Raw genomic sequence first — 50057 nt, forward strand, 5'->3', positions numbered from 1 at the left:
GCCATCTGCCGCAGACCGGCAGCGCGGAGCGCGGCGGCATGATGGACGCGCTGGATCGCACGCGCGCCCAGCGCAAGCTGCTGATCCACATCAACAACAGCAACCCCATCCTCGACGAGCACGGCCCCGAGCGCGCCGAGCTGAGCGCCCGCGGCATCGAGGTGGCGCACGACGGCATGGAGATCGAGATATGAACGCGCCGCTTCCGCAAGGCGTCGCCGACGCGGCACCCTGGTCGCCCGCCGAGTTCGAGGCGCGCCTGCGCGCCAAGGAGTCGGGCTACCACATCCACCATCCGTTCAACAAGCGGCTGAACAGCGGCGCGCTGGCGCCCTTCCAGGTGCGCGGCTGGGTCGCCAACCGCTTCTACTACCAGCTCGCGATCCCGATGAAGGACGCGGCGGTGATGAGCAACTGCGACGACCGCGAGACGCGCCGCCGCTGGCTGCTGCGCATGCTGGACCACGACGGCCACGGCGACTTCGAGGGCGCCGACGCGGGCGGCATCGAGATCTGGACCCAGCTCGGCCTGGCGGTCGGCCTGACGCGCGAGGACCTGTGGTCGCAGCGGCACGTGCAGCCGGGCGTGCGCTTCGCGGTCGATGCCTACGTCAACTTCGCGCGCCGTTCGCCGTGGCAGGAAGGCGTGATCTCCTCGCTCACCGAGATGTTCGCCCCCAAGATCCACGCCGACCGGCTGGCCGGCTGGCCCAGTCACTACCCGTGGATCGACGCCAGGGGCCTGGGCTACTTCCGCGCCCGCATCCCGCTGGCGCAACGCGATGTCGAGCATGGCCTCGAGGTCGCGATGGCCTACGGGTCGACGCGCGAGAAGCAGGAGCGCGCGGCCGAGATCCTGCAGTTCAAGATCGACGTGCTGTGGGCGATGCTCGACGCGGTCGAGCGCGCGTACCCCGACGACCTGGCCCCGGGGCTGCGGCCATGAGCGACGACCGCAAGCCCAGGCTGGCACCGATGTACCGCCTGCAGTTCGAGCCGGCCCAGGACTGCTGGGTGCTGCTCTACCCCGAAGGCCTGGTCAAGCTCAACGGCCCGGCCACCGAGATCCTGAAACGCTGCGACGGCAAGACCGACGTGGCCGGCATCACCGCCGACCTGGAGCGCGCCTTCTCGACCACCGGGCTGCGCGCGGACGTGGACGACTTCCTGAGACATGCCGATGAGCAGCACTGGATCGTCTGAACGCCAGGCGCCCGGTGCGCCGATGTGGCTGCTCGCGGAGCTGACCTACCGCTGCCCGCTGCACTGCGTGTTCTGCTCGAACCCGACCGACTACGCCGCCCACATGAGCGAGATCGGGACCGAGGACTGGAAGCGCGTCTTCCGCGAGGCGCGCCAGATGGGCGCCGTGCAGCTCGGCTTCTCGGGCGGCGAGCCGCTGCTGCGCGACGACCTGGAAGAACTGGTCGCCGAGGCGCGGCAGCTCGGCTACTACACCAACCTCATCACCTCCGGCATCGGCCTGACCGAGAAGCGCGCCGCGGCGCTCAAGCAAGCCGGGCTCGACCACATCCAGCTCAGCTTCCAGGACTCGACCAAGGAACTGAACGACTTCCTGTCGTCGACGCGCACCTTCGACCACAAGAACAAGGTCGCCGCGATCATCAAGTCGCTCGGCTACCCGATGGTGCTGAACTGCGTGATGCATCGCTACAACCTGCCGCACGTGGGCCGCATCATCGAGATGGCCGAGGGCATGGGCGCCGAGTTCCTGGAGCTGGCCAACACCCAGTACTACGGCTGGGCCTGGCACAACCGCGCCGCGCTGATGCCCACGCCCGACGAGTTCAAGGCCGCCGAGGCCGTGGCCGACAGCCACCGCGCACGGCTCGACGGCAGGATGAAGATCCTCTGGGTCTCGCCCGACTACTACGACGCCAAGGTCAAGCCCTGCATGGCCGGCTGGGGCGCGGTCTTCATGGTGATCGCGCCCGACGGCACCGCCCTGCCCTGCCACAGCGCGCGCATGCTGCCCGGCTTCGACTTCCCCAAGGTCACCGAGCACGCCATCTCGCACATCTGGCGCGACAGCGACGCCTTCAACCGCTATCGCGGCACCTCGTGGATGAGCGAGACCTGCCTCTCCTGCGACGAGCACCCCAAGGACTTCGGCGGCTGCCGCTGCCAGGCCTTCCTGGTCACCGGCGACGCGACGGCGACCGACCCGGTCTGCCCCAAGAGCCCCGACCGGCACCTGATCGACGAGGCGCTGGCCCAGGCGGCCGCCCAGGGCAGCGCGCTATCGGCGACGGCCCAGCCGCTGCGCTTCGTGGCCGGCGCGGCGCGCGGCGGCGAGATGCTCTACCGCACCGATGCGAACTCGCGGACGCTCTGCGGATCAGAGGACGCTGGGTTAGAGTCCGCGGCGCTCGAGGGCCGCTGACGCGCCGCCTGCGACCGGGGCCTTCGCGGCCCCGCCTCACGATGGAGACGACAAGACGATGCTGAGCGTGCGCGGCCTCACCAAGCGCTATGGCGAACGCGCGGCCCTCAAGGGCCTGGACCTGGAGTTGCGCCCCGGCCAGTTCACTGCCCTGCTCGGCCCCAACGGCGCCGGCAAGTCCACGCTGTTCCAGGTGCTGACCGGCCTGTTCGCGGCCGACGAGGGCGATGTCGAGGTCGCGGGTCATTCGCTGCGTCACGGCACCGCCGCGGCGCTGCGCCACATCGGCGTGGTGTTCCAGCAGATCTCGCTGGACCTGGACCTCAGCATCCGCCGCAACCTGATGTTCCAGGCCGACCTGCAGGGCCTGCCGCGCAAGCTGGCTGCCGAGCGCATTGCCGCCGGCTGTGCGCGGCTCGGCGTCGACGCCGACCTCGACCGCAAGGTGCGCGAGCTGTCCGGTGGCAACCGCCGCAAGGTGGAACTCGTGCGCGCCATCCTGCACCAACCGGCCGTGCTGCTGATGGACGAAGCGACCGTCGGGCTCGACCCCAAGTCGCGCCACGACCTGATCGCGGCGCTGCGCGAGGACATCCGCGAGCGCGGCGTCACGGTGCTGTGGGCGACCCACCTGGTCGAGGAGGCCGAGCAGGCCGACCGCGTGCTGGTGCTGCACAAGGGCCAGCTGCTGGCCGACGGCACGCCGGCCGAGGTCACCGCCGCGCTCGGCAAGCCGACGCTGGAGCAGGGTTTCATCGCACGCACGAGTGCCGAAGGCGCGCCTCGCGCGGCGACGGCCAGCTGACAACGACAACACAGGAGAAATTCCCGATGCGCCTTGCCACCCTCGTGACCGGACTGTCGATCGGCCTCTCGTTCGGCCTGATCGCCGGCACCGCGGCCGCCCAGGGCACCGCCTACGTCAGCAGCGAGAAGGACGACGCCCTGACGCTGATCGACACCGCGACGCTCGCCGTCAAGGGCACGATCAAGACCTGCAAGCGCGCCCGCCACGTCCAGCGCATGCCCGACGGCAAGCTGATGGTGGCCTGCACCGACTCCAACGCCGCCGACATCATCGACCCCGCCACCGGCAAGTCGGTGCGTCGCGTCGCGCTCGGCGACGAGCCCGAGGCCTTCGACCTGTCGCCCGACGGCAAGACCATCTACGTCTCGAACGAGGACGAAGGCGAAGCCAGCTTCATCGACGCCGCGACCGGCAAGGTGCTGAAGAAGGTCAAGGTCGGCGAGGAGCCCGAGGGCGTGAAGCTCAGCGCCGACGGCAAGACGCTGTACGTCACCTCCGAGGTCGCGAGCCTGGTGCACGTGATCGACACCGCGACCGCCAAGGTCGTGAAGAACGTCAAGGTCGGCAAGCGCCCGCGCCGCATGGCCATCACGGCCGACGGCAAGGAGCTGTGGGTCACCAGCGAGCTCGACACCAGCGTGTCCATCATCTCGACCGCCGACCACAGCGTCGTCGGCACGATCAAGTTCGAGGTCAAGGGCGCGCGCGCCGAGGACATCACCCCGGTCGGCATCACGATGACCAAGGACGGCAAGCGCGCCTTCGTCGGCCTGGGCAAGGCCAACCACGTGGCCTTCGTCGACGTGGCCGCGCGCAAGGTCACCGGCCTGGTGCTGGTCGGCAAGCGTGCCTGGAACGTGACGCTCAACAAGGCCGAGTCGCAGCTTTGGGTCGTCAACGGCCTGTCCGACGACGTGACCGTGGTCGACGTGGCCGGCGTCAAGGCGATCAAGTCCATCCCGGTGGGCCGCGTGCCCTACGGCGTGGTGATCGTCGAATGACACGAGCGATGAAGCAGACCTTGATCGCCGCGGCGCTGGCCGCGGGCGCGCTGGCCGCCCAGGCCGCGACCCTGAAGGCCACGCTGCTGGTGCCCGAGGACGACGCGCGCCTCGAACGCAGCCGCGCCGAGCGCGCCTACCTCGGCCACCCGACCGGCCCGGCCGAGGACGCGCTGAAGGTCGCGCTCGAGGAAGGCAGGTTCGAGCTCGATTCGGCTGGAGCCGGCGTCGCGCTCGACACGCAGCAGGCGCGCGACGCCGCCACCGCGCGCAGCGCTGCCGTCGCCGCCGAGAAAGCCGGCGCTGCCGTGCTGCTGGCCGACCTGCCGGCCGACTGGCTGCTGGCGGTCGCCGACGCGGTCAAGATCCCGGTGCTGAACCTCAGCGCGGCCGACGATCGCCTGCGTGGCGCCGACTGCCGCGCGCGTGTCTTCCACCTGGCCGCCAGCGAGCGCCAGCGCAGCGACGCGGTGGCGCAGACGCTGGTCTCGCGCAAGTGGAGCAAGCTGCTGCTGCTGACCGGCCCGAGCGCCGACGACCAGCAGCGCGCCGCGGTCGCGCAGGCCTCGATCAAGCGCTACGGCCTGCAGGTCGTCGCCACCAAACCCTACAAGCTGTCGGCCGACCCGCGCGAGCGCAATCTCGCCAACCCGCTGCTGCTGACCGCCGGCGCGCAGTACGACGCCGTCTGGGTCGTCGACAGCGACGGCGAGTTCGCGCGCAGCCTGCCGTACCACACCGTGCTGCCGCGCCCGGTGGTCGGCGACGCCGGCCTGGTCGCGGTGGCCTGGCATGCGCAGTTCGAGCGCTTCGGCGCGCCGCAGGTCAGCCGCCGCTTCGCCAGGGCCGCCAAGCGCCCGATGACCGCCCACGACTGGACCGCCTGGCTGGCCGGCAAGGCCCTGATCACCATCGCCGCGGCCCAGCCCAAGGGCCCGGCCGCGGCGTGGCAGGCCGCGCTGGCGAAGGCCCAGCTCGACGGCTCCAAGGGCGTGAACATGAGCTTTCGCGCCTGGGACGGCCAGTTGCGCCAGCCGCTGCTGCTGACCGACGGCCAGGGCGTGATCTCGCAGGCGCCGGTCGACGGCATCCTGCACCCGGTCAACGTCCTGGACACGCTGGGCGCCGACGCCGCCGAGAAGCTCTGCAAGAACCCGCGCTGACGATGAACACTGCCGCCCTGCCCCTGACGTCGACCTCCGGCGCGCGCCACGGCCCGCTGCACGCGCTGCAGGCGCTGCGCGCGATCGTCATGCGCGAGGTGCTCAAGTTCAGCCAGCAGACCGGCCGGCTGGTGTCGGCGCTGGTGCGGCCGCTGCTGTGGCTGGCGGTCTTCGCGGCGGGCTTCCGCAACGTGTTCGGTATCGCCATCGTCGAGCCCTACGACACCTACATCCCCTACGAGGTCTACATTGCGCCGGGACTGGTGGGCATGGTGCTGCTGTTCAACGGCATGCAGTCCAGCCTGGCGATGGTCTACGACCGCGAGATGGGCCTGATGCGCCTGCTGCTGACCGCGCCGCTGCCGCGGCCGTGGATCCTCTTCTGCAAGCTCTGCGCGACGGCACTGCTGTCGGTGCTGCAGGCGCTGGCCTTCGTCGCGGTGGCGCTGGCCATCGGCACCGAGCTGCCGGTTTTCACGCTGGCCGGCGTGCATGCTCTGGTCGCCGTGATGGCGGGGGCGCTGATGCTAGGCGCGCTGGGCCTGCTGCTCAGCGTGCACATCAAGCAGCTCGAGAACTTTGCCGGCACGATGAACTTCGTCATCTTCCCGATGTACTTCCTGTCGACCGCGCTCTATCCGCTGTGGAAGCTGCAGGAGTCGGGCGCCGAGTGGGTCTACCAGATCGCAAGGGTCAACCCCTTCACCTACGCCGTGGAGTGGGTGCGCTTCGCGCTCTACGGCAAGGACCCGGGACTCGCGCCCTACGTGGTGCTGGGCTGCCTGGCGGCGTTCTTCGTGCTGGCCTGCTGGGGCTACGACCCGCAGCGCGGCTTCGGACAGCTGGCCAAGCGCGGTGGCGGCGGAGGCTGAGTCGATGCGCGACGCCCTCGAACTGCTGCACAACCGCATCCGGCGCCGCACGCTGCTGCGCGGCACGGCGGCGTCGATCACCCTGCCGGCTGCCGGCGCACGCGCGCAGCCCGACGGCCACTTCACCCGCCCGATCACGCTGTGGATCCCCTGGCCCGCCGGCGGCGGCACCGACCTGGCGATGCGCGTGCTGGCCGAGGCCGCGAGCCACCACCTCGGCCAGAAGGTCCTGACCGAGAACCGCAGCGGTGCCGGCGGCACGCTGTGCATGCCCGTGCTGCAACAGGCCGCGCCCGACGGCTACACGATCGCGCAGCTGCCGCAGACCATCTTCCGCGCACCGTACACGCAGAAGGTGCTGTGGGACCCGATCCGCGACGTGACGCCGATCCTGCAGCTGACCGGCACGACCTTCGGCATGGTGGTCGCCGCCGACAGTCCCATCAAGACGGTCGAGGACGTGTTCGCCGCGGCGCGCGCGGCGCGCCGGTCCGGCAGCAAGCTCACCGTCGCCACCAACGGTGTCGGCACCACGCCGCACGTGGTGGTGGAAGACCTGTTCGGCCAGCGCAACCTGGAGTACGTGCACGTGCCCTACAAGGGCGTGGCCGAGCAGATGCTCGGCGTCGCGACCGGGCAGGTGCAGGTCGGCGTCGGCTCCACCGCCTTCGGGCCCTTCGTCGACAACGGCAAGCTGCGGCTGCTGGTCACCTTCGGCGAGAAGCGCAGCAAGCGCTGGCCGCAGGTGCCGACGCTCAAGGAGCTGGGCCTGGGCATCGTCGCCACCTCGCCCTACGGCCTGGGCGGCCCGCGCGGCCTGTCTGCCGGCCTGGTGCAGACGCTGCACGACGGCTTTCGCGCCGCGATGCAGGAGCCGGCCTACATCGCCGAGCTGGCCAAGTCCGACCAGGAACTGGCCTACCTGGGACCGACCGAGTACGCCGCCGCCTGCAAGGAAGCCTTTGCCAACGAGAAGCGGGTCGTCGAGCGGCTGGGGCTGATGCGGCAAGGGGGCTGAGGCCCTGCCTCGCCCCCCGGCCGACGACTACATCGCGTTGGCAGCCAGCGCCGGCATGGTGGTCACCAGGCGATCTGCATCGCCAGCCAGCACGACGCCCGCCGGCGGATCGAACTGCGCCATGGCGTCCAGCAGCAGGTCGGACTTGGATGCGATCAGCCACGCTGTCGCCGTGGCGGGTCCACGCCACGGCGACGGCATCGTCTCGCTGTCAGCCATGGCCCGCTCACCGAGAGCCGACACCGAACCGGTCGTGACCGACTGCGGCGCGGCAGCTGCGCCGATGATCGAACCATCGGACAGACGAATCTCCTCGATCCGGTTGGCGCTGCTCGTGTACCAGTTGAGCACCGTCAGCACATCCGACGCCCCGCTGATACCGATCTGCAGGTTGTTGCCACTGCGCGCTAGCGTCACCTGAGCGCTGCTGACACCAGGCAGGATCTCGATGCGGTCTGAGCCCCCTGCGTCGCTGACGCTGTCGTTACCCTGCCCGAGGCCCCAACGATAGACATCAGCCGACGAAGTCGAACTGTCGGTGAGCGAGTCGTTGCCCAGGCCGCCCACATAGATGTCGTTGCCTGCGGCGCCGGCAAGCGTGTTGGCTGCAGCATTGCCGGTCAGGACATTGTTCAGCGTGTTGCCCGTCCCGTTGATCGCCGAGGAGCCGGTCAAGGTCAGATTCTCGACATTGCTGCCGAGCGTCCACGTCACGACGCTGTTCACGAGATCCGTCCCGGCACTCGATGCTTCGGTCACAACATCCGTGCTGACATTGACGAAGTAGACGTCGTCGCCGTTGCCGCCCACCATCGAGTCCGTGCCCGCGCCTCCATCAATCGTGTCGTGGCCGTCACCGCCGGTCAGCGTGTTGCTGGCGCTGTTGCCTATCAGCACGTTGCTGAGCGTGTTGCCGGTTCCGTGGATGGTCGAGCTGCCGGTGAGCGTCAGATTCTCGACGTTGGATCCCAGAGTCCAGGTGACAGCTGACTGGACCAGATCCGTTCCTTGACTCGCGCTCTCGGTCACGACGTCGGTCGTGACGTCGACGACATAGGTGTCGTCGCCCGTCCCACCGATCATCGTGTCGCTGCCAGCCAGGCCGGACAGGACATTGTTGCCGCTGTTGCCTCGCAGCGTGTTCGCCAGCGAGTTGCCCGTTGCCGAAGCGACTGCAGTGCCCGTCAGCGTCAAGTTCTCGAGTTGCGCGCCAAGCGTCCAGGAGATCACGGACTCGACCGTGTCGGTACCACCACCCGACAATTCGGTGATCAGGTCTTCGAGGGTGTCGACCACATAGGTATCGTTCCCGGCACCTCCCGTCATGGAGTCCGCACCCGCCCCACCATCCAAGCGATTCACACCGGAGTTCCCCGTCAACGAGTTCGCCGCAGCGTTGCCGGTGGCATTCGTGCTGGCGGTCCCTGTGAGCGTCAGATGCTCGATGTCCGCACCGAGGACATGCGAGACGCTGGATTCCACGCGATCGATGCCCTCGCCAGCAAGCTCCACGACGAAGTCCGACGCGTTATCGACGACGTAGACATCATCCCCTGCGCCACCAAGCATCGTGTCGACGCCCGAGCCACCGTCGAGGCGATTGGCCGCGCCGTTCCCCGCAAGGCGATTGGACAGCGTGTTCCCGGTGCCGTTGATCGCCGCGGCGCCGGTCAGCGCCAAGTGCTCGATATTCGACCCCAGCGACCAGCCAACCGAGGCCTGAACCGTATCGATGCCTGCGTTCGAAGCCTCGACCACGACGTCGGCCGCGTGGTCGACAACATAGAGATCGTCACCGCCGTAGCCCGTCATCGTATCGACCCCACCTTCTCCGTCCAGCAGATTGCTGGCTCCGTTGCCGAGCAAGGCGTTGGCTGCGACATTGCCGTAACCATCGATCGGCGTGCCTCCGGTGAGCTGCAGGCGCTCCACGTGATCGGGCAACCGCCAGGTCACCGCCGACTCGATCGTGTCCGACCCTCCGTCCGCCTGCTCGACGATCACATCAGAAGCATCGGCGCGGTACAGGTCGTTGCCGCTTCCACCTTCCAGCGTGTCGATCCCAGCGCTGCCGACGAGCGTGTCGTTGCCAGATCCACCCTGCAGCAGGTCATCGCCGCCCAGTCCGTCGATCGAGTCGTTGCCCCCAAGGCCAAGGATCTGCTCCGCATCTGCGGTCCCGACCAGCGTGTCGGCACTCTCCGTGCCGCGCACCTGTGCAGCCATGAACCTGAGCATCGGCGCGGTCCAGACCGTGCCGTTTGCGAACTCGATCGCTTCGATGATCTGGCTGCCACCCGGGCTCAACACGTCGGCAAGCAAGAGGCTCCCACCGCTCGAGAACTCGATCAGGACGGACGACCCTTCTGCGAACACCGACGCTTCCTCGGCCAGCAGACCATCTCCGAGAAGAACGCGGTCATAACCACCCTCCTCGCGGATCGTGTCGTGTCCGCCGCCTGCTTCGAACCGATAGACGTCGTCGCCCACGCCGCCTCTGAGCGTGTCGTTGCCCGAGCCTCCCGCAATGTCGTCGTCGCCGCCTTGTCCCCAGAGGACGTCGTCCCCTCCTCCTGCCGTCAGCACGTCGTTGCCCGAGCCACCGAGCAGGACGTCGCGACCATCAGAGGCCTGGTTCTCGTTGCCGGCCAGCCATCGTGCGGCGAGATGGCCGGCCTCGAGGAACACACCGTCCGCAAATGCAGCGCCGCCCACGTATCCTGTAAGCGTCTGCGATTCGGCTGAATCGAAAGCTTGCATCAGTCGAACAGACTCGCTGGTGCTCGAAAGAACCAGGATCATGTCTGCGCCCTGTCGTTCGACGCGAAGATCAGACGACGAAACGGCCGGACCAAAACGCACCGTCACGGACGGGCGCGGGCTGTAGAAGGCCTCGATGGTGTCGTGGCCTTCTCCGTGACCAAAGTGGACGGCAACGCTGCTGTCCTGCGCCACTGCCGTATCGATGACGATCCGATCGGCACCTGCACCCCCGTGGACCACATCTCCACCGCCAGACACGAAGATGACATCGTTTCCATCCCCACCATACATCGAGTCGGCGCCTGACCTCATGCTGTTGCCCCAGACGGACTCGCGCTCCCGTCCGTCATGCATCGTGTCGTCGCCCTGCCCGCCTTCGAAGAGATTGGGGGAGACGTTGCCGGTGAGTTCGTCGTCCAGCGTCGTACCGATCAGGGCAGCCGCGCCCGCGGACGCTTCGAGCGTGAGGCCTTCGACGTTGAGATAGTCCGACAGTGAGTAGATCGCCTGCGGTGCAGATCCCGCTCCGACAATCACCGTGTCGCGTCCTTCGTCTGCGCGCTCGACGACCTGGTCCCCCGCGCCGATCCTGTATCGATCGTTGCCTGCCCCACCGACGAGGCGATTGATCGCTCCGTTACCGCTGCCGTCGAGCAGATTGTCGAGTGCGTTGCCCGTACCGTCGATAGCTGCAGACCCCGTCAGCACGAGGCTCTCGATCTCCGGGGCGAGCTCGTAGCTCACCGATGACTCCACGGCATCGATGGCCGGCGACTCCGCTGAACCCGACTCGATGACCAGGTCATCTGCGTGGTCGACGACGTAGACGTTCGGATCGAAGCTGTTGCCGATCATCACATCCGCTCCACCCCCGCCGTCGAGGCGTACGCTGCCAGGAACCCGACTTGCGTCGATGCGGTTGCCGAGGTCGTTGCCGGCGTACGCGTGATGGATCGGCGTCGGCCAGTCGCCCGGCACGTTCCGCGTGAAGCTCTGCCGGTTGATCGCAACGAGGTTCTCCACATGAGGATCGAGCGTCTCGAAGTACGCAGTGGTCACGACCGTGTCGGTACCGCCACCAAGACTTTCGATCACAGCGTCATCGGCGCTGCCGATGTCGCTCTCGTAGTAGATGCTGTAGAGGTTCTCGCCATTGGACGACGTCGTGAAGTAGAGATCGTCGCCCGCACCGCCGATAAGCGTGTCGCTACCACCGCGCACGACATAGCTGAATTCAGGATAGCCAAGGAGGGACCACCGCCACAGATCCGTGAAGCCGTCCCTGCGCATTGCATCGTCGAGCCCCGGTCCGTTCAGGGCGTCATCACCTGCGCCGCCCCTGATGACGTTGTCAAGCTCGTTGCCGACCAATCGAGCCCCAAGCTCGCCGCCGAGCGTCAGGTTCTCCTGTCCGACGGCGAGAGTGGCAGACGCACCCACGGTGACCGTGTCGATGCCTTGCGGCGTCGTTTCGACGATGACGCCGGGGGTGACCGAGCGCGCCAGGATCGCCGCGTGCCCCCATACGGTGCCATCGGCGAATTCGATCGACCGGACGCTGGTCGTGGGTTGACCAGCCGCGTTCATGAAGTAGAAGCCGTTGACGGTCATCTGAGTCGTCGAACCAGAGATGTGGACGATCAAGCTCGATTCATCCCGAGTCAGCGTCACCTGGTTCGGGTCGACGTCAGCGTCGAAGACGATCCGATCTGCCGCGGCGCCGACGATTGCCTCGTGACTCACGAAGTCCCGTCCCGAATCCCGACCGAACAGGATCGCGTCGCTGCCCGCTCCGGTCGTCACCCGGTCGTAGCCAGCGCCGCCTCGCAGGGTGTCGTTGCCGTCGCCGCCAGACAGATCGTCGTCACCCTCGCCGCCGAGCAAGACGTCGTCACCCAGACTTCCGTCGAGCGTGTCGTTTCCGGCGCCACCATCGATCGTTTCAGACAGGCGCAGCCCGAGTATTCCGTCGTCTCCGTCCGTTGTCTGCAAAGGGTGGACCTCGAGCCGCGAGATCACATCGGCTCTCCGCAGGACGGTGCCGTCGCTCAAGCGGATCTCCTCCAGTCCACTGCGTGCGACGTCATCCTGGAAGTAGGCGCGCAGCCAGACGCGTCCGAAGGAACCTTCTCGTTCGATAAAGAGGTCGTCCCACGAGTACGTAACCTGCCGGAAGAAGCGAAGTTCGTTGAGACCGACACCCGCCGGCATCTCGAGCCTGTCGACACCGCCGTCTGCCCCCACCCGCTCTTCGATGCTGATCGCCGTGCTCTCTGGCCAGGCTGTCAGGACGTACGTGTCGCTGCCGCTGCCGCCGTTGGCATAGCGGCCACCGACGAGCGTGTCATCGCCCGAGTCACCCCACAGATCGTCGTCGAAGCGATCGTCACTGAGCAGATCATTGCCTTCGCCACCAAAGAGATAGTCCACTCCACTCTGGCCGTCGAGTTGATCGCTCCCAGGTCCACCGGCAAGCTGATCGTTGCCGTCCCCGCCGAGGACGCGATCGTCGCCATCCTGGCCTGCGAGCTGATCGTTGCCCACCCCGCCATCGAGAAAGTCGCCGCCAGCGCCACCGTAGAGCGCGTCCGCACCTCCGAAGCCGGCCATCGTGTCCGCCTGCCCGGAGCCGAAGACAGTGTCATTGCCTTCGGTCAGCTCGTTCGTCAGTCGCGCCTCGATGTCCGACCGTGTCCAGCGCGTGCCGTCCGAGAACGCGATCTGCTCGATCCCGAGCGCCCCGAAGTGGTCATAGATCGTCAGACACTCCGCGCTCGTCCTTGCATGCAGGATCAGACTCGTTCCCAGTCGCAGCAGCAGCAAGTTCGCCGACGTCAAGCTGCCATCCAGCTGAACAATGTCGACATCGGAAGCCGACGAGCTTTCAGTCACTTCATCCGAGCCGCGACCCAGTCCCCAGACGTATGTGTCGGATCCGGCCCCACCGTTCAAGTAGTCGTCACCTCCTCCGCCGTCGAGGCGATCAGGCCCGTTGCTGCCCGCCAGCCGTTCGCCGGTCTCTGTGCCTGTGACGTCGAAGCCCTCGGCGTACCGCGCGAGAAGGTCGAGGCTGGTCCCGTCCGCGAACTCGATCCGATCGATGGGCAACGGGGCCGCCAAGCTCTCACCGTACGCCGACGTCAAGCGAATGCTGTCGGTCGTGCCTTCGCCGACATGGATGATCAGATCCCCCTGAGCCAAGGAGAATCTGAGGTCCGACTCCTCGATCCCCGATCCGAGCACGATGCGGCTGGCTCCGTTGCTACCGAAGAAGCCGCCGGCATTCGCGCTGTCGTGGATGACATCCGTGCCATCGCCGATATCGAACAAGTAGCGGTTGCCGCCGCCCAACGCTTCCAAGGTGTCGTTGCCCCTCCCGCCCGACAGCATCGCTCCGCCCGGCCGTCCCACCACGTAGACACTCTGTGCGGTGCGTCCGCCATAGAGGATCTGCTGGCCTCCGGCGGTCTGCCCCCGAAACACGTCGTCGGCCAGGCGCCCGAAGACTTGACTCGCCGTCAACGAACCGTCGGAGAACGAGAAGGACTGCATTGCCCCAAAAGTCGTCGCCGTCAGCACAAGCCGCTCGCCGCCGGCCAGCCCGAGTACCACATCACCGTCACCGGTCAGCTGCAAAGTTTGCAGGCTCGCTATCGAGATCTCGTCGAAGACCACCCGGTTGTCGCCGTCCTCATCGTCGATGAGTTCGGTCAGTCCGGAATCACCGGGTATCAGGTCCCCAGCGGCGAACCGGTAGACATCGTCGCCCGCTCCACCTTCGAGTCGATCGATGCCTGTCCCGCCGAGAAGTGTGTCGCCGCCACCATTGCCCCGAAGCAGATCGTTCCCGCCATCGCCGTACAGCACGTCGCCCAGTTGGCTGCTCTCGCCGATCTCGACGATCTGGCTGTCGCCAACCAGGACGTCGTCGCCCGAACCTCCGCTCAAGGTGTCGGCGCCGCCGCCCCCTTCGAGCTCGTCGTCGCCCTCGCCGCCATCCAGATAGTCCGCGCCGTACTCAGCCTGATCGAAGACGCGGCCGTCGCCGAGCAACGAGTCGTTGTCAGATCCCCCGTACAACGTGTCGGATCGAGCTCCGCCTTCGAGATAGTCATCCCCATCGCCGCCGCTCAACACGTCGTTGCCGTGCCAGATGGCATCGACGCGATGGTTGAGATCATCGTCGCCCCAGAGGCGGTCGTTGCCCGTCCCGCCTTCCAACGTGTCGTTGGCGCCGCCGCCGTGGATCTCGTCTGCGTCACCACCTCCGTCGAGGAGGTCGCTGCCGTGCGCTGCGCCCGACAAGGTGCGCGTCCCGGACCCATCGCCCCAGAGCAGATCGGCACCGTCGTCGCCGAGTAGCGTGTCGTCCTGCCCTCCACCCACCAGGGTGTCACGCCCCCCGCCACCGTCGAGCTGGTCCTGGCCGTGGGTCGCCAACGGCGTATCCACGTCGTTCTCCGCAAGATCGTCGCCCCACAACATGTCGTCATCAGCGCCCCCGTACAGCTGATCGCGCCCACCCTGGCCGACGAGCACGTCGTCGCCCAGGCCGCCTATCAGCGTGTCGTCGCCTTGCTGATCCGCTGGCGTGTACTCGGCGGTACCCGCAACACCTTGCCCGTCGCCCCAGATGTAGTCGTCGCCTGCATCGCCGAACAGCAGATCGTCGTCGCGCATGCCGATGATGTCGTCGTTGTCGTCTCCTCCGTGCACGACGTCCCTGCCGGCACCCGCCACGATGTAATCGTCACCGGACCCGCCATCGATCACATTGCTGTGAGTCTCCACATAGACCTGCCCGCCGTTGGTGAACTGCGGACTCACATAGGCGCCTGTCACGCCGACGTAGCGCATGGTCGCCGTGTCACCCTGACGGCGCGGTACGTTGGCCCGCGCCGCCACCCAGCTGAACCCGCGGGCAACCTCCACGCCGGTCGTGGTGGGCGGCGTGAAATCCGTGCGCGTGGGCCGATCGATGCCACCGACCCCGCTGCCATAGATCAGGTCGTTGCCCGCACCGCCGTTGAGGGTGTCGGCGCCCAGGCCGCCGATCAGCAGGTCGTGGCCCGCGCCCCCTTCGAGCAGATCATGTCCCTCGCCCCCCGACATGCCATCGTTGCCGCCCAGTCCGCTCAAGCTGTCGTTCGTCTGGGTCCCGATCAGGATATCGGCCGCATCGGGCTGGCTACCGGCGCCAACGTAGCCGCCATCGGGCACAGTCGCATAGGTCGTACCGGTGTACTGCTTGACGATGTCACCTGCCAACGCGTTGCCATTGGCTGGTGGGACCGTGATCTCGCCAGGCAGAACAACGCCGACATTGCGATCCGGGCTCCAGCTCTCGATCCTGATGACGTCGTTGCGGTCGGAGAAGCTGATGAACAGGTCGCTGCGCCCCGCATCCATGGGCACCAGGCTGTAGTTGATGCGTCGATCGGGGGTTTGCCATGCGCCTTCGGCGATCTTGATGGCGCCAGCGCCATCGATCTGCGCCAGCCCATCCACGAAGATGCCGCCTGAACCGTCGCTGTCGACCACCACATCGGCGCCCCAGCCGGCACCGAAGCCATAGACGTCCAGGCCTCCGCCGCCGAGGAGGCGATCGTTGTCGATGCCGCCGTTGAGCACGTCGTTGCCGGTACCGCCGAGCAGGGTGTCAGCACCGGCCCCGCCATCGAGGCTGTCGTCGCCGGCGTTGCCTTCGAGCCAATCGGCGCCACCCTGGCCTCTCAGGGTATCGGCGCCAGCGCCGCCGTAGAGGCGGTCGGCCTGGGCCGCTCCGCTGTAGCTCTCGTTAGCCGTTCCGCCGAACCAGATCTGCTGACGTTGGGCGTCGGTCGTGAGCGATCCGATGCGGATGGTGCCGCCACTGATGGCGTCCGTGTAAAGCACGCCCGCCGCTCGCAAGGGCTCGATCACGCCATCGACGTTGCGCAGGTTGTTGGCGATCTGCGCCTGCAGCATCGTCATGCGATCTCTGAGGTAGGTGTCGCTGAAGTTCTGCGCGCCGCGTCCTGCTTCCACCTCGTTGCGATCAGCGATCCACTCAGTGCGCAGCGTTCCCCAATTCTGCGCCAGCGCGGCCTGCACGACGATGGCGTCGGCTTCATTGGCAGAGCGCAGCGTGAAGGGCGAGAGGCTGTACAGCGACAGGAACGCAGCGAAGTCGGTGCGTGCGGTTGCGGCCGCTTGACCGGCTGTCGGCACGAGGGTGACCCGGCCTGCTGCGCTGGTAAAGGCGGAGCTGGCGACCAGATCGCGCAGTTGGTTGTGCAGTGCGTTACGGTCGGCGAGGTTGGCCCAGGTGCCGCCTTCGAGCCGGCCGGTGAGCCGCGTCGCGTCCGGCCCCATGAAGATGCGGCTGAGCGCGTTGACGACGTTCTCCAGCACGTCGCCTTCTGCCACGCCTTGCGTGAAGGGCGTGGCCGCTGCCGCTGCGCTGCTGGCAGCGCGGAAGATCGCCTCGATGTCATCCTGGCTCGCGCTTGGCATCAAGCGCGACAACGCCGCCTGCACGCTCAGCGAGTCGACCAGCAGCACGAGACTGTGGGTGTCACCGAAGTCGTTCTGGTTGAAGCTCGGCACGAGTAAACGCCATTCACCGAAGACCATTCGCGAACCGGAGTTCCAAGGAACCGAGGTCAACACATTGCCGCGGTACAACGGCTGGTCTTCAATGAAGACCGGCGTGGCCTCGCCGTAATGGTGCTGCGAGTTCGCGACGGCCGAGGGCAGCGGCGCGCCGTAGATGTCGTAGATCGGCGAGAGGCCGGCCAGACTCAGCGGAGCACGGTTGGTCGCGTAGGCTGCACCGAGACCGTCGGTCAGCAACGAGGCGAACGAGTTTGTCGTCGCCTGCGCCTGCCACACGGCGAGTTGGTAGTCGAGTCGGGTTGCGTCGATGGAGGTGGCGACCACCGGCTGAGCCGCGCCACCGTCTCCGCCGCTGGGAAGTCCTGCGTTGATGCGGTTCGCTTCGTAGAGCACGCGACGGCTGCGCGAGACCGCTTCGATCAAGACGTTCAGTTCGGCCGTGGTCTGCGCACCCACGGTGATACCGTTCCTGGCGCCGACCAGGTCGGTCAGCGCCTGATCCATCTGAGCCAAGGTCGCCGAGCCGTCGAGCCGCGCGCGCAGGTCGGTGTAGAACTGCGCTGCGATCGGTGCGGAGAACAAGGCCGCGCTGCCGTTGCCGCGCGCGGAGGAGAAGACGTTGAGCGCCTGCGTCAGAGTCGTGCCCGCGCTCAGCTCACCGACGCCTGCGCCGTTGAAGGTGTAGGTCGCGGTGATGCGTCCGGCCTGACCGGCATCGTTCATCAGCAGATTGAGCGCCGTCGCGAGGTGGCCGCCGAGGCTGTAGCCGGTGACGCTGAAGTTCTGCCCAGCCAACGCGCCACCGGGCTGATTGAGCTGCGCCAGCCACGCCTGCATGTCGGCGATCTGGCCGAAGGCGAAGCCATGTTCCCTGATCTCGAGCGTGTTCGTCGCCATGTTGTCGCGCGCGGCGTCGTCGGCGAATTCGGTGGAGCGGAGGCTGACGACGAGCTGGCCGTTCACGAGACCGCGCGTCGGATCGTTCGAACCGGTGTACCTGAAGACCGTGCCGCTGAAGCCGGTCGAGGTGTTGGCTTGGTGCGCGACGACGGTCCACTCGCGGGCGAACTGGGCGGCGTCTACATCGGTGAACTTGCTGCTGCGGTCGTTCCCAAACACAAGTGCCTCCGCACTTGCTTGGTTGCCAAAGCGCTCGAGGCGCGCCTCAGCGGCCAATTGAAGCTGAGCGAAGGTCAGGTACGTCGAAGCTGTTGGCATGTTCATTCTCTCTTGATTGGTTGAAGAACCTTGTTTGCAAATCTGGCAGTGAAGCCGACCTGAGTGCGTTTGCCGCCAGCGTCCAGCTTCGGAGGACAAGCTACTTCGGCAGCGAATCCCCACGGCGACCGAAAGCTGCCTTGCCTGCCCGCGCCTTGCCCTCGATCTACCATGTAGCCGCGACGCTCGGCAATGACTTCGTTGTTCGAAAGATCGATGGCCTTCAACGAGCCACCAGCGATCCAGTGCTCGCGGTCCTCACGGGTCGAGATGTCGTCCCAGGTGATCCCGTAGCGCGCAGTCGGCTTGTCGATCGGCTCACGCTCGAAAGAGACGCGGTAGCTGAACGACGGAGGATCTTTTCCCTCCTCTCGCTTGAGCTTGGCTACTCCTTCGGCCGTCCATGACGGCGGGAGCTTCATTGCACCGAAGTAGCGATACCAGCGGCCATCTTTCGGATCGATCGTCTCGACGAAAGCATAGGCGCCTTGGTGCTGCTTGGCACCCTCGGGACTGAACTGCACACCGCGGGTAACTCGCACGAGTTCGATCAAGCAGCCTTCACCCCAGCAGTCTTGGCCATATGGATCGTCCAGCTTGAACTGATCGTCGAGATTCGGGCCTGGCTCGCGCCACTTCATCCACACCACACCCTCGACGTTCTCGACAGTGCGCGTGATCCTCTCGCCCGCGGACTTGCACCTCTGCTCGAACAGCGCCATCGCTTCCTTCCATCGGCTATGCGCCTTGTGCTGCTGCCACATGCCGCTGACTGGCATGGCACCGAACACGACGAGCACGATGCCCGTCGCCCAAGCCTTGCCGCCGGTCGTCTTCGGCTGAGCGAGCGCGATCACCACCGCAATGGCAGCGAGCAGCCAGTAGACGACGCCGATGCTCGTAAGCACCGAGCCAAACGGCGTCAAGTCGATCGGTCCGCCGAAGTTCATGCGACCTCCTTCTGTATGAAGCTGCCGTCGTTGCCCGCGACGCCGCCGATCATGTCGGCGCCCGCACCCGCAACGATCCAGTCGTCGCCGGCTCCACCCTCGATCACATTGCCATCGTCCTCTGTAGTGCCGGGATTCAAGCCATCGATGGCTAGGCTGACGCCCGACGCCGCGACTGCTGCTGCCACCGTTGCAAACAATCTTGGTAGAGCTTTGCTGGTCATACCGTCTCTCCAATGAGTTCAGTCTTGCTCACCATCGGTCGCATGCAGATGTCCGCTGACGCGAGCAGCCAGTCGTAGCCGGCCACGCCGTGTTTCTGTGCATACGCTTGGACATCCGCGATTGCAGCGCACCGCTGTCTCTCCTGTCTACTGGGATCGGTCAACATCTGACTGATCCGCCTGCTCAGTGCGTCGCTGTTGAAGAATCCAACCAGGCTAGCGCTGTGGCCATCGGTGACTACCTCCCGTACCGGCGCCGTGTCCGACGCCACGATCGGCGCCCCACAAGCCATCGCCTCGAGCAGTGACCAGCTCAGCACGAAAGGGTAGGTCAGATAGACATGCGCGGCTGAGATCTGCAGCACTTTCAGGTACTGCGCATAGGGCACGCGGCCGAGGAAGTGCGTCCGCGCCGCGTCGAGCTTCACTTCTCTCAGCATCCGCTCTCGCCAGTTGGCGGCGTCGCGCGGTCGCCTGCCATAGCTCACATCGTTGCCGCCAACGATCAGCGCATGGCACCGTGGATTGATCTTCTGGAGCTGCTCCAACGCGCGCATGAAGATGTGGAATCCCCGGTAAGGCTCGAGGTTGCGTGCGACGTAAGTGACGACCGGATCCCCGACTCGCAGCGTCACCCCGCTGGGCGTGGTCAGCGGGGCCTGCGGATCTGGTCCGAGCGCGTGCGTGGCGATCCCTTCATGCTGAACCGCGATCTTCGGGCGGAACACCTCCGGATGCCGACTCCACTGCCACCGGGTGGGCGTGACCGCAGCATCGCAGTTCGTGAGGTTCAGCGTGTGCAAGGCGTTCCATGTCCGGATCCGCGCACGATCGTCGAAGCTCAGCGGGAACTCGGGGTCGAAGCCGAGGTCGGCACCATCGGCCTGGTAATACCACTCGCAGAAGTGGACGAGCCGCGCATCGGGAAACACGTCTTTCGCGTACAGAGTCTCGCCCCAGCCCGGGTGCGCCAGGATGACATCGGGCACGAAACCACTGCGTCGCATCTCGAGCATCGCGCGGGCAGTGGCCTGCCCATGCAGCGTAGCGGTCTCCATCTGCCGGAGATAGTGGTGCTGCTGCGGCCCGGGTCCGCGCAGAAGCCGATACCGGACCAGCCGCTCGAACCCTGCCAGTCCGGGAGCCGTATCGCGACCGAGCGCGCGAACGTCCCAGCCCGGCCTCTGGGACCAGGCACTGACCAGGTGCCCGAACTGACCGGGGAAGTTCTGGTGAACGACGAGCAGGCGCATGTCAACGTTCTCCCAGGCTCTCGTCGGCCGTCCGCTGTATCGGGCTCAGCAAGTAGTCGAGCACGCGCCGCCGGCCAGTCTTGATCTCGGCGGTCAGATTCATCCCGGGACCGAGCTTCACCGGTCGGCCATCGACGACGATGGAAGTGCGTTCCAGCTTCAGCGTTGCAGGAAAGATCGCTCCCCGCTTTTCGTCGCTGACCGCGTCGGCCGTGACGCTCTTCACCGTGGCTTCGACCGTGCCGTAGCGCGTGAAGAGAAAGGTCTCCAGCTTCACCGCCACCGCCTGCCCGGCATGCACGAAGCCGATGTCCTTGTTGTCGATGACCACCTCCGCCGTCACTTCCGCATCGCCCGGAACGATGACCATCAATGCTTGCGCCGGCGTCACCACGCCACCTTCGGTGTGGACAGCCACCTGCTGCACCGTGCCGGCTACCGGCGCGACGAGCTGAGTCAGGCGGCTGCGCTGCTCGGTCTTGCTGCGCTCCTGCGTGAGCTGCTGACGTCTGAGGTTGGCTTGGGCGCCACGATCATTGAGTACGCGTTGGGTCTCGGCCAGGTATGCGGCGCGCGCCTGTACGGTTTCCATCAGCGCCGCTCTGGCTTCGGCGAGCCGCGCACGCTGCGTCGCGAGGTCGCGCTCCTGCTCGATACGCTCGCGCATGCGGTCCTGGCCGGCGTGGCCGGTGACGAAACCCTGGTCGGTGAGGCTCTTGAAGTCGGCTTCGCGCTGCAGGGCGATAGGCAAGGTGGCCTCGAGCTTCGCGATGAGTTGCTGCACGGTGGCCAACTCGGCTTCACGGCGGTTCCGCTCGGCGGCAAGCTTGGCCAGGCGAGCCGTGATGTCTTGGTATTCCGCATGGAGTTGCGCCGCGTCGAGAACCGTACCCTGCGTCGGCGGACGACCGGTGCGCAAGGCCGCAAGAAGGGCGCGCACCCGGCGCTCATCGGAACTGGCCACGTCCAACTGCTCTTGCACGTTGGCGCCGTCGGCCAGTGCCTCGGTGGCATCCAACTCGACCAGCACCTGCCCGGCCTGCACACGGTCACCGTCCCTGACCAGCACCCGTCTGACCACACCGGCCTCAAGCGGTTGCAGAGTCTTGGTGCGCTCGCTGACGACGATGCGTCCGGGCGCCACGGCCACGATGTCGACCTCACCGACGAGGCTCCACGTCAACGCCGTGACGAACAGCGCGCAGATCACGATGGCGACGCGGCGCGGCGAGGGATGCGCCGGGGTTTCCTGCAGGCTCAGGGCGGCCGGCAAGAACGCTGTCTCGTCAGCCAGCCGCCTGGGCCCCGGCAGATGATGGCGCGCCGCCCATGCGGCGTGCAGGACCGCCCGGTAGCGCCCCAGTAGTTCCAGTGCGGGCGGCCTGGGCATCGTCTCGTTCGCGCTCATGCCGGCGCTCCCGACTGCAAGCCCCAAAGGTGCGCATACAGGCCCTTCGGCTTGGCCACCAGCACTTCGTGCGGACCCGCCTCCACGATACGTCCACGGTCCATCACCACAATGCGGTGAGCCTGCCGCACCGAGCTGAGCCGGTGCGCGATGATGACCACCGCGCGGCCCTTGCAGATGCTGGCCATGTTTCTCTGCAGGACAGCCTCGCTCTCGTAGTCGAGCGCACTGGTGGCTTCGTCCAGGATCAGGATGCGCGGATTGGTGAACAGGGCCCGGGCGATGGCGATGCGCTGGCGCTGCCCGCCGCTGAGCCCCGTACCCTGTTCGCCGACGACGGTGTCGTAGCCCTCGGGCAGCTCGCTGACAAAGTCGTGAGCGCCCGCCAGGGTGGCCGCCGCCATGACGTGTTCGATCGGCGCTGCCGGATCGGCAACCGCAATGTTCTCGCGCACGCTGCGGTTGAAGAGCCAGTTCTCCTGCAGCACCACGCCGACCTGGCGGCGCAACTGGGCGGCATCGAGCAGGCTGATGTCCATGCCGTCGACCAGCACCCGTCCCTGCTCGGACGTGTAGAGCCTCTGCACCAGCTTGGTCAGGGTGCTTTTGCCGGACCCGCTCCGGCCGACGATGCCAATCACCTCTCCCGGCTTGATGTCGAGGCTCAAGCCCTGCAGTACCGGCGGCGCCTCCGGGCGGTAGCGAAAGCTCACCTGGTCGAACTGGATGCGCCCCTTGAGTGGCGGCAACTGGGCGGCCGCCTGTGGCGGCACTTCGGTGCGGGCGTTGAGGATGTCGCCCAGCCTTGCCATCGAGATGCCAACCTGCTGGAAGTCCGTCCACAACTGGGCCATGCGCATGATGGGCTGGGCCACGCGCTGCGCGAACAGGTTGAAGGCGACGAACTGTCCGACCGTGAGTTGCTGATCCATCACCAGCCGGGCCCCGTACCAGAGACTGACAGCGGCGACCAGCTTGCCGATCAGGTTGATGGCTTCATGACCATAGCTCGCCAGTGTCTGCACCTTGAAGCCCGCTGACACATAGGCCGCGAGCTGGTCGTCCCAGCGCCTGGCGATGGCCGGCTCCAACGCGCTGGCCTTCACGGTCTGGATGCCCGTGATGCTTTCCACCAGCAGGGCCTGGTTCTCGGCGCCGCGGCTGAACTTCTCGTTCAGGCGCGCGCGCAGCACCGGCATCAGCAGCAGGCTGACGCCCACGTACAGCGGCAGACTGGCCAGTACGATGAGGGTGAGCGGGATGCTGTAGAAGAACATGACCGCAATGAAGATCACCGAGAACAGCACATCGAGCACCAGTGTCAGACTGTTGCCCGTGAGAAAGCTGCGGATGTTCTCCAGCTCCCGCACGCGGGCGACCGAGTCGCCGACACGCCGTGCCTGAAAGTAGGCAAGCGGCAGGTTCAGCAGATGGCGAAACAGCCGGGCGCCGAGCTCCACGTCGATGCGACTGGTGGTGTGGCTGAAGACATAGGTGCGCAGCGCGGTCAGCACGCTTTCGAACACCACCACCACGAGCAGGCCGATGACCAGAACGTCCAAGGTGCTCAGGCCACGATGCACCAGCACCTTGTCCATCACGACCTGAAAGAACAATGGGCTGATCAGTGCGAACAGCTGCAAGAAGAGCGACACCACCAGCACCTCACCGAGCAGGCGGCGGTACTTGACCAGACTGGGAATGAACCAGCTGAAGTCGAACCTGGCCAGTTCGCCAGCCACGCTGGCGCGGCTGGTGACGAGGATGAGCTCACCTGTCCATCGCGCGGCGAATGCGGCCAGCGGCTCGATGGTGGGGCGACCGCCAGCGTCGCCTGCAGGGTCTTGCAGCAACACGCGCTGACCGTCGCACTGGGCCAGCAGCACGGTACGGGTGCCGGCTTGATCGTCGCGCAGCAGCGCAAGAGCGGGCAGAGGCGTCAGAACCAGGCGCTCGGCGCCCGTGCGAGACAGCTTGGCCTTGAGGCCCAGATGCTTGGCAGCGAGCACCAGTTCAGTCGCACTCCAGGAGGCATTGACGCTCTTGCCAAGCTGATGCGTCAGCGCCATCGGGTCAGCCGCCACTCGGTGCAGGCGGGCCAGCAAACACAGCGCCAGCAGCGCGGCCGGACCATGAGGAACCGATGCTGACGGGCCGGCGTTGTCCGCAACCGACGACTCCGCGACGACCGGCTCGCGGTCCTTCAAGGCCTGTCGCATTCACCCCCCGAGACCTGAACAGGTTTCGAGGCAGGGTAAGGACTGAGCCGGCGCAGCCCTATCCCTCCCAAGAGTGCCCGGCAGGGGTCGACGTCCCGGCCGAGCCGCCATCGCGGCCAGCTGGCCCATCGAGGCGGCCTACTCCCGTAGCTGCCTAAGCTCCCATGTGGACGGCCGGAGCTCGCGCCTTGGCGCCGTCGGGGTCGAAGGGTCGCTCGACTGGCCGAACGCCTGGGTGCAAAGCCAAACAGCAACTGCGAAGAAGCTGGCAGCGAGCGTCCTACCGTTGACGCAGCCACCTGACGTCACGATTGCCTCCTGCATTCGTTGAGTGCTTGTCGTTGCGCCGTCTTTGCGACGCGCCGGATTGGTAGCGGTGCGCCATCGCACAAACTACTGGCAGGTCTTACAGGACGGGGGAAGGCTCGATGCCCATCACATGGGCTCGGCTACTCAGTCCACCTACTCGTACCGCAAGGCCTGGATCGGCAGCAGCGCCGCCGCACGCCGCGCCGGATAGAAGCCGAAGAACACGCCGACCGCGGCCGAGAAGCCGACCGCCAGCGCGATCGCGCTCGGGTCCATCGCCACCTGCCAGCCGGCGAAGGTGGCGACGGCCCAGGTGGCGAGCGCGCCGATGACGATGCCGATCGCGCCGCCGACGAGGCTGAGCGTCACCGCCTCGATCAGGAACTGCGCCAGGATGTCCTTGCTGCGCGCACCGACGGCCATGCGCAGGCCGATCTCGCGGGTGCGCTCGGTCACGCTGACCAGCATGATGTTCATGATGCCGATACCGCCGACCACCAGGCTCACGCCGGCGACCGCGGCCAGCAGCAGGGCCAGCACGCGGCTCGAGGCCTCCTGCGCCTGCAGCACCTCGGTCAGGTTGCGGATGCTGAAGTCGTCGTCCTGCCCCGGCTGCAGGCGGTGGCGCTGGCGCAGCAGTTCGCGGATGCCGTCCTCGGCCTGCTTCATCGAGACGCCTTCGCGCACCTTGACGCTGATCGAACCGACGCGCTTGAGCTTGCCGCCGCTCTGCCCCTGGATGCGGTTGCGGTAGGTCGAGATCGGCACCATCACGACATCGTCCTGGTCCTGGCCGAAACTGTTCTGGCCCTTGCGTTCGAGCACGCCCACGACGGTGAGCGGCACCTTCTTGACGCGGATCACCTGGTCGATCGGGTCGGCGTCGCCGAACAGCTGCTGCGCGACGGTCAGGCCGATGATCGCCACCTTGCCCGAGCCGTTGACCTCGCTCATCTCGAAGTTGCGGCCGCTGGCGAGCGGCCAGTCGCGCGCTTCCAGGTAGTCGGGCGTCATGCCGAAGGCCGAGGTGGCCCAGTTGGTGTTGCCGGCGACGATCTGCACGCCGGTGCGCATCGTCGGTGCCGCGACCTGCACTTCCGGCACCTCGCGCGCGACGGCGTAGGCGTCCTCCTCCACCAGCGCCTGGCCGGTCTGCGCGCCGAGGCGCACGCCGCCGGTGGTCTGCGCGCCGGGCATCACCAGCATGATGTTGGAGCCCAGGCCCTTGATCTGCTCTGCCACGCGCTGCTGCGCGCCGCTGCCGATCGCGATGGTCGTGATGACCGCGGCCACGCCGATGATGATGCCCAGCATCGTGAGGATGCTGCGCAGCAGGTTGGTGGCGAGGGCGCGCCACGCAGACCGGAGGGCTGCAAGTGCGTTCATTCGGACCGCAGGGCTGCCAGGGCGTTCACGCCGGCACCCGCTCGGGCTGGGCCACGTCCTCGACGACGTGGCCGTCGCGGAACAGGATGCGACGCCGCGCCCAGGCCGCGACATCGGACTCGTGCGTCACCAGGATGATGGTGATGCCGCCGGCGTTCAGCTCGGTCAGCAGCCGCATCACTTCCTCCGACGTCGCGCTGTCGAGCGCGCCGGTCGGCTCGTCGGCCAGGATCATCTGCGGGCGGTTGACCAGCGCGCGCGCGATGGCCACGCGCTGCTGCTGGCCGCCCGACAGCTCGGCCGGCGTGTGGTCGGCGCGCGCGGCGATGCCCACCTGTTCCAGGCAGGCCATGGCGCGCGGATGGCGCTCACGGGGCGGGACGCCGGCATAGACCAGCGGCAGCTCGACGTTCTCGCGCGCCGAGGTGCGTGCCAGCAGGTTGAACTGCTGGAACACGAAGCCGATGCGGCGGTTGCGGATGGCCGCCAGCGCATCGCCGGACAAGCCTTCGACGTTCTCGTCGGCCAGGCGGTAGCTGCCGCTGGTGGGCTGGTCCAGGCAGCCGAGGATGTTCATCAGCGTGCTCTTGCCCGAACCCGACGCGCCCATGATCGCGACGAACTCGCCGGCCTCGATGTCCAGCGACACGCCGCGCAGCGCATGGACCTCGTTGGCCGCGCCCTCATGGGTCGAGCCCATGCGATAGGTCTTGACGAGGTCCCGCGCCTCGATCAGCGCCATGCCGGCTCCTAGAACAGCGGCCGCGGGCCGCCCGGCCGGTTGCCCGCGCCGGTCGCACCGATGGTGCCGGTCACGACCTCCTGCCCGAGCTTCAGGCTGCTGCCCAGCAGCTCGGTCATGCTGCCGTCGCTGATGCCCAGGCGCACGGCCACGGCCTGCGGCTGGCCCTTGTCGTCCAGCACGTAGACGCGACCGCGCGTGCTGCCGCCGCCGCCGGCGGCGCCGGCACGGCGTTCGGTGGTCTCGGCGATGAACTGCTCGTACTTCGGCTTCTGCTCCGCCGTCAGCAGGCCCGCGACCTGGGCGCGCAGCTCGGCGCGCACGCGATCGGCGGCCTTGCCGCGCTCTTCTTCCGGCAGCTCGCGCAGCGCGGCGAAGCGCGGGCGCAGGCCGGCGGTGATGGCATCGACCTTCTCCAGCTGCTCGGCGCTCAGGCCCACCTGCGTCGCCAGGCCGTCGCGGAAGGCCTGCAGCGGATTGCCGGGGCGCGCGGCCGGCGCGTTGCCGTCGGGCGGTGCGGGCTGGGCCGCGGGCGCCGACGCCGCGCCGCCTCGCGATCCACCCGGCGCGGCCGGCTCGGCCACGCCGGGCAGGCGCACGCGCAGTGCGGCATTGGGCAGCTTGAGCGCCTGCTCGCGGGTGTCGGTCACGATGCGGGCGTTCGCCGTCATGCCGGGCAGCAGCTGCGTGCCGCCGCGGCCGCTGTTGGCGAACTCGACCACCACCGTGTAGGTGACGACGTTGTTGGTGTTGAGGGCGGCCTTGCGCACCGCCGTGACCTTGCCCTCGAAGGTGCGGGTCGGGAAGGCATCGACGGTGAAGCTGGCCGGCTGGCCGGCGCGCACGCGGCCGATGTCGGCCTCGTCGATCGCCACCTCGACCTGCATGTCGCTGAGGTTGCGCGCGATGATGAAGAGCTCGGGCGCCTGCAGGCTGGCGGCGACGGTCTGGCCGACGTCGACGCTGCGCTTGACGACCACGCCGCTGACCGGCGAGCGGATCTCGGTGCGCGCCAGGTCCACGTTGGCCTGTGCCAGCACCGCGCTGCGCTGCGAGACCGTGGCCTGCGCGCTGATCGCCTGGGCCTTGCTGACCTCGGCCTGGGCCTGCGTCACCTTCAGCTGTTCGGCCAGCGTGCCGGCCAGGTTGCGCGTGGTCTCGAAGTCGGCCTGCGAGATGAACTGCTTGTCCAGCAGCTCCTGCTTGCGCAGCAGGTCGCGCTGCGCGTTGTCGGCGTCGAGCCGCGCGCGCGACACCGCCGCCTGCGCGGCCGCCACGTTGGCCTGGGCCTGCAGCGCCTGGGCGCGCGCCGCATCGACGTCGGCCTGGGCCTGGCGCACGCGGTACTGGATGCTCTCGGGGTCGATGCGCGCGATCAGCTGGCCTTCCTTGACCTCGGTGTTGAAGTCGGCGAACAGCTCCTTGATCTGGCCCGACACCTGGCTGCCGACGCTGACCTGGCGCACCGGGTTGACCGTGCCGCCGGCGGCGACCACGGCCTGCAGCGGGCCCTGCTCGACCTTGGCGGTGCGGTACTTCGGCGCGCCGTCGTCGCCGCGCGCGAACCACCATGTCGCGCCGGCCGCCCCCAGGGCCAGCAGCAGCGCGACGAGCATCCAGACCTTGCGTTTCATGCGGCGCGATTCTAGGCAGCGGCCCACGGCAGGCCGTCTTCCAAGGGGATCTTCATCGATCTTTACCGCTGCGCCACGCCCGCCACGCGCGGGCAACGCGGCGGGCAGGCATGCTCGCGGCCTGACGCAGGTCAAGGCCCGCGGTTTGACCCCCCTGCTCCCGGAAGCTACATTACTGACTGATCAGTCAGTAAGCCCATGCCCCGTACCGCCCGCACCACGCCGCCCCCGCCCGCACCGACCGCCCGCCAGCGCCGCAAGGAAGCCCGCCCGCAGGAGCTGCTCGATGCCGCGCTCGACCTGTTCGTCGAGAAGGGCTTCGCCGCGACGCGCTCGGAAGAGGTGGCGGCGCGCGCCGGCGTCTCCAAGGGCACGCTCTATCTCTACTACCCCAGCAAGGAAGAGCTGCTGAAGGCGGTGATCCGCGAGAACATCTCGCAGGAGATCGCCGAGGGCGAGGACATCGTGCGCGGCTTCGAGGGCCCGACCGCCGAACTGCTGCCCTACCTGATGCACGAGTGGTGGCGCCGCATCGGCGAGACGCGCGCCTCGGGCATCTGCAAGCTGATCGTCTCGGAAGTGCGCAACTTCCCGGACATCGCGGCCTTCTACGTCGAGGAAGTGATCCAGCCGGCCGAGCGCATGCTCGCCTCGGTGATCCAGCGCGGCATCGACCGCGGCGAGTTCCGGCCGGTGCCGGTGCACGAGGTCATCCACGCGCTGATGGCGCCCATGCTCTTCATCATGCTGCACAAGCACTCGATCGGCGCCTGCCCGGCGATGCACGACCGCGCGCCGCCCGAGCGGCTGATCGCGGTCCACCTCGACCTGGTGCTCAACGGCCTGCTGCCGCGCGCTGCCGCCGGCCGCAAGAAGAAATGAAGCGCTCGCTCAAGTGGGGCATCGGCCTGCTGGTGGTCCTGCTGCTGGCCGCCGCGGTGGGGCGCGGGCTGTTGGCACGCAAGGCTGCCGGCGCCGCCGCGGCCGCTGCCGCGAGCGCGGCGCCGGTCGCGCTGGACCTGGCGCCGGAGGACCTGGCCACGGCGAGCCGGCGCGAGCTGGTCCGGTCGCTCGAGATCACCGGCGCGATCAAGGCCGTCAACTCGGCCGTCGTCAAGGCCAAGGTCGCCGCCGAGCTGCAGCAGCTGAACGTGCGCGAGGGCGATCGCGTCGTCGCCGGCCAGGTGCTGGGCCGGCTCGATGCCACCGAGTACGAGTGGAAGCTGCGCCAGGCGCGCGAGCAGTCCGCCCAGGCCCAGGCCCAGCTCGACATCGCCGAGCGCGCGCTCGAGAACAACCGCGCGCTGGTGAACCAGGGCTTCATCTCGAAGAACGCGCTCGACACGTCCGTCTCCAACGCGGCCGCGGCCCGCGCCGCGCTGCAGGCCGCCAACGCCGCCGCCGAACTGGCGCGCAAGTCGCAGAACGACACCGTGCTGCGCGCGCCGATCGCAGGCTGGGTGTCGCAGCGGCTGGTCCAGCCGGGCGAACGGGTCGCGATCGACGCGCGGATCGTCGAGATCGTCGACCTTTCCAGGCTGGAGATCGAGGCCGCGCTCGCGCCCGAGGACGTGGGCGCGGTGCGCATCGGTGCCGAGGCCCGGCTGCAGGTCGACGGCATCGCCGCGCCGGTCACGGCCCGCGTGGCGCGCATCAACCCGGCCACGCAGGCGGGCACGCGCGCCGTGATGGTCTACCTCGGCGTCGATCCCCAGCCGGGCCTGCGCCAGGGCCTGTTCGCCCAGGGACGCATCGCGCTGGAACGCAAGACCACGCTGGCCGTGCCGGCGGCGGTGCTGCGCGTCGACCAGGCGCGACCCTATGCGCTGGCGGTGATCGACGGCAAGGTGGTGCAGCGCCTCGTCAGCCTCGGCGCGCGGGGCAGCAGCCCCGACGGCGGCGAAGCGCTGGTCGAGGTGACCGAGGGCCTGGCCGACGGCGACCGGTTGCTGCGCGGCACGGTCGGCGGCGTGCGCGAAGGCACGCTGGTGCGGCTGACGGCGCCGGCCGGTGGCGCGACGGCAGCGGCCGCGACGGCGTCCGGCTCGGCCAACGCCGCGGCCGCGCGCTGAGGCGGAGTCCCGGCCATGTGGTTCACCCGCGTCTCCATCGCCAACCCGGTGATGGCCACGATGGTGATGCTGGCCTTCGTGGTGCTCGGCCTCTTCAGCTACCAGCGCCTGTCGGTCGACCAGTTCCCGAACATCGACTTTCCGACCGTCGTGGTCGCGATGGACTACCCCGGCGCCTCGCCCGAGATCGTCGAGAGCGAGGTCACCAAGAAGGTCGAGGAGGCGGTCAACACCGTCGCCGGCATCAACTCGCTGTACTCGCGCTCCTACGAAGGCACCTCGGTCGTGATCGTCGAGTTCAACCTCGACGTCGACGGCCGCAAGGCCGCCGAGGACGTGCGCGAGAAGGTCGCCGGCATCCGCCCGCTGCTGCGCGACGAGGTCGAGGAGCCGCGCGTCTCGCGCTTCGACCCGGCCAGCCAGCCGATCTTCAACGTCGCGGTGCTGTCCGACGATGGCAAGCGCTCCACCCAGGAGCTGACCACCTGGGCCACCCAGGTGCTGCAGAAGCGCCTGCAGAACGTGCGCGGCGTCGGCGCGGTGTCGGTGATCGGCGGCCTGGAGCGCGAGATCAACGTCTACCTGAAGCCGGCCGCGCTGGAGGCGCTGGGCGTCGGCGTCGACCAGGTCGTCGCGGCCGTGCGCAGCGAGAACCAGGAACTGCCGATGGGCGCGATCCGCTCGCGCGAGCAGGAGCGCGTGGTGCAGATCAACGCGCGCATGAAGACGCCCGAGGACTTCAAGGAGATCGTCGTCACGCGCAAGGGCGGCGTGCCGATCAAGCTCTGGCAGGTCGCCGACGTGGTCGACGGCCCGGCCGAGCTGGAGAGCCTGGCCCTCTACAACGGCCAGCGCACCGTGCTGCTGTCGGTCCAGAAGAGCCAGGGCGAGAACACCATCGAGGTAGTCGACGGCCTGCAGCGCGCGCTGGCCGCGGCCCAGGACGTGACGCCGCCGGGCGTGAAGCTCGAGGTCAACCGCGACAACTCGCGCTCGATCCGGGTGTCGGTCGCCAACGTCAAGCGCACGCTGATCGAGGGCGCGGCGCTGACGATCCTGATCGTCTTCCTGTTCCTGAACTCCTGGCGCTCGACCGTCATCACCGGCCTGACGCTGCCGATCGCGCTGATCGGCACCTTCCTGTTCATGTACGCCTGCGGCTTCACGATCAACACCATCACGATGATGGCGCTGAGCCTGTGCGTGGGCCTGCTGATCGACGACGCCATCGTCGTGCGCGAGAACATCGTGCGCCACGTGCAGATGGGCAAGAGCCCGCACCAGGCGGCGCTCGACGGCACCAACGAGATCGGCCTGGCGGTGCTGGCGACCACGCTGTCCATCGTCGCGGTCTTCCTGCCCATCGGCTTCATGGGCGGCATCGTCGGCAAGTTCTTCCACGAGTTCGGCATCACCATCGTCGCGGCGGTGCTGATCTCGATGTTCGTGAGCTTCACGCTGGACCCGATGCTGTCGTCGGTGTGGCACGACCCCCAGGCGCATGGCCGCCACGAAGGCCCGCCGGTCACGCTGTACGACAAGACCATCGGCCGCATCACGCACGCCTTCGACCGCTTCACCGAAGGCCTGTCCGACGTCTACCGGCGCATCCTGCGCTGGTCGCTGGCGCACAAGCTGGCGACGCTGGCGGTCGCGGCGGCCACCTTCGTCGGCAGCTTCTTCATCATCCCCGTGCTGGGCGCCGAGTTCGTGCCCAAGGCCGACTTCTCCGAGACGCAGATCAATTTCTACACGCCGGTCGGGTCCTCGCTCGAGGTCACCGAGCAGCGCGCGAAGCAGATCGACGCGGTGCTGCGCGAGATGCCCGAGGTCAGGTACACGGTGACCACGATCAACAGCGGCCAGGCGCTCGGCAAGATCTACGGCGCCGTCTACGTGCGCCTGGTCGACCGCAAGGACCGCAGCCGCAGCGTGACCGACCTGGCCGTGCCGCTGCGCGAGCGGCTGTCGCGCATCCCCGGCATCACCGTCACCAACATCGGGCAGACCGACCTGGGCGGCGGCAAGAGCCTGCAGTTCTCGATCCAGGGCAGCGACCTGGCCGAGCTGGAGCGGCTGTCGAAGATCATCACCGCGAAGCTGCGCGACATCCCCGGCCTGGTGGACCTGGACAGCACGCTCAAGCCCGACAAGCCGACCGTCGCGATCGCCATGAAGCGCGACGCCGCGGCCGACGCCGGCCTGAACGTCAACGCGCTGGCGACCAGCCTGCGCACGCTGGTGGCCGGCACGACGGTCGGCAACTGGCGCGCGCCCGACGGCGAGAACTACGACGTCAACGTGCGCCTCACGCCCGACAAGCGCGTCGCGCTGTCCGACCTGCAGCACCTGCCGCTGAACGTGAGCGCTGCCGCCGACGGCTCGCCGCGCGTGGTGCGGCTGTCGCAGGTGGCCGACGTGACGCCGTCGACCGGGCCCAACCAGATCAACCGCCGCGACCTCAACCGCGAGATCAACATCGACGCCAACGCCTTCGGGCGCAGCTCGGGCGAGGTCTCGGCCGAGATCCGCAAGGTGCTCGACGGCATCGCCTGGCCGCCCGGCTACCGCTACAGCTTCGGCGGCTCGACCAAGAACATGAACGAGTCCTTCGCCTACGCCGTCGGCGCGCTGGGCCTGGCGGTGGTCTTCATCTACATGATCCTGGCGAGCCAGTTCAAGAGCTTCCTGCAGCCGCTGGCGCTGATGAGCTCGCTGCCGCTGACGCTGATCGGCGTGGTGCTGGCGCTGCTGTTCTTCCGCTCGACGCTCAACATGTTCAGCATCATCGGCATCGTGATGCTGATGGGCCTGGTGACCAAGAACGCGATCCTGCTGGTGGACTTCGCGATCCGTTCGCGGGAAGGCACGCACGGAGCGGCGGGCGAGCACGCGCCGATGGGACGCGAGGACGCCCTGCTGCACGCCGCCCGCGTGCGCCTGCGCCCGATCCTGATGACGACGCTGGCGATGATCTTCGGCATGGTGCCGCTGGCCTTCGCGCTGAGCGAAGGCTCGGAGCAGCGCGCGCCGATGGGCCAGGCGGTCATCGGCGGCGTCATCACCTCGTCGCTGCTGACGCTGGTGGTCGTGCCGGTGATCTACTGCTACCTCGACGACCTGGCCGCGTGGGCGAAGCGCCGCTTCGGCGGTCGCAGCCCGGCCCGGCCCCTCAGCGGGTCGGCGGCCCAGCCCGGCCCCGCCAAGTAGCCCCGAAATAGAATGCCGCGCCCTGCGACACCCTGCCCTGCGAGACCTGCATGAACATCGAACAAGCCCGCTTCAACATGATCGAGCAGCAGATCCGGCCCTGGGACGTGCTGGACTCGTCGGTGCTGTCGCTGCTGGCCCTGGTCCGGCGCGAGGACTTCGTGCCGCCCGCGGTCCGCGGCATGGCCTTCATGGACCTCGAGCTGCCGATCGGCGAAGGCCAGCGCATGCTGGCGCCCAAGGTCGAGGCGCGGCTGCTGCAGGAGCTGGCGGTGCAGCGCCACGAGCGCGTGCTGGAGATCGGCACCGGCTCGGGCTACATGGCCGCGCTGCTGGCGCACAAGGCGCGGCAGGTCATCAGCCTGGAGATCCGCCCGGCGCTGGCGCAGCAGGCGCTGATCAACCTGCAGCGCGCCGCCGTCGTCAACGCCGAGGTGCGCAGCGCCGACGGCGCGGGCGGCCTGCCGGCCGAGGCGCCGTTCGACGTGATCCTGCTGTCGGGGTCGGTGGCCGAGCTGCCGCAGGTCCTGCTGGACCAGCTGGCCGTCGGCGGACGCCTCGCCGCCATCGTCGGCCAGGAGCCGGTGATGCAGGCCCTGCTCGTCACGCGCACCGCGGCCCGGGCCTTCCGGCGCGTCGAACTGTTCGACACCGTCGCGCCCCGGCTGGAGGGCGTGTCCGAGCCTTCGCGGTTCGTGTTCTGAAGATGCCGTTCATGCCCGCGTTCCGGCAGGACGGCGGCACCGGCATGCAGCCCGTCGCATGCCGTCTGGCGGCCTGCGCCGCGGCCGGCTACAACCCCGGCGCGGCGGCCCACGAGGGCGCCTCTTGCTGACCGTCATAGTCCCCACGAAGGAAAGACCCACCATGTCCCTGCGCCCTCCGCTTCGCGTGACGCCCGCCGTGCAACGCCGTCCCCGCGCACAGCGCCTGCTGCGCGCCGGCCTGCCGGCCCTGCTGCTGATTGCCGCCGCGGCCGGTGCCCGCGCCCAGAGCCTGCAGGAGCTCTACGACGCGGCGCGCGGCTACGACGCCACCTACCTGGCGGCGCGCGCGCTGGCCGACTCGGCGCAATACCGCAACGAGCAGGTCAAGGCGCTGAACCGGCCCAACGTCGGCCTGTCCGCCAGCAGCACCCGCAGCGAGACCGACACCTCGCTCGGCCGCAGCGGCAGCACCACGACCGGCGCGTCGATCTCGGCCTCGCAGTCGCTCTTCAACCGCCCCAACAGCGTCAGCATCGACCAGGCCGAGAAGAACCTGGTGATCGCCTCCGCCGACCTGGCGCTGGCCGAGCAGGACCTGATCATCCGCCTGAGCCAGGCCTACTTCGACGTGCTGGCCTCGCAGGACGCGCTGGGCACGACGCGCGCCAACAAGACCGGCATCGCCGAGCAGCTGGCATCGGCCAAGCGCGCCTTCGAGGTCGGCACCGCCACCATCACCGACACGCGCGAGGCCCAGGCCCGCTACGACCTGGCGCTGGCGCAGGAGATCGCCGCCGAGAACGACCTGCGCGTCAAGCGCATCGCGCTCGACCAGCTGGTGGGCCGCGCCGGCGTCGAACCCCGTCCGCTGCTGCTGCCGGCCCAGCTGCCGACGGTGACCCCGGCCAACGCCGAGGACTGGGTTTCGCGCAGCGTCGACTCGCCCAGCGTGCGCAAGGCCCAGCTCGGCTACGACATCGCCCAGCTCGAGACCACCAAGGCGCGCGCCGGCCACCTGCCGACCGTCGCGCTGGTCGGCTCGGTCGGCGAAAGCCACAGCAACCGCAACACCAGCACCGGCCTGTCGGGCAACACCACCCAGGCCCAGGTCGGCGTGCAGCTCAACCTGCCGCTGTTCGCCGGCTACTCGATCCAGAACCGCGTCAAGGAGACGCTGTCACTGGAAGAGAAGTCGCGCAACGACCTGGAGGCCGCGCGCCGCAGCGTGACGCTGGCGACGCGCCAGGCGTTCTCGAGCCTGCAGTCCGGCGAGGCCTCGGTCAAGGCGCTCGAGGCCGCCGAGGCGTCCAACAAGCTGGCGCTCGAGGCGACCCAGCTCGGCTACAAGGTCGGCGTGCGCGTCAACCTGGACGTGCTGAACGCGCAGACCCAGCTGTTCACCACCCAGCGCGACCTGGCGCGCGCCCGCTACGACGTGCTGCTGGGCAACCTGCGGCTGCGCCAGGCGACCGGCACGCTCAAGCCCGAGGACGTGGTCAACGTGAGCCGCCAGCTGGCCCCCTGAGCCGCTGATAAGCTCGCGCACCGTCGTGCGCGTCGCCCGTCATCGCCTCCATGCCGATCGTCCGTGAGTTCCTGCCCCTCGGTCGACTGAGCCGTCTCGGCTTCTGGTGGCGCCACCTGCTGGTGCTGCCGCTGCTGCTGGCGCTGTGCATCGCCGCCGCCCGCACCCCCGGCGCGCCCTGGGACCTGCTGGCCGCCGCGGCGACGACGCTGTTCCTGGTCTCGGTCTGGGGCCGGCGGCTGCACGACCGCGATCGCTCCGCCTGGTGGCTGCTGCTGGCCGCCGTGCCGCTGCTGGGCGCGCTGTGGCTGCTGATCGACTGTGCGCTGCTCGGCTCCCGCAGGGAGCGCCGGGCGATCGACTACAGGACCGTCTGAACGGTCCGGCACGAGGGAGGGCCGCATGAGCACGAACCACCACGTCGTCAACGACGTCACCCAGCTCAACCCGGTGCGGGTGATGGCCATCGTCGCGCCGTCGACGATCGAGGAGGTGCAGGAGGCGCTGCGCCGCACCAGCGGGCCGGTGTCGATCGGCGGCGGGCGCTTCAGCATGGGCGGGCAGACCGCCAGCCCCGGCAGCCTGCACTTCGACATGCGCGCCATGAACCGCATCGTCTCGTTCTCGCCCGACGACCGGCGCGTCGTCGTGCAGGCCGGCGTGCGCTGGTGCGACCTGCAGCGCTTCGTCGACCCGCACGGCCTGGCGGTGAAGATCATGCAGACCTACGCCAACTTCACCGTCGGCGGGGCGCTGGGCGTCAACTGCCACGGGCGCTACGTGGGACTGGGGCCGCTGGTGCTGTCGGTGCGGCGGATCCGCATCGTGCTGCACGACGGCACGCTGGTCGAGGCCAGCCGCGAGAGCAACCCCGAGCTCTTCTTCGGCGCCATCGGCGGCTACGGCGCGCTCGGCGTGGTGGTCGAGATCGAGCTCGACCTGGCCGAGAACAGGCGCGTGCTGCGCACCGACGCGGTGATGCCGCTGGCGCAGTACTGGTCGCACTTCAAGGACACGGTGCGCAACAACCCGAAGGCGGTGTTCCACAACGCCGACCTGTACGCGCCGCACTACGGCACGGTGCGCTCGGTGACCTGGGTCGAGACCGACCGCAAGGCCACGACCTCGGCGCACCTGCAGGTACCGCGCAAGTCCTACCCGCTGCACCAGTACTTCCTGTGGGCCGTCTCCGAGACGCCGCTGGGCAAGCAGCGCCGCGAGAAGCTGATCGACCCGCTGCTCTACCTGCGCAAGAAGGTCCACTGGCGCAACTACGAGGCCGGCTACGACGTGGCCGAGCTCGAGCCGCCGACGCGGCTGCACCGCACCTACGTGCTGCAGGAGTACTTCGTGCCCGTCGAGCGGCTCGAGGACTTCGTCGCGAAGATGGCCGCGATCCTGAACCGCCATCGCGTCAACGCGCTCAACATCTCGATCCGCCATGCGATGCCCGACCACGGCACGACGCTGGCCTGGGCACCGGTCGAGACCTTCGCCTTCGTGCTGTATCACAAGCAGCGCACGCGCGAGAACGCGAAGAGCCGCGTCGGCGTGTGGACCCGCGAGCTCATCGACGCGGTGCTGTCGGTCGGCGGCACCTACTACCTGCCCTACCAGCCGCACGCGACGGCCGAGCAGTTCCACCGCGCCTACCCGAAGGCCAGGGACCTGTTCGCGCTGAAGTGGGAGGTCGACCCGCAGTTCCGCTTCACCAACGTGCTCTGGGACAAGTACTACCGCGCCTGGCTCGACCGCTCGACGCCGGCCGCGGCCGCGGCCGCCGCCGCCGCCGCGCCCAGCGAGTTCCACCGCGTGTTCGGCGACGTGCCGCTGTCCGACGCCTTCTACCGCTTCCTGCAGAGCGTGTTCCGCACCGTGCCCGAGGACCGCTTCCACCACCTGATCCGCGAGGCCTGCAAGCTGCACCGCGAGGAGGAAAGCGTCTACCGCTACATCCAGCAGGAGCTCGCGGGCATCAAGCCGCCGCTGGCCGACCTGAGCTATGCGCTGCCCTCGCTCTTCAAGCAGAAGGCCGAGATGACGGCGCAGACGCTGCGCGTGCTCGACGGGCGTCGCCGCTTCGACGGCTACGCCGAGATCGGCTCCAAGGCGCGCTACTACCGCGGCCTGGCGCGCCAGCTCCAGCTCACCGGCCCGCTGTTCTTCATCGACGAGAAGCCGCCGAGCTATTCGCCGGTGGACATCATGGAGCGCGGCCAGATCGGCAAGCTCGGCCGCCACATCGACCTGGGCGACTACACGCCGCTGCCCGGGACCATCGCCGACGCGAGCCTGGACCTCGTCGCCTGCTACGTCGGCCTGCACCACATGACCGAGGAGAAGCTCAAGCCCTTCCTCGCCTCGGTCGCGCGCGTGCTGCGGCCGGGCGGCAAGTTCATCGTGCGCGACCACGACGTCCGGCAGGAACCGATGCGCGCGCTGGTGTCGCTGGCCCACACGGTCTTCAACGCCGGACTCGGCGAGACCTGGGAGACCAACCTCGCCGAGCTGCGCTACTTCGAGCCGGTGACGACCTGGGTCGCGCGACTGGACGCCGCCGGCTTCGACGACACCGGCCACCGCGTGCTGCAGGACAACGACCCGACCGACAACACGCTGCTGTGCTTCACGCGCCGCGGCGAGGCGACCGACACGGCGACGCCGCGCCGCGAGGCGCGCGCATGAAGCGCGCGCTGGCCGCCGCCCTGCTCGTGGCTTCGTCGCTGGCGACTCCGCAGACTCCCGCGACCGACGCTGCCGGGTCGCTGACGCCCGTCGAGCACCGGCGCACGCCGGACCAGACCTTCCTGACCTTCCCCGAGTGGTATCTGGTGCACAGCCCGGCCGAGTACGCGGCCTACCTGGGCCGCGGCAGTGCGCCCAGCGGCTTTCCGCTGTTCTCGCACATCGGCCAGTTCTGGCAGAGCTACCGCGCCGTCGGCGACGAGATCTCGAAGTACCCCTTCAACGGCGGCTACCACCTGATGGTGATGGTGATCGGAACCAGCACCACGGTCGAGTACGGCCTGAAGGGCCTGTACGAACACACCATCGGCCGGCTGGCCGAGGCCATGAAGTCGAGCGACGCGCCGCTGCCCGAGGAGCGCTTCGCCGCCGCCTACGCGCAGGCCTACGTCGACTTCATCCGCATCGACCCCTGGTATCTGTTCGACTTCTGGTCGCAGCTGAAGACGCTGTGGTCCGACGTGCCCTGGAGCGGACCCGACACGGTGCGCCGCTGGGAGCGGCGCTTCGCGCTCAGCTCCGAGCTGCTGGCCAAGGAGGGCTACGCGCGCCTCATCAAGCTCGGCACGCAGTCGATCTACGACGCGCCCAAGCCGGTCACCGCGGTCGTGCTGAGCCGGGCCGCCGCGGCCGACGCGGCGCATCCCGACTATGTGCCGCTCGCCGCCCCCGCCGGCAGCGACGCCGTGCTGGCGACGGTCCCGCGCTACGAGGCCTTCACCGCCTACAGCCGCTGGCTCGCCGGCCAGGGCATCGCCTTCCGCGAGGTGGCCGGCAACCGCGGCGACATCGTCGTGAGCCTGCTGGTGCCCGACGACTGGCGCGCCGACAGCGCTGCGGTGCGCACGCTCTTCACGCAGCCCATCCTGACCCGCCCCGGCACGCGCCGCGTCGTGCTCGCCACGCCGGTGCCGGAGCTCGCCGCGCTGCTGCGCCAGGCCGAGTCGGCGCTGGGGCCGTCGGCGATCGAGCACGTCTACGACTTCTGATGCGCAAGCACCGCGCGCCCGCGCCCCGGCTGCTGCGCGTCCTGGTGGCGGCCATCGCGCTGCTGGCGCTGCTGCTGTCGGCCGTGCTGCTGCTGGCCGAACAGCTGCGGTCGCAGCGCGAGACCCAGCCGGCGGAACGCCTGGCCCCGGTCGGCGGGCGCTGGATCAATGCGGGCGACGCCTCGGTCTTCGTGCAGCAATGGGGGCCGGCCGACGGGCCGATGCTGCTGCTGGTGCACGGCACCGGCGCCTGGAGCGGCACCTGGTTCGAGCTGCCCGATGCGCTGGCCGCGGCCGGCTGGCGCGTCGTCGCCGTCGACCTGCCGCCCTTCGGCCTGAGCCACGTCGCGGCGAGCCCGGCCGACTACACGCGCACGGCCCAGGCGCGGCGCCTGCTGGCCGTCGTCGATGCGCTCGGCGGTCGCGACGTGGTGCTGGTCGGGCATTCCTTCGGCGCCGGGCCGGCGCTCGAGGCCGCGCTGCAGGACAAGACGCGCCTGGGCCGCCTGGTACTGGTCGACCCGGCGCTGGGGCTGGGCCCCGCCGGCGAGCCGCCCGCGTGCGAGCCGGAAGGCACGATGGACCGCGTGTTCGCCGTCGGTGCGCTGCGGCGCACGCTGGTCGGTGGCATCGCCACGCAGCCGCGCTTCACGCCCTGGCTGCTGTCGCAGTTCGTCCACCGCAAGGAGGCCGTGGACACGGCGCGCGTGCCGGCCTACCAGCGGCCGATGCGACGCATCGACTTCAGTGCGGGCCTGGCCGACTGGGCCCTGGCCTTCTCGCGCGCCAGCTGCGAGCCGGCGCGCAGCCTCGACCCGAAGGCGCTGGCCGCGTGGTCGGCCGAGCGCAAGCTGCCGCTGCGCCTGATCTGGGGCGACCAGGACAGCATCACGCCGCTGGCCCAGGCCCAGGCCCTGCAGCGGTGGCTGCCGGACGCGCGGCTCGACGTGATCGCGGGCGTCGGGCACATCCCGCACATCGAGGCGCCCGAGGCCTTTGCGCGCACGCTGCTGCAGGCCGTCGCCGCGCCGAAGGCCGGCGCGCCCTGAAGCGCCGCCGGTGCCGGCACTGTTCCCCGTCATGGCCGCCACGACCCGCGACGATCCGCGTGCCCGCCGCGCGCTGCTGCAAGGCTCGGCGGCACTGCTGCTGATGCCCTCGCTGGCCGCGGCCCGCCGCGCCGACGGCTTCGACCCCCGCGCGGCCTGGGCCGAGTTCGCCGAGCTGCTGCGGATGCGCTATGCCTACTTCGAGCGCGACGGTGTCGACGGCGAGGGCATCCTGCGGCACTTCGAGGCCGTCGCCCTGACTGCGACCTCGCGCGAGCGCTTCGTCGCCGTGCTGAAGCGGGCGGCCCGCAACTTCGCGGACCCTCACTTCAACGTCGGCCCGTGGACGCCCGGTGACCCGCAACTCGTACCGACCGGATCGGACCTGCATGTCGGCCTGGTCGGCGACCAGGTGCTCGTAGCCGCCGTGCGAGCCGGCAGCGATGCCGCGCGACAGGGTATCGCGCCAGGGAGCGCCGTCGTCGACGTGAACGGCGTGCCGGTGCGCGTGGCGGCCGAGCGGATACTGGGTCGGCCGCTGGCGTCCTTGTCGCGCCTCCAGATCGACCATGGGCTCAACCTCGCCCTCGCGGGCAGCGGCACGGCCCCGCGTCGCCTCACGTCGCAGTCCGGCGGCGTCGAGCGCCCGCTCAGCCTGCGCCCCACGACCGAACTCGCGCGTCGCGTCGCCGCCAGCGCACCGGTGAACGTCCGGCGCGACGGCGACCTGGCGGTCGTGCGCTTCGACAACTCGCTGGGCCGGCTCGAGACCATCCGGGCCTTCCGCGCCGCCTTGCCGTCGCTGCTGGATGCATCGACGTTCGTGATCGACCTGCGCAACACGCCGAGCGGTGGGAACACGACCGTCGCGCGCGGGATCATGGGGCACTTCGTGCGCAGCGAGATGCCCTACCAGCTGCACGTCGTGCCCGAGGAAGCGCGACGCCACGGCGCGCCGCGCAAGTTCATGGAGTACGTGCTGCCGGCCGCGCCCTACTACCCCGGTCGCGTCTTCGCGGTCGGCGGCCGCTGGACCGGCAGCATGGGCGAAGGAATGATGATCGGCTTCGACGCGCTCGGCGCGACGACCGTCGGCTCGCCGCTGGGCCACCTGCTGGGCGCCATGGAGAACATCGTGCTGGAGGCCTCGGGAGCCCGCATCGAGATCGGCACCGAGCAGCTGCTGCACGTGCGCGGCACGCCGCGCGAGGCCTTCCGGCCCGCGTGGTTCATCGACCCCGCGGAAGCCTCGGCGGACGCCGACGCCTGCCTGGATGCGATCCAGGCCCGGCGCTGAACGCCTCGCGCCCGGCCCTAAACTCGCGCCCTGCCGCCCACCCGCCCTGCCATGGCCGCCGCGACCACCAACGAAGACCTCGCCCGCTGGCTGGCGCGTGTGGCGCTGCACGACCGCGCGGCCTTCGAGCTGCTGTATCGCGCCACCTGCTCGCATCTCCTGAGCGTCGCCTTCCGTATATCCGGTCAGCAGGAGCGCGCCGAAGAGGTGCTGCAGGAAGCCTTCATGAACGTCTGGCACAACGCGGCCGGTTTCAACGCCTCGGTGGCAACGCCGATGACGTGGCTGATCAACATCGTGCGCAACAAGGCGATCGACCAGCTGCGCTCGGGCAAGACCGAGCGCGCGACGACCGGCGCGCTCGACGACGAGGCGATGAACCTCGCCGCCGACGCGTCCTTCGAACCGCAGCGCCTGCTGGAGGACAACCTCGTCAAGCTCCGCATCGACGGCTGCATGGCCGACCTGGGCGCCTCGCAGCGCCAGGCGCTGGCGCTGGCCTACTACCGCGGCATGGTGCACACCGAGATCGCCGAGTCGCTGGGCGCGCCGCTCGGCACCGTCAAGGCCTGGGTGCGGCGCGGGCTCGACAAGCTGAAGGGCTGCCTCGAGGCGGCCGGGGTGACGGCCGCATGAACTACCTGCTGCCCGAACGCCTGGACCGGCTGGCGCGCGAGCACGCGCTGGGCACGCTGAGCCCGCGCGCGCGGCGCCGCTTTGACCGCGTGCTGCAGCAGAGCCCCGCGGCGATGCTGGCGGTCGGCGTCTGGCAACGGCGCCTGGCGCAGCTGTCCACCCACATGCCGCCGATGCAGCCGCGCGAGTCGGTGTGGCGGGCGCTCGAGCAGCGCCTGTTCGCCGGCGCCCCGGCGCCCGCCGCGCCGCCCTCGCGGTCGTCGGCCTGGAGCTGGCTGGGCGCGCTGCTGTCGGGCCGCTCGCTCGGCGGCGCGCTGGCCGGCGTGCTGCTGTGCGTGCTGGTGCTGCGCCTGCAACCCGGTCTGGCCGACCTGGAGCCGCAACGCGACGGCCTGCCGCCCAGCTATGTGGGCCTGCTGCTCGACGGCGCCGGCAAGCCCGCGGTGCTGGCCAGCTCGCGTCGACACGGCAGGCAGCTGACGGTGAAGCTGCTGCAGCCGCTGGCCGTGCCGGCCGGGCAGGTCGCGCAGCTGTGGGCGCTGCCAGCGGACGGCAGCCCGCCCTTCCCCGTCGGCGTGGTGCCCGCCACCGGCCCGGCGACGCTGGCCCTGACCGACAGCTCGGAGAAGCTGTTCTTCAAGGTGTCGCAGCTCGCGGTCAGCGTCGAGCCGGCCGCCGCGAAGCCGGGCGACACGCCGAGCGGCGCCTTCGTGCTGCAGGGCCACTGCGTCAAGCTCTGGTAGCGGCCGCTGCGTCCGAACCGCAGGGTCGGTCCGTAAGTGGCAGCAGGACACCGAGGGGTGTCTGCCCACCCAAGGAGATCCTCATGAAGCGCAGCACCTTCTCTCGCCCGATCGCCCACCCGGTCGCCAATCTGGTCGCCACCACCGCCCTGGCCTTCGCCGTCGCCGGCACGGCCCTGGCCGCCGACACCGGCCCGGCCACGCCGGCCGACAAGCTGGGACCGGCGCGCGCGCTGATCGCCGACGGCAAGTGGACCGCCGCGATCGACGAGCTCAAGCGCGTCAACGACCCCGCCAGCGCCGACTGGAACAACCTGATGGGCTACAGCCACCGCAAGGCGAAGACGCCCGACGTCGCCGCCGCCGAGCGCTACTACGACGAGGCGCTGCGCATCGAGCCGAAGCACCGCGGTGCGCTGGCGTATTCCGGCGAGCTGTACCTGATGACGGGCAAGCTGCCCCAGGCCGAGCAGCGACTGGCCGCGCTGGACAAGGCCTGCTTCCTGCCGTGCAGCGAATACACCGCGCTGAAGAAGTCGGTCGAGGGCTACAAGGCCGGCGGCAGCAAGGCCGTCTCCATGTACTGACCGACCCGAGGGGAACCTTCGCCCCCGGCGGCGGACGAACCGGGTCCCCCACCCGCACCGTCCGCCGCATGACTGCTTCCGAGACCCAGGCCATCCTCACCGTGTCGCTGCTCGCCGCCTTCGTCGACGGCGACAAGCACGAACGCGAGCGCGCCGAGATCAAGCGCATCGCCGAGGGCCTGTCGGGCGCCGACGGCGTGCAGCTGCCCACGCTGTACCAGGACGTGCTGATGAAGCGCGTGTCGCTGGCGACCGTGCTGCCCTGGCTGACCCGCGACGAGTCGCGCCAGCTGGCCTACGAGATGGCGGTGTGCGTGTGCGACGCCGACGGCGTGCAGTCGAAGGCCGAGCAGGACTTCCTGTCCGAGCTGGGCCGGTCGCTGGGCCTGGCGGGCACGTCGGCACGCGAGTTCTCGCAGCAGGCCGAGGCGATCGCCGCCGCGCCGCTGGCGGCGTCGGCCGCGACGACAGCAGCGACCCCCGCGACCGCCAGCGTCGACCAGGCCGCCCTCGACAAGTCCATCCTCGACGCCGCCATCCTGAACGGCGCGCTCGAGCTGCTGCCCGAGACGCTGTCGACGATGGCCATCATCCCGCTGCAGATGCGGCTGGTGTACGGCATCGGCAAGGCCCACGGCTACGAACTCGACAGCGGCCACGTCAAGGACTTCCTCGCCACCGCCGGCGTCGGCCTGACTTCGCAGTATCTGGAGCAGGCCGGCCGCAAGCTGCTGGGCGGACTGCTGGGCCGTGTCGGCGGCGGCCTGCTGGGCGGCCTGGGCAAACAGGCGGTCAGCTCGGGCATGAGCTTCGCGTCGACCTACGCGCTGGGCCACGTCGCCAAGCGCTACTACGCGGGCGGGCGGGTCCTCTCGGCCCAGATGCTGAAGGACGCCTACGCGTCGGTGATGAGCGAGGCGCAGGGCCTGCAGGGCCGCTACCTGCCGCAGATGCAGGAGAAGGCGCGCACGCTGGACACCGGCAAGCTGCTGGCGATGGTGCGGGGGCGGTGAGGCGCCGCCGCATGGTCTGATAGGCTCGCCCGCAGACCCGAGGCCGTGGAACATCCCATCAGGAAGACGACGATGACGAAGAACTGGTTGCTACCGGCCCTGCTTGCAGCAGTGTTTGCCACCACCACCCTGGCGCCCGGCAGCGCCGAGGCCAAGCGCCTTGGCGGCGGCGGCTCGGCGGGCATGCAGCGCAAGCTGCCGCCGCGCACGCCGGACGCGACGCCGGCCAAGCCCGCGCAGGCCGACGCGCCCGCGCCGACCCAGGCGGCGGCCCCGGCCGCCACCGGCGCGGCAGCTGCCGGCGCGGCGGCGCCGAAGCGGTCCTGGATGGGCCCGATCGCCGGCCTGGCCGCGGGCCTGGGCATCGCCGCGCTGATGAGCCATCTGGGCCTGGGCGAGGCCTTCGGCAACTTCCTGATGCTGGCGCTGCTGGCGGTGGCCGCGGTCTTCGTGATCCGCTGGATGCTGCGACGCTTTGCCGGGGGACAACCGGCGGGGCAGCTGGCGATGCAGGGTGCAGGTGCGGCGGGCACTGCAGGCACGCCGGCGCGGCCGTGGCCGGCAGCAGCCGCCGCAGAGCAGCCGCTGCAGCGGCGCGCCGATGAGATCGGCGCTGCAGCACCGATGGCAACAGGCCTGGCGCCGCGTGCCACGGCGGCGACCGCGTCGGTCCCCGCCGACTTCGACACCGCCGGCTTCGAGCGCATCGCCAAGATGATCTTCATCCGGCTCCAGGCGGCCAACGACTCCGGCGACCTGAACGACCTGCGCGAGTTCACGACGCCCGAGCTCTTTGCGGCGATCCGGCTCGACCTGCAGGAGCGCGGCGCCACGACCCAGCGCACCGACGTGCTGAAGATCGACGCCGAGGTCATCGATGTGACCCAGGAGAACGGCCGCCAGGTCGTCAGCGTGCGCTTCCACGGCCTGGTGCGCGAAGAAAGCGATACCGCCGCGAGCGACTTCGACGAACTCTGGCACCTGACCAAGCCCGACGACGGCAGCCGCAACTGGGCGATTGCGGGGATTCAGCAGACGGCGTGAGGGCACCGACGGCGCGATGCCGTCGGTATCGGCGGTCGAGTCGACTGGCTGCACCTGCGGCGGAAGGATCGTTTGGTCGCGGGTGGCGGCTGCAGAGTGACCTGAATCATCTGCGGCTTGCGGCGTGATCAGCTGCGGCGGCGGCCATCTGTCGTTCGGTACGTAGGAGTACCCCGGCCCCGCGGTGTGCGAAGCCGGCGCTTCAACGGCCTGCCCTCACCGATCGGCGAACCAACGCACCGCATGGCCCCCGCCGCTCGAACGTCACATTCAGTGCAAATAGATCCGGCACTGTGCGCGTCTCTCGACGATGCCGTGATGCCAAGCCGGTAGACGTCCCTTGCTTTACGCTGCCAAGGCTTCCGCGCTCGTCGAGGCTGGCGCCGCGCGCATCCGCCGACTTGCCCCCGTCTCGCGATTCGCCTACGCGGCAGCTTTCAATTGGCCACGCAATGCCGGAGGCGCAGTCAACGAGGGCGAAAGCACAAGCAGCTCATTCGCCTTGCGCTTGACCTGCGCGTAGTAGATGAGGCCCTTGCGGTACACCGGGAACCCTCGATAGAGCTTAAGGACCTCCGGCACGTCGTCATAGGTCAGCATCCATCGACACTTCAGTCGCCGAATAGTGGCAGCGAGTCGCGCGTGGTCGTCCGGTGCATAAAAGTTGACGTAGAGCTCTTGGCCCTGCACGTAGTACGGCGGATCGATGTTCATCAGCGAGCGCGGGGGCAGCGCTGCGGCCCACTTCGGAATGCACTCGCCGGCGTCCAAGCGGCTTAGCGTCACGGCGTCGCGATAGCTCGCGATTCGTTGGATCTTCGCGATCAGCTCCTGTCGGTTGAACCGGCAGTCGAGCTTGTAGTTGCCGGTCTGGTCCTTGCCACCGATGACGCCGCCGCTCACGATCCCCGACCGGTTCGTGCGATTCAGAAAGAGCGTCGCGAATGCGAGGTTTACGCGCTTCGGCCGGGACGACAGGAAGACGGCTCGCTGCCGGTACCACTGGTCCATGTCGATGCTCGTCGTCTCTACGAGCTCGCAAAGATCGTCTGCGTTGTTCAGGGCCGCGTGCCAGAACGAGAAGATCGCCGGGTCGATGTCGTTGAGCCACAGTTCGGCAACGTGCCCAGCAAAGAGAAGGCGCCAGGCCAAGCCGGCACCGCCAGCGAACGGCTCGGCGTAGATGCCTTGCGCGAGGTCGTTAACCCGCAGCAGCTCGGTCACGAACGGTGCGAGCTGTGTCTTGCCGCCAGGGTATCTGAGAGGGGAATCGGTGGTGGGCATTGGCGGCGGAGGGTAGCGAAAACGGGCGCTGCTGGCCAGAGGCCAAGATCACAGCCGATCGAGCATCAGCTTGACGGCCTCCTCCCAGTTGTCCCAAACCGCGATCAAGCCCTTTCGCGTCGGCAGGTGGGCGGCGTGAACAGCCGCACCGAGGGTGTCGAGGCTGGTCGCGTGGTCCTTGCTGGAGTGCGCTATGCGCATGTTCTTCAGTTGCCCCTGCGTACAGCCATCGGCCTCAAGCTTCTCCATGCACACCTTGACCAGCAAGTTGTCAGCCATCTTCGGCTGATACACACCGCGCTTCTTGGCGAACAACACCATGACGCACTCCAACACTGCACGCAGCAGGTAGTTGGCCGCGTACTCGAAGTTCTCATCGGGCTTCGCCCTGCGCAGCTCATCCACGAGCCGACGCAACGGCTTGTTCGGGTGGGTCACGATGAAGTCGGAAGGAATGACCGTCGGGCGATCGCTTGGGTGACGCGGGCCGCGCTTCTTCGGAGGCGACGTTGGCGCCGCGGGCGGTGGTGTCACCGGCGAGGGCAGTAGTGTTCGCGGCGAGACGCCGTCAGCCTGAAGCGATCCGGCATAGGCCACGCGGGCCCTCTGGTCCGACCGCGAATTCACCGGTGGCAGATCGTCCGGATCACGACGGGGAGCCGCATCCAGCACAAAGCGTTTCAGGGCCACGTCAACCTCGTCCGGGTCGTGTGTGAACAGCAACTCTCCCCGGTGCCCCAGTCCCATGGCAGCACGGACCACTGGATTGCTAAGGTACCGCGTCAGCGTTGTGACGGGGATCTTGGCGCGGATCCCCGAGTCAATCCACCCGCCCGCCTCCGCTCGATCGAGAATCGCGACCGCAAGATTGTCAGGAGACGCCCCCTTGGCGAAGCGCGCCTTCTGCGTTGTGTCCCAGGGGCGCGTGCCGACGCCATCCTGCTGGCCCAGGTGCCGCAGTTCGAGCCACTGCCGCGCGCTCTCTCGGTCTTTGAAAACGACGATCGAGAACTTGACCGGAAGCGTCGCACCGAGCACCTCGAGCGCAGTTCTCGCGGCCGACGTCGGTGCCTTCTTCGGGTCCTTGAGCACCTTCAAGGCCGCGGTGCGCCGATTGCCCTCGAGCACGACGTAGTGTCCGGGGTTGTCCTCTAGTTCAATCGCACCCATCGTTTCGAGAGGGCTGATGCCTCCCTTCTTCGCGATGTCCCTGGCCATCGACATCACGCGCTCCGACTTGAAGAGCTGCGCGATGATCTTCGCCTCGTCCTCGATCGGCTTATGCCGCGGGTTCTGCGGGTCCAAGTGCAGGCGCGACAGAGCAACTTCGACGCGCTCGCCTTGCGTCTTGTTCGTGACCATCCTCTCCCCTTCCCTAGCGATCCGTGCGCCGGTGCGCTTTCGATCGCGGCCGATTGTGCGCCACAGCAGGGGCGCTGAGCCTGCGCGCGTCTGCTTGCTGCACGTGATCGGTCCCTTGGGTCGCCAGTGCCAGCGTCTGCACACGCTGCAGAGCGGCCTTCAACCAGACGAACCATGCATCAGCAGGTCACCTGAACCCAGAGACCTCGCGGCCGGCCGGATCAAGGCATCCAGCGTCCCGCTGCGTCCAGCAGCCCCTGCCGCACCCGCTGCTGGCGCACCGGGTCGGCGTCACCGCACGCCAGGCGGCACATCCAGTCGGTGGGCGACTCGAAGTCGCAGTGTGAGGCGCCCACGATCAGCTCGTCGCGCCACAGCGCAGGCAGCGCGGCGCCCCAGGGGGCGGCCACGCTGTCGGCGTTGCAACGCGACGGCGGTGCGCGCAGCAGCAGCGCCTCGGTGCGCAGCCGGCCGGCGGCCGCCAGGCCCAGTCGGTCGGTCTCGCCGGCCATCGTGCGGTCGAAGGGGTCCAGCCCCACGAAGCCGACCACGCCTGGCGTGTCCGCCGCCAGCAGGCTGGACAACCCGCCCGCAGAAAAGCCCACGAGCATGACCTTCTCCACCGGCTTGCCGAAGGTGCCGCCGCGTCGCAATGACTCCACCAGCGCGGCGATCGCCCGGCCATTGCAGCGGAAGTCGAAGGTGCAGGGCAGGTCCGGCGCCAAGGCCAGCACGCCCGCATCGGCCAGCGCCTGCGCGTGGCCCGCCAGCGTGCGCCGGCTGCGTGTGAAGCCGTGCGAGAGGATGGCGGCCCCGCGCGGCGAGCCGGTGGCGGGGTACACGTCCAGCGTCACGCGGTGGCCGTCGAGTGCCTGCACCATCGTCTGCACGGGCGCCGGCGCCGAAGGCTGGGCCGCGGCGGTCGTCGTGAGCATGGCCGCCGCCGCGGCCAGCAGCGCGGTGCGGAAGCTCGGCCTTCGTGACCCGCCCATGATGATGCTTTGCCGCGCCTCAGCGCACCTTCACCATCAGCTTCGGCCGCCACACCGCCAGCACGACGTTCACCACGCTGACCACGATCAGCAGCCACAGCGTGTTGCGCTCGGACCGCAGCAGCGAGTCGAGCACGGCCGGATCGGCGACTGCCGCCACCAGCTGCGCCTGCTTCTGACCCGACGCGACGACCAGCAGCGTCGCCCCGAACACGCTCAGGCCCAGCAGCGCCTTCACCCAGGCCCAGCCGGCGTCCTTGTAGGCCTGCGTCGCCGCCAGCGCGATCAGGCCGCTGACCACGACGACGGCCATCGACGGCACCAGCAGGTACTGCGCGATCGCGGCAAACACCTGCCGGGCCGCGGCAAAGTCCGCGGGCGACGCGCGGTCGGCGACCTGGTTGATGACGAGGCAGGCCGCCAGCGCGCCGCCGTAGGCGATCGACGCGATGTCGTGCAGCGCCTTCATGTTGAATCGCAACCAGCGCGGGCCGTTCATTCGACCCTCCCCGCTACCTCGGCCGCCAGCGCCAGGCACGAGGTGAGCCCCGGCGACTCGATGCCCAGCAGGTTGACGAGCCCGGGCACGCCGTGCTCCGCGGGCCCGTCGATGCGGAAGTCGCTCGCCGCGTCGTCGGGGCCGCCGAGCTTGGGTCGCACGCCGCTGTAGGCGGGCTGCAGGGCGCCGTCGGGCAGCGCCGGCCAGTAGCGGCGCACCTCGGCGTAGAAGCTGTCGCCGCGCTGCGGGTCCACGCGGTAGTCCAGGTCCTGCTCGGTCGTGCCTTCGTCGAGCCACTGCACGTCGGGGCCAAAGCGCGCCTGGCCGCCGAGGT

37 protein-coding genes and 1 pseudogene (2 of these 38 running past the window's edge) are annotated in these 50057 nt (G+C 68.9%); 24 read left to right on the plus strand and 14 right to left on the minus strand.

Going from position 1 to position 50057, the window contains the following annotated elements:
* The 9 genes in view from pqqB to QZV97_RS00720 are tightly spaced (at most 58 nt apart) and all read left to right on the plus strand, a layout consistent with a single transcriptional unit that may run on beyond the window.
* Window positions 1–194 carry the 3' portion of a pyrroloquinoline quinone biosynthesis protein PqqB gene (gene pqqB / locus QZV97_RS00680; protein WP_295636705.1) on the plus strand. The gene continues 739 nt to the left of window position 1, outside the view, so the window shows 194 of its 933 coding nt (coding positions 740–933); the start codon falls outside the window, past its left edge; the stop codon is at window positions 192–194.
* Window positions 191–946: a pyrroloquinoline-quinone synthase PqqC gene (pqqC, locus tag QZV97_RS00685; RefSeq protein WP_295636709.1), complete on the plus strand. Its 756-nt coding sequence runs from the start codon at window positions 191–193 to the stop codon at window positions 944–946. Before pqqB ends, pqqC begins: the two co-directional genes overlap by 4 nt.
* Window positions 943–1203: a pyrroloquinoline quinone biosynthesis peptide chaperone PqqD gene (gene pqqD, locus QZV97_RS00690; RefSeq protein WP_295636712.1), complete on the plus strand. Its 261-nt coding sequence runs from the start codon at window positions 943–945 to the stop codon at window positions 1201–1203. The genes pqqC and pqqD overlap by 4 nt, the downstream gene beginning before the upstream one ends.
* Complete coding sequence (pqqE, locus tag QZV97_RS00695; protein WP_295636715.1) at window positions 1175–2404, plus strand: pyrroloquinoline quinone biosynthesis protein PqqE; 1230 nt, start codon at window positions 1175–1177, stop codon at window positions 2402–2404. The genes pqqD and pqqE overlap by 29 nt, the downstream gene beginning before the upstream one ends.
* 58 nt (window positions 2405–2462) lie before the next feature.
* On the plus strand, window positions 2463–3209 hold the full coding sequence (locus QZV97_RS00700) for an ABC transporter ATP-binding protein (protein ID WP_295636718.1): 747 nt from the start codon (window positions 2463–2465) through the stop codon (window positions 3207–3209).
* 26 nt (window positions 3210–3235) lie between these two features.
* Complete coding sequence (locus QZV97_RS00705) at window positions 3236–4213, plus strand: PQQ-dependent catabolism-associated beta-propeller protein (RefSeq protein WP_295636720.1); 978 nt, start codon at window positions 3236–3238, stop codon at window positions 4211–4213.
* 8 nt (window positions 4214–4221) lie between these two features.
* Window positions 4222–5376, plus strand: coding sequence for a branched-chain amino acid ABC transporter substrate-binding protein (locus QZV97_RS00710; protein WP_295636723.1), 1155 nt, complete (start codon window positions 4222–4224; stop codon window positions 5374–5376).
* Between the two features lie 2 nt (window positions 5377–5378).
* Entirely contained in the window at window positions 5379–6248 is an 870-nt protein-coding gene (locus QZV97_RS00715) for an ABC transporter permease (protein ID WP_295636727.1), read from the plus strand.
* 4 nt (window positions 6249–6252) lie between these two features.
* A complete protein-coding gene (locus QZV97_RS00720; RefSeq protein ID WP_295636730.1) occupies window positions 6253–7266 on the plus strand; it encodes a tripartite tricarboxylate transporter substrate binding protein in 1014 nt (337 codons plus the stop codon).
* Between the two features lie 27 nt (window positions 7267–7293).
* Here the strand turns inward: QZV97_RS00720 and QZV97_RS00725 are convergent, their stop codons facing one another.
* The 9 genes from QZV97_RS00725 to QZV97_RS00765 form a co-directional block, all read right to left on the minus strand.
* On the minus strand, window positions 7294–17850 hold the full coding sequence (locus QZV97_RS00725; protein WP_295636734.1) for a calcium-binding protein: 10557 nt from the start codon (window positions 17848–17850) through the stop codon (window positions 7294–7296).
* On the minus strand, window positions 17847–18794 hold the full coding sequence (locus QZV97_RS00730) for a hypothetical protein (RefSeq protein WP_295636737.1): 948 nt from the start codon (window positions 18792–18794) through the stop codon (window positions 17847–17849). Before QZV97_RS00730 ends, QZV97_RS00725 begins: the two co-directional genes overlap by 4 nt.
* Complete coding sequence (locus QZV97_RS00735) at window positions 18791–19018, minus strand: hypothetical protein (protein WP_295636740.1); 228 nt, start codon at window positions 19016–19018, stop codon at window positions 18791–18793. Before QZV97_RS00735 ends, QZV97_RS00730 begins: the two co-directional genes overlap by 4 nt.
* On the minus strand, window positions 19015–20271 hold the full coding sequence (locus tag QZV97_RS00740) for a glycosyltransferase family 4 protein (protein WP_295636743.1): 1257 nt from the start codon (window positions 20269–20271) through the stop codon (window positions 19015–19017). The genes QZV97_RS00735 and QZV97_RS00740 overlap by 4 nt, the downstream gene beginning before the upstream one ends.
* Window position 20272: 1 nt before the next feature.
* Window positions 20273–21679, minus strand: coding sequence for an HlyD family type I secretion periplasmic adaptor subunit (locus QZV97_RS00745; protein ID WP_295636746.1), 1407 nt, complete (start codon window positions 21677–21679; stop codon window positions 20273–20275).
* The gene (locus tag QZV97_RS00750; RefSeq protein ID WP_295636941.1) at window positions 21676–23799 is read right to left on the minus strand and encodes a type I secretion system permease/ATPase; all 2124 of its coding nucleotides are present in this window, start codon (window positions 23797–23799) and stop codon (window positions 21676–21678) included. Before QZV97_RS00750 ends, QZV97_RS00745 begins: the two co-directional genes overlap by 4 nt.
* Before the next feature lie 561 nt (window positions 23800–24360).
* Entirely contained in the window at window positions 24361–25593 is a 1233-nt protein-coding gene (locus QZV97_RS00755; protein ID WP_295636748.1) for an ABC transporter permease, read from the minus strand.
* 25 nt (window positions 25594–25618) lie between these two features.
* The gene (locus QZV97_RS00760; protein ID WP_295636751.1) at window positions 25619–26335 is read right to left on the minus strand and encodes an ABC transporter ATP-binding protein; all 717 of its coding nucleotides are present in this window, start codon (window positions 26333–26335) and stop codon (window positions 25619–25621) included.
* Between the two features lie 8 nt (window positions 26336–26343).
* A complete protein-coding gene (locus QZV97_RS00765) occupies window positions 26344–27969 on the minus strand; it encodes an HlyD family efflux transporter periplasmic adaptor subunit (RefSeq protein WP_295636754.1) in 1626 nt (541 codons plus the stop codon).
* Between the two features lie 198 nt (window positions 27970–28167).
* On the opposite strand from QZV97_RS00765, the gene QZV97_RS00770 reads away from it, so the two are divergent.
* The 15 genes from QZV97_RS00770 to QZV97_RS00840 all read left to right on the plus strand — a co-directional run bounded on the left by QZV97_RS00770 (window position 28168) and on the right by QZV97_RS00840 (window position 45586).
* Window positions 28168–28851, plus strand: coding sequence for a TetR/AcrR family transcriptional regulator (locus tag QZV97_RS00770; protein WP_295636757.1), 684 nt, complete (start codon window positions 28168–28170; stop codon window positions 28849–28851).
* Window positions 28848–30041, plus strand: a complete 1194-nt coding sequence (locus QZV97_RS00775) for an efflux RND transporter periplasmic adaptor subunit (protein ID WP_295636760.1) — start codon at window positions 28848–28850, stop codon at window positions 30039–30041. The genes QZV97_RS00770 and QZV97_RS00775 overlap by 4 nt, the downstream gene beginning before the upstream one ends.
* 15 nt (window positions 30042–30056) lie before the next feature.
* Window positions 30057–33251, plus strand: a complete 3195-nt coding sequence (locus QZV97_RS00780) for an efflux RND transporter permease subunit (protein WP_295636763.1) — start codon at window positions 30057–30059, stop codon at window positions 33249–33251.
* 50 nt (window positions 33252–33301) lie between these two features.
* A complete protein-coding gene (locus QZV97_RS00785; RefSeq protein WP_295636766.1) occupies window positions 33302–33955 on the plus strand; it encodes a protein-L-isoaspartate O-methyltransferase in 654 nt (217 codons plus the stop codon).
* A gap of 163 nt (window positions 33956–34118) precedes the next feature.
* A complete protein-coding gene (locus QZV97_RS00790; protein WP_295636769.1) occupies window positions 34119–35483 on the plus strand; it encodes a TolC family outer membrane protein in 1365 nt (454 codons plus the stop codon).
* A 50-nt stretch (window positions 35484–35533) separates the two neighbouring features.
* On the plus strand, window positions 35534–35860 hold the full coding sequence (locus QZV97_RS00795; RefSeq protein ID WP_295636773.1) for a DUF805 domain-containing protein: 327 nt from the start codon (window positions 35534–35536) through the stop codon (window positions 35858–35860).
* Between the two features lie 25 nt (window positions 35861–35885).
* Window positions 35886–38168, plus strand: coding sequence for an FAD-binding protein (locus QZV97_RS00800; protein ID WP_295636776.1), 2283 nt, complete (start codon window positions 35886–35888; stop codon window positions 38166–38168).
* Entirely contained in the window at window positions 38165–39217 is a 1053-nt protein-coding gene (locus tag QZV97_RS00805; protein WP_295636778.1) for a hypothetical protein, read from the plus strand. Before QZV97_RS00800 ends, QZV97_RS00805 begins: the two co-directional genes overlap by 4 nt.
* Window positions 39217–40266, plus strand: a complete 1050-nt coding sequence (locus QZV97_RS00810; protein WP_295636781.1) for an alpha/beta fold hydrolase — start codon at window positions 39217–39219, stop codon at window positions 40264–40266. Before QZV97_RS00805 ends, QZV97_RS00810 begins: the two co-directional genes overlap by 1 nt.
* Before the next feature lie 31 nt (window positions 40267–40297).
* Complete coding sequence (locus tag QZV97_RS00815) at window positions 40298–41563, plus strand: hypothetical protein (protein WP_295636784.1); 1266 nt, start codon at window positions 40298–40300, stop codon at window positions 41561–41563.
* A gap of 51 nt (window positions 41564–41614) precedes the next feature.
* Entirely contained in the window at window positions 41615–42199 is a 585-nt protein-coding gene (locus QZV97_RS00820; protein WP_295636788.1) for a sigma-70 family RNA polymerase sigma factor, read from the plus strand.
* Complete coding sequence (locus QZV97_RS00825; RefSeq protein WP_295636791.1) at window positions 42196–42942, plus strand: anti-sigma factor; 747 nt, start codon at window positions 42196–42198, stop codon at window positions 42940–42942. Before QZV97_RS00820 ends, QZV97_RS00825 begins: the two co-directional genes overlap by 4 nt.
* An 83-nt stretch (window positions 42943–43025) precedes the next feature.
* Window positions 43026–43529, plus strand: a complete 504-nt coding sequence (locus QZV97_RS00830; protein WP_295636794.1) for a tetratricopeptide repeat protein — start codon at window positions 43026–43028, stop codon at window positions 43527–43529.
* Between the two features lie 68 nt (window positions 43530–43597).
* A complete protein-coding gene (locus QZV97_RS00835; RefSeq protein ID WP_295636798.1) occupies window positions 43598–44542 on the plus strand; it encodes a TerB family tellurite resistance protein in 945 nt (314 codons plus the stop codon).
* A gap of 72 nt (window positions 44543–44614) precedes the next feature.
* Entirely contained in the window at window positions 44615–45586 is a 972-nt protein-coding gene (locus tag QZV97_RS00840) for a Tim44 domain-containing protein (RefSeq protein ID WP_295636801.1), read from the plus strand.
* A gap of 423 nt (window positions 45587–46009) precedes the next feature.
* Here the strand turns inward: QZV97_RS00840 and QZV97_RS00845 are convergent, their stop codons facing one another.
* The 5 genes and pseudogenes from QZV97_RS00845 to QZV97_RS00865 form a co-directional block, all read right to left on the minus strand.
* Window positions 46010–46870: a DNA adenine methylase gene (locus tag QZV97_RS00845; RefSeq protein ID WP_295636805.1), complete on the minus strand. Its 861-nt coding sequence runs from the start codon at window positions 46868–46870 to the stop codon at window positions 46010–46012.
* Between the two features lie 48 nt (window positions 46871–46918).
* Window positions 46919–48232 (minus strand): hypothetical protein, encoded by a 1314-nt coding sequence (locus QZV97_RS00850; protein ID WP_295636808.1) that lies wholly within the window; start codon window positions 48230–48232, stop codon window positions 46919–46921.
* A 221-nt stretch (window positions 48233–48453) separates the two neighbouring features.
* Window positions 48454–49167: an alpha/beta fold hydrolase gene (locus tag QZV97_RS00855; protein ID WP_295636811.1), complete on the minus strand. Its 714-nt coding sequence runs from the start codon at window positions 49165–49167 to the stop codon at window positions 48454–48456.
* A gap of 76 nt (window positions 49168–49243) precedes the next feature.
* Complete coding sequence (locus QZV97_RS00860) at window positions 49244–49723, minus strand: hypothetical protein (RefSeq protein ID WP_295636816.1); 480 nt, start codon at window positions 49721–49723, stop codon at window positions 49244–49246.
* Window positions 49720–50057: pseudogene (locus QZV97_RS00865) on the minus strand (NAD(P)/FAD-dependent oxidoreductase); it runs 733 nt beyond the window's last position. The gene QZV97_RS00860 and the pseudogene QZV97_RS00865 overlap by 4 nt, the downstream one beginning before the upstream one ends.

Source organism: uncultured Methylibium sp., from assembly GCF_902826655.1.
Lineage (GTDB): Bacteria > Pseudomonadota > Gammaproteobacteria > Burkholderiales > Burkholderiaceae_C > Methylibium.

What these genes read in the sequence shown, in the direction of transcription:
- QZV97_RS00815 (WP_295636784.1), top strand. Translation starts at nt 40,298, where the DNA reads ATGGCCGCCACGACCCGCGACGATCCGCGTGCCCGCCGCGCGCTGCTG.
- QZV97_RS00765 (WP_295636754.1), bottom strand. Translation starts at nt 27,969, where the DNA reads ATGAAACGCAAGGTCTGGATGCTCGTCGCGCTGCTGCTGGCCCTGGGG.
- QZV97_RS00845 (WP_295636805.1), bottom strand. Translation starts at nt 46,870, where the DNA reads ATGCCCACCACCGATTCCCCTCTCAGATACCCTGGCGGCAAGACACAG.
- QZV97_RS00760 (WP_295636751.1), bottom strand. Translation starts at nt 26,335, where the DNA reads ATGGCGCTGATCGAGGCGCGGGACCTCGTCAAGACCTATCGCATGGGC.
- QZV97_RS00775 (WP_295636760.1), top strand. Translation starts at nt 28,848, where the DNA reads ATGAAGCGCTCGCTCAAGTGGGGCATCGGCCTGCTGGTGGTCCTGCTG.
- QZV97_RS00785 (WP_295636766.1), top strand. Translation starts at nt 33,302, where the DNA reads ATGAACATCGAACAAGCCCGCTTCAACATGATCGAGCAGCAGATCCGG.
- QZV97_RS00800 (WP_295636776.1), top strand. Translation starts at nt 35,886, where the DNA reads ATGAGCACGAACCACCACGTCGTCAACGACGTCACCCAGCTCAACCCG.
- QZV97_RS00725 (WP_295636734.1), bottom strand. Translation starts at nt 17,850, where the DNA reads ATGAACATGCCAACAGCTTCGACGTACCTGACCTTCGCTCAGCTTCAA.
- QZV97_RS00860 (WP_295636816.1), bottom strand. Translation starts at nt 49,723, where the DNA reads ATGAACGGCCCGCGCTGGTTGCGATTCAACATGAAGGCGCTGCACGAC.
- QZV97_RS00850 (WP_295636808.1), bottom strand. Translation starts at nt 48,232, where the DNA reads ATGGTCACGAACAAGACGCAAGGCGAGCGCGTCGAAGTTGCTCTGTCG.
- QZV97_RS00835 (WP_295636798.1), top strand. Translation starts at nt 43,598, where the DNA reads ATGACTGCTTCCGAGACCCAGGCCATCCTCACCGTGTCGCTGCTCGCC.
- QZV97_RS00820 (WP_295636788.1), top strand. Translation starts at nt 41,615, where the DNA reads ATGGCCGCCGCGACCACCAACGAAGACCTCGCCCGCTGGCTGGCGCGT.
- QZV97_RS00780 (WP_295636763.1), top strand. Translation starts at nt 30,057, where the DNA reads ATGTGGTTCACCCGCGTCTCCATCGCCAACCCGGTGATGGCCACGATG.
- QZV97_RS00790 (WP_295636769.1), top strand. Translation starts at nt 34,119, where the DNA reads ATGTCCCTGCGCCCTCCGCTTCGCGTGACGCCCGCCGTGCAACGCCGT.
- QZV97_RS00830 (WP_295636794.1), top strand. Translation starts at nt 43,026, where the DNA reads ATGAAGCGCAGCACCTTCTCTCGCCCGATCGCCCACCCGGTCGCCAAT.
- QZV97_RS00700 (WP_295636718.1), top strand. Translation starts at nt 2,463, where the DNA reads ATGCTGAGCGTGCGCGGCCTCACCAAGCGCTATGGCGAACGCGCGGCC.
- QZV97_RS00805 (WP_295636778.1), top strand. Translation starts at nt 38,165, where the DNA reads ATGAAGCGCGCGCTGGCCGCCGCCCTGCTCGTGGCTTCGTCGCTGGCG.
- QZV97_RS00705 (WP_295636720.1), top strand. Translation starts at nt 3,236, where the DNA reads ATGCGCCTTGCCACCCTCGTGACCGGACTGTCGATCGGCCTCTCGTTC.
- QZV97_RS00745 (WP_295636746.1), bottom strand. Translation starts at nt 21,679, where the DNA reads ATGAGCGCGAACGAGACGATGCCCAGGCCGCCCGCACTGGAACTACTG.
- QZV97_RS00720 (WP_295636730.1), top strand. Translation starts at nt 6,253, where the DNA reads ATGCGCGACGCCCTCGAACTGCTGCACAACCGCATCCGGCGCCGCACG.
- QZV97_RS00840 (WP_295636801.1), top strand. Translation starts at nt 44,615, where the DNA reads ATGACGAAGAACTGGTTGCTACCGGCCCTGCTTGCAGCAGTGTTTGCC.
- pqqD (WP_295636712.1), top strand. Translation starts at nt 943, where the DNA reads ATGAGCGACGACCGCAAGCCCAGGCTGGCACCGATGTACCGCCTGCAG.
- pqqE (WP_295636715.1), top strand. Translation starts at nt 1,175, where the DNA reads ATGCCGATGAGCAGCACTGGATCGTCTGAACGCCAGGCGCCCGGTGCG.
- QZV97_RS00755 (WP_295636748.1), bottom strand. Translation starts at nt 25,593, where the DNA reads ATGAACGCACTTGCAGCCCTCCGGTCTGCGTGGCGCGCCCTCGCCACC.
- QZV97_RS00740 (WP_295636743.1), bottom strand. Translation starts at nt 20,271, where the DNA reads ATGCGCCTGCTCGTCGTTCACCAGAACTTCCCCGGTCAGTTCGGGCAC.
- QZV97_RS00710 (WP_295636723.1), top strand. Translation starts at nt 4,222, where the DNA reads ATGAAGCAGACCTTGATCGCCGCGGCGCTGGCCGCGGGCGCGCTGGCC.
- QZV97_RS00730 (WP_295636737.1), bottom strand. Translation starts at nt 18,794, where the DNA reads ATGAACTTCGGCGGACCGATCGACTTGACGCCGTTTGGCTCGGTGCTT.
- QZV97_RS00795 (WP_295636773.1), top strand. Translation starts at nt 35,534, where the DNA reads ATGCCGATCGTCCGTGAGTTCCTGCCCCTCGGTCGACTGAGCCGTCTC.
- QZV97_RS00735 (WP_295636740.1), bottom strand. Translation starts at nt 19,018, where the DNA reads ATGACCAGCAAAGCTCTACCAAGATTGTTTGCAACGGTGGCAGCAGCA.
- QZV97_RS00825 (WP_295636791.1), top strand. Translation starts at nt 42,196, where the DNA reads ATGAACTACCTGCTGCCCGAACGCCTGGACCGGCTGGCGCGCGAGCAC.
- pqqC (WP_295636709.1), top strand. Translation starts at nt 191, where the DNA reads ATGAACGCGCCGCTTCCGCAAGGCGTCGCCGACGCGGCACCCTGGTCG.
- QZV97_RS00715 (WP_295636727.1), top strand. Translation starts at nt 5,379, where the DNA reads ATGAACACTGCCGCCCTGCCCCTGACGTCGACCTCCGGCGCGCGCCAC.
- QZV97_RS00810 (WP_295636781.1), top strand. Translation starts at nt 39,217, where the DNA reads ATGCGCAAGCACCGCGCGCCCGCGCCCCGGCTGCTGCGCGTCCTGGTG.
- QZV97_RS00770 (WP_295636757.1), top strand. Translation starts at nt 28,168, where the DNA reads ATGCCCCGTACCGCCCGCACCACGCCGCCCCCGCCCGCACCGACCGCC.
- QZV97_RS00855 (WP_295636811.1), bottom strand. Translation starts at nt 49,167, where the DNA reads ATGCTCACGACGACCGCCGCGGCCCAGCCTTCGGCGCCGGCGCCCGTG.